Genomic DNA, 57,671 nt, shown 5'->3' with positions numbered 1-57,671 from the left:
TCAGAACGCCCATTACTTTGCCCATGTCTTGCATGCCAGCTGCACCAGATTCAGCAATCGCGCTCTCAATAAGAGCTGCAACTTCTTCGTCTGTCAGCGGTTGAGGCATAAAGTCCTCAAGAACGGTAATTTCAGCTTGTTCCGCATCAGCAAGATCTTGACGACCCGCTGCTTCAAATTGCGTTACAGAATCGCGACGTTGTTTAACCATCTTGGTCAATACAGCAAGAATGTCGTCGTCGCCCAGAGTAATCTGTTCGTCAACTTCACGTTGCTTAACTGCAGATAGAGCTAAACGAATAGTACCAAGGCGCAATTTGTCCTTGGCTTTCATCGCTAATTTTTGCTCTTCTTTGAGTTTATCAATCAGAGCCATAACTAAATTCCTTTCCGGAGCTCAGTTATTAGTACAGGCGAACGCGACGAGCGTTTTCGCGAGCTAGCTTCTTAGCGTGACGCTTTTGAGCTGCTGCTTTAGCGCGTTTGCGAACTGTAGTTGGTTTTTCGTAGTGCTCACGACGACGCACTTCAGAAAGGATACCTGCTTTTTCGCAAGAGCGCTTGAAACGACGTAGAGCAACGTCGAACGGTTCGTTTTCACGTACTTTAACTACTGGCATATGCCTTTCACCTCAGGGGTTATTCGTTAACGCTGGAATTTAATGAACCAAATCACAATTGTTTGGTCAGTTACCAGCTTGATCAAAAATGGTGCGGAATTTTAATCCGATCAACACAGCTTTGTAAAGCCTTTTATCGCTTATTGTCTGTACAAAATTTGTTTGAAGCACCAAGGCAGGGTAATATGACGCCCAAATTTCCTCTATATAGAAAGCATACTGAGATAACCATGCGCATTATTGGTATTGAAACCTCTTGTGACGAGACTGGCATCGCGATTTATGACGATGAAAAAGGTCTTCTATCACACAAGCTTTACAGCCAAGTAAAACTTCACGCAGATTATGGCGGCGTGGTGCCTGAGTTGGCTTCACGTGACCATGTTAAGAAAACCATCCCTCTTATCAAAGAGGCGCTGAAAGAAGCAAACCTGACTTCTAAAGACATCGACGGTGTAGCATACACAGCTGGCCCTGGTTTGGTGGGCGCGCTGCTTGTTGGTGCAACTATTGGTCGCAGTATTGCTTACGCTTGGGGTGTGCCTGCGGTGCCAGTTCACCATATGGAAGGCCACCTATTAGCGCCTATGTTAGAAGATAACCCACCGCCGTTCCCATTTGTTGCGGTATTGGTATCGGGCGGCCACTCAATGATGGTGGAAGTAAAAGGCATCGGTGAGTACAAAATCCTAGGCGAATCTATTGACGATGCGGCGGGTGAAGCGTTTGACAAAACTGCGAAGCTAATGGGCTTGGATTACCCTGGTGGTCCACTGCTGTCTAAGTTGGCTGAGAAAGGCACGCCGGGCCGTTTTAAGTTCCCACGCCCTATGACCAACGTACCTGGTTTGGACATGAGTTTCTCTGGTTTGAAAACCTTTACTGCGAATACCATCGCAGCAAATGGTGATGATGAACAAACGCGAGCAGATATTGCTTTAGCATTTGAAGAAGCGGTATGCGCTACTCTGGCAATTAAATGTAAACGAGCATTAGAGCAAACAGGCATGAAGCGCATCGTTATTGCCGGTGGTGTAAGTGCGAACCGTCGTTTACGTGCAGAGCTAGAAAAACTAGCGAAGAAAGTAGGCGGTGAGGTTTACTACCCTCGTACTGAGTTTTGTACCGACAACGGTGCGATGATTGCTTATGCAGGTATGCAGCGCCTTAAAAATGGCGAAGTATCAGATATGGCAGTAGAAGCGCGTCCGCGTTGGCCAATTGATCAGCTAACTCCGATTGCTTAATCAAACTTCTAAATGAAGGTTTGAAATAGATATTGTCCTGTAAAGGTCTCTGTTTATCAGAGGCCTTTATTTTTAGCTATTTGGCTGAAAAATATCATGAAGGATATCGACTGATGGGAGCAGTTCTGTTTCTTTTCAGTGATAGGATAGTGCGCAAGAATAATAAATGGATATAACAATGAACAAGTTTGAAATTGAAGGCCAGCAACTTGCTTACCTCGATAAGGGGGAGGGCCCAGTTCTGCTGTTTGGTCACAGCTATCTATGGGACAACCAAATGTGGGCTCCACAGATCGAAGTGTTGAGCCAATCATACCGTTGTATCGTGCCAGATCTTTGGGCACATGGAGAATCGGATGCCGCGCCTGCTTCAACACGATCTTTGGTGGATTACGCTCAGCATATGCTGGCGTTGATGGATCATTTAGAGATCGAGCAGTTTTCTATTGTTGGCTTATCTGTGGGCGGTATGTGGGGGGCTGAGCTTACCGCTCAAGCACCGCAGCGCGTGAAATCATTGGTTCTGATGGATACATTCATTGGTCTAGAGCCAGAAGTGACGCACAAAAAGTACTTCGCAATGCTAGATACGATTAGCCAAGTTCAAGCCGTGCCTGCTCCGATTGTTGAAGCCGTAACACCGCTGTTCTTTGCCAACAACGCTGAGCAAGTGAGTCCGGAGTTGGTGGCTTCATTCAAACAAAGCTTAGAAGCATTGCAAGGTGAGCGCGCAGTCGAAGTGGCTCGTGTTGGTCGTATGGTATTTGGCCGTCGTGATGTGATTGAAGATTCTGAAATGTTCGCATTGCCAACTTTGATTGCGGTAGGACGAGAAGATAAGCCACGTCCGGTCTTTGAGTCTTACTTAATGAATGATTGCATTACGGGCAGTGAGTTAGTGGAGATTCCAGAAGCGGGGCACATCAGCTCTTTAGAGCAGCCAGAGTTTGTGAACCAAATGCTATTGAGCTTTTTAAACAAAGTTCATGTATAGCTCAACTCTCAATAGCTCAAGACAAAAAAACTCGGCATTAGGCCGAGTTTTTTTCTACTAATTTTTTCTCACCGATTTTCGGCTCCTCCCCAGACAATAGGCGGCGAATGTTCTGGTGGTGCTTCAGTACGATTAAACAACAAAGCATTGCTACGGGCAGGGTATATTGCGGCTTAAACATCCAGGCATACAAAGGGGTAACCAACACGGTAACGAGGGCTGCTAGCGAAGAATAACGAAACAGAATGGCCACTGAGAGCCAAGTCAGCATTACCAGCCCGGTTAAGTCTAGTCCGATGGGAGCAATAGCACCTAGCGCTGTCGCTACTCCTTTACCGCCTTTAAAATGGAAGAAAATGGGGTACATGTGACCAAGACATGCTGCAATCGCAACCACACCAAGAATGATAGGGTCAATGCCAAGAAAGTAACCACTCCAGACAGGGATCGTGCCTTTTAGCATGTCACACAACAAAACGGCCGCCGCCGCCCCTTTACCTCCAATCCTTAGTACATTGGTGGCTCCAGGGTTATTTGAGCCAACATCCCTTGGGTCTGGCAATTTCAGTAGACGACAAATCAGTACCGCACTGGAGATTGACCCCAGTAAGTAGGCTGCCATCGTCATTATCAGTGCCAGTGCGTCCATAGAAGTCCTTGATGGATTGGAATTTAATGCTCATATCCCCGGTTGTTGGTATCATACCGCGAATTCACATATTGCAAAAATACTCTCTGCGATTGAACTTGCATTGTGTCATGTTCTGTATATAAAGAATCCTCGCAGATAGTTAATTTTACGATCAAAACCCTTCAGTCGGGTATCCGACCTCTGCATAAAGGACAGAAGATGGCTCTGGATAAAGTATTTATTGAACAGTTAGAAGTAATCACCACTATCGGTGTATACGATTGGGAACAGCAGATTAAGCAAAAGCTGGTTCTCGATATCGAAATGGCACACGACAACAAACCTGCGGGTAAAAGTGATGATGTTCAAGATGCGTTAGATTACTCTCAAGTGAGCGAGGCGGTATTAAATCACATCGAAAATGGCCGCTTTTTGTTAGTTGAGCGTGTCGCAGAAGAGGTCGCAGAGCTTATTATGCAACGCTTTTCGGTGCCTTGGGTGAAGATTCGTTTAGCAAAACCAGGCGCAGTTCCTCAAGCTCGTGCGGTTGGTGTGGTCATTGAGCGAGGCACTGCATGATAAAAACGTATATCGGCGTGGGTTCCAATATAGACAGAGAGCGTCATGCGCATGTTGCTTATCAAGAGCTAAAAAAGTTAGGTTCTGATCTTTGTGTATCGCCGATATATGAATGCGAGCCAATCGGCTTTAGTAGTCAAAATTTCTACAACTTTGTCATTAGCTTTGTTACAGAGTTGTCACTCGAAGAGTTGAGTGTTCGTTTGCGCGAGATTGAATTTAAGTGGGGGCGTGAGGAAAATGCGCAGAAATATCAGGATCGAACCTTAGATCTCGATATAGTCCTATTTGGTGAGAGTATATCGCAGCAAAAGCCAGAGTTACCGCGAAGTGATATCTATAAATATCCTTTTGTCACAAAACCCCTGTATGATCTCGAACCGAATTTAGTCATCCCCGGTGATGGACGAACAATTGCAGATATCTGGTTGAACATGAAGTCAGTATCTTCGCTTAAACCCGTTTCTTTTTCGCTTTAATTTTTGAGTTATTTACATGAGTTACTTTGAAGCCTTTATTTTGGCTCTGATTCAGGGTCTGACAGAGTTTTTGCCAATCTCTAGTTCTGCCCATTTGATTTTACCTTCGGCCATTTTGGGTTGGGAAGATCAAGGTTTAGCATTTGATGTTGCTGTCCACGTTGGTACGTTGATGGCGGTGGTGATCTATTTCCGCCAAGAAGTGATGATCTTATTCCAAGCGCTATTTTCTTCTATTTTCAAAGGCGATCGTAGTAAAGAAGCAAAGCTCGCATGGATGATCGTGATTGCGACGATCCCTGCGTGTGTATTTGGTCTGCTGATGAAAGACATCATCGAGATTTATCTTCGCAGCGCTTACGTGATTGCAACGACGACGATAGTCTTCGGTCTGTTGCTATGGTGGGTAGATAAGAACGCCGAGCAAATTGCGGATGAATACCAAACGGGTTGGAAGAAAGCTGTATTTATTGGTGTTGCGCAGGCGTTGGCAATGATTCCTGGTACCTCTCGCTCGGGGGCAACCATTACTGCTGCACTATACTTAGGCTTCACCCGTGAAGCGGCGGCACGCTTTTCATTCTTAATGTCGATCCCAATCATTGCACTTGCGGGTGGTTACTTAGGTATGAAATTGGTAACCAGTGGTGAGCCGGTCCACGTGGGCTTCTTACTGACAGGTATTGTGACATCATTCATCAGTGCCTACATCTGTATCCACTTCTTCTTGAGAATGATTTCACGTATGGGCATGACCCCATTTGTGATTTACCGTTTGATTTTAGGGTTCGGTCTGTTTGCGTTTCTGCTAACGGCTTAAATCTAATCAAAATGAAAACGCCCGCTTAATGAAGCGGGCGTTTTTGTTTGTTCGTTATGTACCTATTGGTCTATTTTCCTAGCGTGACTCTGACCGCTTCAATGCGACGCTTCTCTTGTTCATCACGAATCGCTGGGCCTTTGAAGCCATCTTTGATAATCGCTTGTACATCGACCGATGCCGCCGCTTGATAAGCTTGCATAAACAGTTCTGCTTGTGGGTAAGGTTGGTCCTCTAGCCCTTTGCGTCCCGCATGATCGGCTTGGCAGCAAATCAAGATATCTTGTAAGCGCTCGGACTTACGCCAGACATCAAATTTGTTAAGAATCTTAATGATGGTTTGTGGTTTGAGTTCGCCAGCACGATGGATATTTGAGTGTTGCTCACACACCATTAATGCTAAATCGCGAAACTCATTCGGTACGCGTACGCGATCACATAACTTTTTAATCAGCTTCAAGCCAGTGTGACAATGCATTTTATGGCTTGGCCACTCGTTTTCTGGCGTCACTCCTTTACCCAGATCATGTACTTGCGCTGCAAATCTGACTGGCAGCGAGTTACTGAGCTTTGCAGCTTGTTCTGCCACCATTAAGGTATGGACTCCAGTATCGATTTCTGGATGCCATTTTTCAGGTTGAGGTACACCAAAAAGTGCATCAATTTCAGGCAATACGACTGCTAATGCACCGCACTCTTTAAGTACAGATAAGAATACATCTGGACGTGATGTAGAAAGCGACTTGTACCATTCTTGCCAAACACGTTCTGGTGTTAGCGTGCTCAGCTCACCAGACTTCGCCATTTCGCGCATAAGCAGCATGGTTTCATCTGCTACACTAAAGCCTAAGTGTGCTAACTTGGCGGCAAAACGGGCTACACGCAGAACACGAAGAGGATCTTCGCTAAATGCCTTCGAAACATGGCGTAACAGTTTGGCTTGTAGATCTTGTTGGCCGCCATAGGGATCATAAAGTTTGCCGTTATCGTCCATAGCCATGGCATTAATGGTGAGATCGCGGCGGATCAGATCATCTTCTAAGGTAACGCTTTGATCAAAGAAGCACTCAAAACCGGTATAGCCAGAGCCTGATTTTCTCTCAGTTCGTGCAAGGGTGTGCTCTTCTTTACTTTTGGGGTGCAAGAACACAGGAAAGTCTTTACCTACTGCTGTATAACCTTGGCTGAGCATGATTTCTGGCGTAGCTCCAACCACAACCCAGTCTTTGTCATAGCTATCAATGCCAAGTAAATGATCTCGAACCGCACCGCCAACTAAATAAACTTGCACGCATTACCTCTTAATTTATTGATATGCCGTTGGACATTGTAGCAAGCAATGGTAATTTGCATTACTCCTAAAAGAACTAAAACGAAGATGAACAGTCTCTTTTAGGTCTATGAAGGAATTTCCCGATTAAATAGCGGGTGGGTTTTAGCTGGAGATCCTATGTATAAGGACTTTTTTGGGTTTGTTGAACTGCCATTTTCTATTGTTCCAAACTCGCGTTATCTGTATCTGAGTCAGCGTCACAAAGAGGCGATTACACACCTTCAAGCGGGGTTAGGCGATGGTGGTGGTTTTGCCATGCTAACTGGCGAGGTAGGAACAGGTAAAACCACGGTTGCAAAAGCTATGTTGGCGAACTTGAATGAGGACACCAAAGCAGGGTTAATCCTCAATCCGACCTTCTCAAGTCGAGATTTGCTGGAAGCTATCTGTGATGAATTCAACGTTGCCTATCCACAAGAAGCGACGCTTAAGCAGCTAAATCAAGCCATCTATGAATATTTGAAGCACAACCATAAATCCGGTTGGCAAACGCTACTAGTGATTGATGAAGCACAGCATTTAGCTGCAGATGTACTCGAACAGTTGCGTTTACTGACTAACCTAGAAACGGATACACGAAAACTACTTAAAGTGCTTTTGGTCGGTCAGCCAGAGTTGCAACGCTTATTGCAAACGACACAGTTACGTCAGCTTGCGCAGCGCATAACAGGCCGTTATCACTTACTACCACTGGATGAAAAGGAAACCGCAGACTACATCACGTTCCGACTACATACCGCTGGTGGGGATAAACAGCTGTTTGATCGAAGCTCGACCAAGTTGATTGCCAAATACAGTCACGGTATTCCACGTCTAATAAACCTGATTTGTGATAAGTCTCTGAACATCAGTTATCACAAAGGTAGTGTGGTCGTGGATAAACAAACGGTGCATCAAGCTTGTGAAGAGGTGATGCAGTTCCAAGCGGAGATTTATCAGCAAGATAAACCGATTCGCCGCAGTTTTGAATGGCCTGCTTGGGGCTCTGTCGGTATCGGTGTCTGTGTCGCTCTTGGTATTGGTTGGGCGGTGACGCAGCAAATGCCACCGATGTTACCAATGAAGGTTCAGTCTGCGGAAGTCGTGCAGAGACAACCTGTATCCGCTTCTGTCGTCAATGAGCAACTGACAAATGAACAGCGCGATATGCTATTGGCACAAACACAATCTAATTTAGCTGTAAATGAGCTATATAAGCTTTGGGGATATCGAGCCTCTGTCCGTGACAACTTATGTTTGTCAGAGCCACAATCAACCATGCGCTGTGAACGTAAAATGGCGACATGGCCGCTATTAGTGCAGCAAAACCGCCCGGTTATTTTAGAGTTAAACTACCAAGGCCAAGTTGGCTATGTGATTTTGTATGCGATTGGTGATGACAAAGTCGAAGTGCTTAATGGTACTCAACGCCTTCGTTTACCTGTGTCATGGCTCAAACCATTGTGGCAGGGCAATATTATCGAGTTATGGCAAGCGCCACTGAAAGACACTTTACGCTTAGACATGGAAGGCCCTGCGATTGAAGTACTTGATCAGCTTTTAGCTGAGGCGGTAAGCGAGCAGCCTTTAGGTACAGATATCTTTGATAGTCAGTTAAAAGAACGAGTTGAATTGTTCCAGCGTTGGCAAGGGATCGGTGTGGATGGTATTGCAGGTCAACGTACGTTGGACCGTTTACAGCAGAGTGTGCAATCCAGTGCTCCGGTGTTAGGGCTTATCAGTGAGGAGGGGGCATAATGTCAGTATTGAAACATGTGGGGCTGTTCTTATTACCTGTTAGCCTTACTGCCGTTGGTGCTGCTTGGTATTTGGATTTATTCTCCCAAGAGTCTGCGGTACCTGAAGCGGTAGACACTCCAGAATTACAGGTTACAACAGACTTCACTCAAGTGAGACCAAGGTTTGAAAGCCTGAACTATCCTCAAGAGGCACAATTAGCGCAATTGCCTCGTGAGTGGCCAACGGCGGAATGGTCACAGAAAATCGGTACCTTTGTAGAAGAAGGCTATGCTGATAATGGTTTTGTACAAGGTGAGCAAGAGCAATTGGCTTCATCTATGCGTACTGAACAAACGAGCCCAACCATTCAAAGCCAGGATGACCTTGGACTATCACTCGATGATTTGGACTTGTCTTCACTATCTCCGGATCTAGCAATGAAAGTTGAAAACGCTTTGGCAAGTAACCAGCAGCAACCTATCACACAAGATGTTGCGGTTAATGACCTAGAGCGAGATGCTCAGCAATGGCGTGGGCGTCTTCCGGCTCTAAACCTTCAAACACACATGTATTCAAGTGATACCCATCGACGCTGGGTTAAGATCAATAACGTAGAGTACCATCAAGGTGATGTTGTTGACGGGCAAGTAACGCTAAAAGAAATTCAACCTCAATCTGTTATTGTTGAGTTCCAAGGAGAACAGATCCGTATTCCAGCGTTGTATGAGTGGCAAGGTTAGCTTTCGAACTTAAAACGAAAAAGCCAGTCTAGTCGACTGGCTTTTATTTTGTTCGAATGGGGTATTTTTATGCCCAACCTGCTGGCGATTTCTTTCTGCGTGGCATCACGTGAGGAAGAACCAAACCAAATAGCAGACCAATACCAGCGACACCACCACCGTAAGTAAAGTACTTCAGTAGCATGTCATCTTTCTGTGTATCTAGTTTTGCGCGAAGCTCACGGTTTTCTGTTTGTGCAGATGTGAGTTGATCGCTGATCTCAGAGTATTTCTTCTCTAGGTCAGAGATCTGGTGGTTACGCGTTTCTAGTGATGTAACGAGACCTGCTTTTTCAGTGTCTGAATTCTGACGTGCGTTTGCCAGTTGTTCTTTCACTTCTTTCAGTTCTTTTTCTACACGAGGTAAGCGAATAGCCATGCTTTCTTGGTTGGTTACGAATTTGCTTTGTACCCAACCTGTACGGCCACGTGAGTCACGTACCTGGGTGTAACCCGTGTCTTTATTGGTTTGAAGCAGTTGTACTTTAGAACCTGCGTTAACACTACCCATAATGCGGTAAGTGTTGTTTGGACCAGAGTGCATAAAAGTGAATAGGTCATCAGAAATATAACGGTCTGCCGCTAGTGCAGTTGGCGCTGCTAGCAAAGTAAACAAAACCGTGATGATTAGTTTTTTCACAGTAAATCCCTTAACGATTTTCTTGGATACAGCTTTGGCACCGAATTATTGGAGCCGGAAATAGACGAATATTATGCAGTTTCAAACGTCGGTGCAACAAAGAAGGGAGGCAAAGCCTCCCTTTCTGTGCGTTTGAGTCAATAATGACAATACGCTAACAATCTATGGACTCGTGGTTCTTACGAGAATGCCGCTTGTAGGCCGTAGAAGAATACCACTGCCAATAGTGCGCCGGCTGGTAGTGTAACAATCCATGATGCCACGATGTTACGAACTACGCCTAGGTTCAGTGCTGCGATACCGCGAGCAAAACCTACACCTAGAACAGCACCAACTAGTGTTTGCGTTGTAGAGATAGGTAGACCAGTACCAGATGCAAGAACGACTGTACATGCTGTTGCTAACTGAGCAGCAAAGCCACGGCTTGGTGTTAGTTCAGTGATACCTGTACCAACCGTCGCCATTACTTTGTGACCTAGTGTTGCAAGACCAACCACGATACCGAAACCACCTAGAGGAAGAATCCACCATGCGATTGTGCTTTTCGCTGTTACTTCACCCATGTGCTCAACTGTTGAAACAACAGCAGACAGTGGACCGATCGCGTTAGCTACGTCGTTTGAGCCGTGAGCGAATGCCATCGCACACGCCGTGATAACCATTAGTACGCTGAAGATGCCTTCTACGCCAGCAAAGCTGCGGTCTTCTTCGCGATCTGCGAATTTTTTCTGAATGTAGAAGTAACCGCCAGCCATTACTGCTGCAGATACGATTGCTGCCCACATCCATGCTTCGCCATTGCTTAGGTGAAGACCAACGTGTTTCAGACCTTTCTTGATAGTTACAAGTGCAATCACCATAGTCGTGATGAACATGTAAACTGGAACGAAACGTTTTGCGTTGAATAGTGGGTTCTCAGTATCAAAGATCAGACGCTGTGCGCTGACAAAAATGACGTAAGCAAAGAAGCCTGAGATAACCGGAGTAATAATCCAGCTACCGACAATCCCTTGAACACTGCTCCAGTCAACCGCTTCAGTACCTACAGATACACAAGCAAAACCGATGATCGCACCGATAATTGAGTGAGTAGTAGACACAGGCCAGCCCATGTAAGAAGCAAGTAGAAGCCAAGTACCAGCGGCAAGAAGCGCTGACATCATACCGTAGACAAGAATGTCAGGTTGGCTAGCAAATAGAGATGTTTCGATAACACCTTTACGGATAGTGTCGGTTACTTCACCACCTGCAAGATATGCACCCGCAAATTCGAAGATCATCGCAATGATGATCGCTTGTTTTACGGTTAGCGCTTTTGAACCTACAGATGTACCCATAGCATTAGCAACGTCGTTCGCGCCAATACCAATCGCCATCATGAAACCAAAAATCGCTGCAACAATAATCAGGACAGTGCCGTAGTTCGCAAGGATATCCATCGTAATACCTAGTTGTTTTATAACAAGCGGAGCAAAATTTTACGCGCGTCAAACCAGAAGACGATGAATATTGTCATCGTCCACTGGACTCGTGTTAATAATGCTCTTCGTTATGTCGTTAACTTATGTTTTAAGATCGAGATAGCATGACTTCCAAACGAGCACCTACGCGCTGCGCTTGGTCGGCAATACCACCTACCCATTCAAGAATCTTGTACAAGAACATGACATCGATAGGGTTCATGCCAGATTCAATCGTCATTAGTTGTTGACGAAGTTCAATCTGCATTGCATCGGTATCATCTTCAATAACGTCCAATTGATGAATCATTTCAGCAACGAGCGTTACTTCGCGGCCTTTGAAGCCGGTCTCTAGGAGTTCATCAAGTTCGTTGATTACTTTTTGCGCCTGGTCAGCCGCATCAAGACAACGTTGAACGTATGCGAGGAAGTTTGGTTGGAGAACCTCAGGAATGACAAGTTGACGACCATATACACGGCCAGCAATGTCTTTTGCCAAGTTAGCAAGTTTGTCTTGTTGAGTCAGAAGCTCAAGCATGTCAGTACGATCGACTGGCATAAACAAACCGCGAGGCAGTTTTAGACGGATTTCACGTTTTAGCACGTCCGCTTCTTTCTCTAAGTGAGAAATTTGAGAACGGATCTCAGATGCTTTTTCCCAGTCACCCTTTGAAGAGACTTCAAAGAACTTAACTAGGTGTGAACAACATTCGTTGACACACACAACGTGGCGCTGCAAAGGCTTAATTGGGGACTTTGCAAATAACCCCATAATTGTATTTACTGGCATGGTCATTCAACCTAATAGCTATAACCTTAAAAAAACATACACCATTTCTTGGCGAAATGTTGAACGATGGCTATAAAGGCGCGCATGTTAACGCATTAAATCGCTCATTTAAACTGTTTTAGATCATCATTCGGGTGATATTTCTTTCTTGCCGTGTGAGAAATTAGGCAATATCCTGTTTCTATCTGCTTTGAAAGGTATAGCTATGGAAACCGAGATAGAACTGAAGTTTTTTGTTTCTCCTGAATTTTCAGAAACTTTAAGAGATAAAATTTCTGAAACAAAAGTACTTCAGCACAGTAGTCGTGACTTAGGTAACACCTATTTTGATACCGCTGATAAATGGTTAAGAAAGCACGACATTGGTTTAAGAATTCGCCGTTTTGATGATGTTTTTGTCCAAACTGTGAAAACAGCAGGACGCGTTGTTGCGGGCCTTCATCAAAGACCAGAATACAACGCTGAGCACACCAGTAATGAGCCAGACCTCACGCTTCATCCTTCTGATATCTGGCCAACTGGTAAAGAGGTCGCAACGCTGCAAGCGGAACTGACACCGCTATTCTCTACTAACTTTACTCGTGAACAATGGTTGATTGGTATGCCGGATGGCAGCCAGATCGAAGTTGCCTTCGACCAAGGGGCCGTGATTGCCCTAGGTGAAGATGGTGAAGAGAAACAAGATCCTATCTGTGAAGTTGAGCTTGAGCTGAAATCTGGCCAGACAGATGCGCTATTTACGCTTGCTCGCAGCTTGTGCGAAGCGGGTGGTATGCGCCTTGGTAACTTAAGCAAAGCGGCAAAAGGCTATCGCTTGGCTAGTGGTTATGTCGGTGATGAAGTGAAGCCACTTTCTTTAGTGGATAGCAGCAAAAATGACACGGTCGAATACTGTTTTATCAATTCTCTAGAGCATGCGTTGTCCCATTGGCATTACCACGAGCAAATCTTTACAGAACGTGATTGCGTGGAATCTCTGCGCGAAATCGTCAATGCGATTCGCTTTATTCGCCAAACCTTTACTATTTTTGGCAGTATGGTGCCGCGTCGCGCCAGTGCAATTCTTCGTCAAGAAATGAAGTGGCTAGAAGAAGAGCTAGAGTGGCTAGATGAGCACGCACACTTAGAAGAGCTATTGGACGATAAAGGTAACGTACTGCGCAAACTTGATGCGCGTAAGTTCCTTGTCTCTGAGCTGACACAACAATTGGGTGAACTACCAAGCCGTGAAGAGGTGTTAGAGCTATTAAGTTCGGCACGTTATACCGGTTTGCTACTTGATTTGAGTCGCTGGATTTTGACGCGAGGTTGGCAGCCATTCTTAGATGACAAAGCGCGTGAGAAGATGTCGAGTAATATCCTGCCTTTCTCGGTAAAGCAACTTGATCGTACTTGGGCGGAGCTGATGGAAGCTTTCCCAGCAGAACGCGAACTGTCTGCACAAGAGTACGTGGATCAACGCTATCGCTTGCTACGTAACTTGTACACTGGTATTGGATTTGCGAGCTTGTACGATGCAGAAGAGCGCAATACGTTCCGATTACCTTGGGCTGACTTGGTCCATGGTATCGATGATCTGTTAATGTTGAACCATCTACTACCATTAATCGGTATGTTAGAAGGGGAAGAGCAAGAGCAATTAGAACGTTGGTTGCACCGTCAAGAACGTTCAATCTTACATGCGATGGATCAGACTCGTGCTATCGGTGTTGAAGTTGAACCATACTGGCAAGAATAAAAAACAAATAGGACCGCAAGGTCCTATTTTTTTGCCTGTTGTTTCTGCTCATGCAATTCATCTTCGATGGATTGCAGTCGATTTAAGATCTGTTCTTGTCTATCCAATACTTGCTCTAACAGCTTTTCTTTGTTTTTCGAGCGATGATCTTGTTGTCGGGTTGGAGCGGTAAGAATCGACGTAATCAAACCAGAAATCATACCGAAGATACCCACGCCACAAATAATGATCAGTACGGCAAGTAATTTACCACCAGTTGTCACTGGATAATGATCACCATAACCAACGGTTGAGATGGTGACAAATGCCCACCATAAAGCGTCTGTACCAGTTTGGATGTTTGATTCTGGATTCTGCCCTTCAATGAACAACATGGCACTAGAACCAAGAGTAATCAGCACCACCATCAACAATAAAATTGAAGCTAAAGTAGTCTCTCTACGGTTATTTTTGAGCTGATAAAGAATGAACTTTGATGATCTAAGTACCAAAATTACGCGCAAAATATGAAACAGGCGTGCAAAGCGAAGAGGTTCGATCATTGGGATGCTTGCCACAAAATCGATCCAGTGTTGTTTGAAATATAACCGACGATCTGTGGCTCGGATCAAATCTATGGTGAGCTGCAGTAGAAAAATACTACAGATTATAAAATCGAGACCGATAAGAACCTGACGGGTTTCATGTGTAATGGGCAAAAATAGTAAGCCTGAGATCACAAATAGCGCCATAAATGACAGGATCAGTGACAGCAGGCTCATCGGTTTAGTGCTGTCTTTGGTATTATTGCTTTTCATACGAAGCTCGAAATAAATAGCACAACTGTGACTATAAGTTGGCGAAACATAAAGACTATATAAGACTCAGTGGAGAACTGACAATGGAAAAGCTGGCATTCAAGCCATGGGAAAGGGTTATTTCCGACATTAAGCTCGTTCCGAAAATGGTCATGCTGATGGTATTTAGTACCGTCTTAATCGTGGCGAAACAACTTTGGGATGCGAGCACATTCTACGATTCACTACTCGCGGCGACACAGAACGAACACGTTGCCCAACAACATTATGAGGCTTATCTAACACAAGTTGCTTGGCAAACAGCGTTACTCATTGCGGTATTTGTTGTACTACTTTTGGCGGCAGCGCGTGTGATGTTACGTCAGACACAGTATTTGAATGATGCGATTAAACTCATGGCGAGCAAGGATCTTTCAGTGCCATTCGGAATGGACTGTAAAGATGAGTACGGTGATGTAGCTCGTGAGTTGGAGAAAACCCGTCGCCAGTTGCATGACGTGATTCAAATGCAGATTAATGCATCCGATGAACTGGCAACGCTTACTGAAGTAATGACACTCAGCATGTCTGAAACAAAAGAGTCGGCACAGGAAGAGTTTAACGAAATTGATCAACTTGCTACCGCGATGAGTGAGATGTCTTCGACGGTCCAAACCGTTGCTGACCATGCTCAAGCGGCTTCTTCCCTTACTGAGCAAGCATCAACCCAAGCGGTAACTGGTCAACAGTTCTTACAAAATACCATGTCTAAGATGAGCGAACTGTCTTCAGATATTGCATCTTCAGCAAGTGCGGTAAACCAAGTGGAAGAGCGTGTGGATGCTATCGGTAGTGTGGTTGGTACCATTCAAGGTATTTCCGAGCAGACAAACTTGCTAGCGCTGAACGCTGCGATTGAAGCTGCGCGTGCTGGTGAAGCGGGTCGTGGTTTTGCGGTGGTTGCGGATGAAGTTCGTAACCTTGCTCAACGAACCCAACAAGCAACGGTAGAAATCCAAGAGATGATCACTCAGCTTCAAGCGAGCGCTACTTCAGCGGTGGAGCTGATGGAGAAAAGTGTGGTTGAAGCCGCTGAAGGTGTAGAGCTGGTATCAAATGCAGGTAGTGAGTTGGATGGTATTGTTGGGCAAGTAACGCAAATCAACGATATGAACTTCCAGATTGCAACCGCTTCAGGTCAGCAAAGTAGTGTTGCAGAAGATATGAGCCAGAACTTAACCAATGTTCGTGAGCTTGTAGAAGCCTCCGTTGTGGTGATTACTGAACTGCTGGAAACTTCCGAAATGATGCAAGACAATGCAGAAGAGTTAGATAAGAAGATAAAATCCTTTCAAGTCTAAAGGCTGACAAGCTTTGATAAAACGCCCACAAACCTTTTGTGGGCGTTTTTATTTGTGCCAACTCTGGTATAAAAGAGTGATACCACAGTGCTTTTCACACAAGGAAGAAAAATGCAGCTGCCTTCGTCACTGATTTCTATCGCTGATTCTGCCGTACAAAATGCGGAACAAGCGGGATATTATCAACAATGGCCAACTGAGATTACTGAGCAATTTCATTTTGTATCTGGCTTAAGCAAGTTTATCACTGAGGCTATTCATCGTGATGACAAACTGGCCCAGGAATTGCCGACAATGCTGGCAGAAAGCAGCCGACAACAGGGTTACCGAGAGCGTCTTGCTGCATTACTCGCTGAGTGCCAAGATGAGATGGCAGGGCATCGGGTACTGCGCCAGTTCCGAAATCGTGAAATGGTTTATATTGCCTGGAAAGATTTCACGCAGATGTGGACTCTAGAAGAGTCACTCAGCCACTTATCCCAGTTAGCCGAAGCGATGATCTTCGAAACTTACCAATGGCAATACAAGATTTGCTGCAACGAATGGGGCACGCCAACCAATGCCGAAGGTGAAGCGCAGCCTATGCTGATCATCGGCATGGGTAAGCTAGGTGGCGGTGAGTTGAACTTCTCTTCCGATATCGACCTGATTTTCACTTATCCAGAAAATGGCGAGACCCAAGGTGCACGACGCAGTATTGCTAATGCCCAGTTTTTTACTCGCTTAGGTCAGCGCATTATAAAGGCACTCGATCAGCAAACTTTTGATGGTTTCTGTTACCGCGTGGATATGCGATTACGTCCATTTGGCGAGAGCGGCCCATTGGTTATGAGCTATGCTGCTCTAGAAGATTACTACCAAGAGCAAGGACGTGATTGGGAACGCTACGCGATGATCAAAGCGCGCGTGATGGGCAGCGAAATGTATCCGCAATATCAAGAGTTGCGTCAGATGCTGCGCCCGTTTGTTTTCCGTCGCTATATCGACTTTAGTGCGATTCAATCGCTGCGTCGTATGAAATCGATGATCAGTAGCGAAGTACGCCGTCGTGGTTTGAGTAACAACATCAAATTAGGCGCTGGTGGCATTCGTGAAATTGAGTTTATTGCTCAAGTATTCCAGTTGATTCGCGGTGGTCGCGAGCCATCTTTACGTGGTCGTGGTTTACTCGAAACCTTGAACGCCATCGGGGAGCTAGGTCAGCTTACTCAGCCAGAAGTAGATAACCTTGAAGCTGCATACAAGTACCTTCGTCAGCTAGAAAACCTACTACAAGCGATGGCAGATAAACAAACTCAAACCTTGCCTGGTTGTGAAGACGAACAGCTGAAGCTTGCGACGGCGATGCGCTTTGAATCTTGGAAGGAGCTCATTGCCCAAACCCAGCAACACATGGCGAATGTTCATAAGGTATTTGAAAGCTTAATTGGTGATGACGAAGAAGACGAAACTGAAGCGGTCGCGCGTCACTTCCACGAGCTGTGGGATATGGCAACTAAGCAAGATGTGTTAGAAAACGTTCTGCAGCAGGATATCAAAGTAGATAACTTTGAAGAGTTGGCAAAAACCATCATGCAGTTCAAAGCGGATTTAGCTAAGAAAACACTTGGCCCTCGCGGTCGTGAAGTACTGACTAAGTTGATGCCGAAAGTTTTCGATGCAGTATTTTCTCACCCAGATGCGCAATTTGGCTTGCCGCGTGTCCTGCACTTGCTGCATAACATCTGCACCCGCACGACCTACCTTGAATTGCTCGATGAGCATCCGGCAGCCTTGGTACAATTGGTTCGCTTGTGTACTGCAAGTCCAATGATTTCTGAGCAGCTATCGCGTTACCCAATCCTGCTTGATGAGCTGATTGACCCTCAGCATCTATACAATCCAATCCCATTAAACAGCTACCAAACTGAGTTGCGTGATTTCCTTGCTCGTATTCCTGAAGACGATATGGAGCAACAGATGGAAGCGCTGCGCCAGTTCAAGCAAATTTGCATCCTACGTATCGCTGCGGCAGATATTGCTGGTGTATTACCAGTGATGAAAGTGAGTGACCACTTAACCTACCTAGCAGAAGCCATCGTTGAAGCCGTCGTGAACCAAGCTTGGTTGCAAGTGTCGGAAAAGTATGGCGAGCCAACTCATGTCAAAGATCGAGAAGGCAAAGGTTTCGCCGTAATTGGTTACGGTAAAGTGGGTGGTTGGGAACTGGGCTATAACTCAGACCTTGATATCGTATTTATGCATGACTGCCCAGTGAACGTTTACACCGATGGTAAGAAAGAGATTGATGGCCGCCAGTTCTATTTGCGCTTGGCGCAGCGCATCATTCATATTTTTTCGACCCGCACCGCATCAGGCATTCTGTACGAAGTGGACACTCGCTTACGTCCATCTGGCGCTTCGGGTTTGTTGGTCAGCCCAACCGACGCGTTTGATGATTATCAACACCAAGATGCGTGGACATGGGAGCATCAGGCGTTAGTACGTGCTCGCATGATCTATGGTGACGAGCCATTAGCGATTGCTTTCCACAACACGCGTCATGATGTGTTGTGTAAACAGCGCGACCAAAACGCACTGAAGAAAGACGTCGTCGATATGCGTGAGAAAATGCGTGATCATCTAGGTGGGAAAAAGTCCGATCGCTTTATGCTCAAGCAAGATAAAGGCGGCATCACCGATATCGAATTTCTCGCCCAATATCTTGTGCTCAACTACAGTCACAGTAAACCGAAGCTGATTCGCTGGTGTGATAACGTGCGTATTTTTGAAACTTTGATTGCTCAAGGTGTCATGGAAGAAGACCAAGCAATGCAGTTAACTCGAGCGTATACCTCGATGCGTGATGAGATTCATCGTCGTAACTTACTTAATTTGGATGCCGATGTGGCGGAAGATAAGTTTGTTGCCGAGCGAGAGTGGGTGAAGCAAGCATGGAATCAATGGTTCGCCTAAGCAGAAGTTATGTGCAAGGTTCAGCCTAGAAAAAGGCTGTGTTAAACTCACCACGATTTAATTTTTGGAGACCAATAATGAAACCAATTCTACCTGATTACAACAGCGCTGGTGTGCTCATCATCGGCGATGTCATGCTAGATCGTTACTGGTATGGCCCAACTGGACGTATTTCTCCTGAAGCGCCAGTACCTGTTGTTAAAGTAGAAAACAATGAAGAGCGTCCTGGTGGTGCTGCGAACGTGGCAATGAATATTGCTTCACTTGGCGGCCATGCTCATATTGTTGGTCTAACGGGGATGGATGAACCTGCGAAAGTACTGACGGAAACGTTGAATTCACTAAAAGTGAAATGCGACTTCGTTGCACTGCCAGAGTACCCAACTATCACTAAGCTTCGCGTCATGAGCCGTGGTCAGCAATTGATTCGTCTGGATTTCGAAGACAAGTTCGAGAACACCGATCCAGAGCCAGTGCTGTCTCGTATGGAAACGGCGCTGCCTGCAGTGAAAGCTGTGATCATGTCTGACTACGCGAAAGGTTCTTTGGAGCACGTTCAGGCATACATCCAAAAAGCACGTGCAGCGAATATTCCAGTCTTCATCGATCCGAAAGGTGCTGATTTTGAGCGCTACCGTGGTGCGACACTGCTGACACCAAACATGAAAGAGTTTGAAGATGTGGTCGGCAAAGTGAAGTCTGATCAAGAGCTGGTAGAAAAAGCACTAGCACTGGTCGAGGAATTCGATTTTGAAGCACTATTGGTAACACGCAGTGAAAATGGCATGACACTTATCCGTCGTGGCCATGAGCCGTTCCATTTGCCAACTCAAGCGAAAGAAGTGTACGACGTAACAGGCGCTGGCGACACGGTTATCTCTGTATTGGCTGCTTCTGTTGCTGCGGGTAAATCATTTGAAGAAGCGTGTGCACTAGCAAACGCAGCCGCAGGTGTTGTGGTTGGTAAGCTAGGTACATCAACGCTGTCTGAGATTGAGTTAGCGGAAGCGATTCACGGTAGCCAAGATACAGACTACGGCGTGATTTCAGAGCAAGCACTGATTGAAGCGGTGAAGAAAGCTCGTGCGAAAGGTGAGAAGGTTGTGATGACCAATGGCTGTTTCGACATTCTACACGCTGGTCATGTGTCTTACTTAAATCACGCGGCTGAACTAGGTGATCGCCTAATCGTAGCGGTAAACACCGACGATTCCGTTAAGCGCCTAAAAGGTCCTGGTCGTCCAGTAAACCCAACTGATCGCCGTATGGCAGTATTAGCAGGCCTTGGCGCAGTAGATTGGGTTGTGCCTTTCAGTGAAGACACGCCTCAACGTTTAATCTCGGAAGTGCTACCAAGCTTGCTAGTGAAAGGCGGCGACTATAAACCAGAAGAGATTGCTGGTGGTAAAGAAGTGATTGCCGCAGGTGGTGAAGTTCGCGTACTTAACTTCGAAGATGGTTGCTCAACCAGTGAAATCATCAATGCCATCAAAGGCGGTAAAGGCTAATTCGTTTCTCGCCAAATTGATTATTAAAGGTCGCTTTCGAGCGACCTTTGTTGTTTTTGGAGGAGTGAATCTAACCACAAACGCATTCCAGTCCTCCCCCTTTTTAAGGGGGAGTGAGAGGAGGTTAACCCTCCCCTTCGAAAGGGGAGAGGATCTAACGCGCACTTGGCTTGGTTACTTACCCCAACAAAAAACGCCAGTTGGAAACCAACTGGCGTTTGCGTGTTACTTAGATATCTATGGTTATTTTGCTGGCTTCAGACCCGCATCAACATCTAGGACATCTTGCTCGCTTAGTGTACCAACTGCTTGACGCAATTGAAGTACGCTTAAGATGTAATCGTAACGAGCATTGGATAGGTTTTTGTTGGCATCATATAGACGACGAGTTGAGTCCAAAACGTCTACGATGGTACGAGTACCTACATCAAAACCTGCCTCTGTCGCTTCTAGCGCAGATTTCGCAGAAACAACAGATTGCTCATACGCTTTTAACGCACCAATTGAAGCATTAATGTTGTTGTTTTGAGCTCGAACGTCTTTGACTACGCTGCGGTATTCTTTTTCTAAATCTTCACTTGCTGCTACGTAGGCGAATTCAGCTTGTTTAGTTTTAGAAGTAATGTTGCCACCAGTGTATAGAGGGACCGCTAGGTTAACGCCGATGTTAAAGCCATCAGCAGTTTGGTCGTCGCTACTATTTGTTGTATCTGCGTAGTTGTATCCGCCATCTAGCGAAAGCGTTGGCAAGTGGCCAGAGCTTGCTAGAGAGATGTTATCGCGAGCAATATCTTGTGAGATACGTGCAGACAATAGGCTCAAGTTTTCAGTTTTTGCTTGGTCGATCAAAGCTTCTGCTGTTGCGTTCGATGGGCTTGCGGAGAAACGCGCAGTATCAAGAATATTCAGGTTTTTATGTTCTTGGCCAGTGATCTCACGAAGAGACTCATAGCTGTTGATCAATGAGTTTTCTGCCAATACTTCATCTGCTAGCACAGCATCGTATTGAGCTTGAGCATCGTGTACGTCAGTGATTGCTGATAGACCTACTTCAAAGCGTTGCTTTGTTTGTTCTAGCTGACGGCCAACGGCTGCTTTTTCTGCGCGAACAAACACTAGGTTATCTTTTGCTCGTAGCACTTCAAAGTATGCTTGAGAAACTCGTAGGATTAAGCCTTGTTGTGTTGCCGCGTAGGATGCATCTGATTTGCGCGCGGTTTTCTCAGCAGTATCTAGCGTGATCCAAGAAGCTCGGTTGTAAAGTTCTTGGGTAAAACCAACACCTGCAGATAATTGATTGTTATCAGTTGAGACCTTACCTGTACGGTCTTTGTCTAGGTCACCTCTATTGATATCATAACTTGCTGTTAAGTTGATCTGAGGTAATAGGGCACTGCGGCTAGAGTTGATTGCTTCAAAAGCAGCGTCGCGCTGTGCTGCAACACTCAGTAGTTGAGGATCATTTTGTTTTGCTAAATCGTAGATTTCTGCAAGAGAGTCTGCCCATGCAGATGTACTCATACTACCTAGCGCTGCACTGATAAAAAGTGGAAGCAGTTTTTTCATTTTCTATTCCCGCGGTCAATAGATTGGTTAATTCTCAGTAGTTTAACTCAATTTGAACGATATTTACTCTAAACTTTGCACTTTTTTACACTTAATTATCCACTCGTGCAATAAATTTTTGGGATTTGCTTAAAATTATTTATAACTATTATATAAAAAGTTGAGCAATGTCCTTTGAGCAAGCTTAGAACAATGAGTAAACTACACGATTCACTCAAAGAGGTGCTGAATGCAACAGTGTGACAAGCAACAGAATGATTTTACTCCACAGGATGTGGAAATAATCTCAAAAGAAACCGTATTTCAAGGCTTCTTTAAAATGGTGAAATACCGTTTTAAGCATAGATTGTTTGCTGGTGGGTGGAGTGATGTTGTTGAACGCGAAATGTTCGAGCGTGGTCATGCTGCTGCTATGTTGCCATATGATCCTAAAACTGATCAGGTTGTGATCATCGAACAGATTCGAGTTGGCGCCTTAGAGCATTCCCATCCTTGGCAACTTGAAATTGTTGCTGGCATGATTGATCGTGATGAATCAGCAGAAGAAGTGATTCGTCGTGAAGCAGAAGAGGAAGCTGGCATCCAAGTGGGACGTGTCACTTCGGTTACCTCTTATTATCCCTCTTCTGGTGGTTGTTCGGAAAAATTGGATGTGTTCGTTGGAGAAGTGGACGCAACTAAAGCGCATGGCATTCATGGTTTAGACTATGAAGATGAAGATATTCGAGTCCATGTCCTTAGTCGTGAAACCGCGTATCAATGGGTGAAAGACGGTAAATTCGAGAATGGTGCATCTATCATTGCATTGCAATGGCTGCAACTGAACCATGAGGAATTGAAGTCACAATGGGGAGTTCCCCCTACGGTGGAGAATGAGTAATGGCACAAGTAGCTGAAAAACGACGATACCATGTCGACTTAGCGGGTCTAATGAGAACGTATGAGACCAACTACGCTAAGTTGAATGCTTTGCTACCTGCCTCTGCCGAAGTTGGTGATATCCGCTGCTATCAAGCGGCGAGCATGGTCTACCAATTGACCGTGAATGAAATCACAAAATACACCACAGTTGTTGAGATATGTCAGAGTGATGAGACGCCAGTGTTTCCTTTACCGACGATGTCTGTCAGGCTTTATCACGACGCGAGAGTTGCTGAAGTATGTTCAGGTGGAGAATTCTCTCGTATCAAAGCTAAATATGATTATCCCAACGACCAGTTGATGCAAAAAGATGAAAAGCATCAGCTTAATACGTTCCTTGGTGAATGGCTGACGTTCTGTTTACGAAGTGGTATTAGTAGAACACCACTTGCCTTCAATTGATGGTCAGCTCACTAAGGGAAAACAACAAAGAACAATAGTGGACGAATCAGGTTTTCATTTTGCAATTATCTAGTGACAGTATAAAGCTATTACAAATCACGGATACTCATCTGTTTGCTGCAGATGAGGGCAGCTTGTTGAGCGTAAGAACTGCCGACAGCTTCACGGCCGTGGTGCAAGAGATTCTCCATCGTCAGGTGCAGTTTGACTACATTTTAGCAACTGGTGATATTTCACAAGATCACAGCGCAGAGTCTTATCAGCGTTTTGCTGAAGGCATCGCTCCGCTGGAAAAAGATTGTTTCTGGCTTCCTGGTAATCACGATTACAAGCCTAATATGGGCAGTGTACTACCATCTCCTCAAATACAATCCGTTGAACACTTGATGCTCGGCGAGTACTGGCAGTTGATACTTTTAGATTCTCAGGTCGTGGGTGTACCTCATGGGCGATTGAGTGACCAACAGCTGACATTACTGGAAGAAAAGCTCGCAGAAAATCCACAGCGACATACACTGGTACTTTTACATCACCATCCTCTGTTGGTTGGCAGTGCTTGGTTAGATCAGCATACGTTGAAAGATGCGGAAGCATTTTGGCAAGTGGTGAATCGCTTTGAAAACGTAAAGGGCATTTTATGCGGCCATGTTCATCAAGACATGAATGTTTTGGATAATGGCATCCGTGTAATGGCAACGCCGTCGACTTGCGTGCAATTCAAACCGGACTCTGATGACTTCGCCTTAGACACTGAATCACCTGGTTGGCGAGAGCTGGAGTTGCACAGTAATGGCGATATCTCCACGCAAGTGAACCGATTGCCGGATGGCCAGTTCCAACCGGACTTTACCTCAAACGGATACTAATCATTACTATGCCCGAACCTTAATGTTCGGGCTTACTTTTTTACATGAGGCAATCATGAGCAAACCCTCCCTGTTGCTTTATATTCACGGCTTTAACAGCTCACCGCTTTCAATGAAAGCAAACTTAATGAAAGTGTACTGTGAACAGCAACGATCGGATATCAAGGTTATCGTACCTCAGTTACCGTGTTTCCCTGAACTTGCCGCGCAGTGCTTGCTTGATATCGTTGAGCAGCATAAGAATGACTATAATATTGGCTTGGTTGGCAGTTCGCTGGGCGGTTATATGTCGACATGGCTAAATGCCAAGTTTGGTTTCCGAGCGGTTGTCGTTAACCCGGCAGTGAAGCCATATGAGCTGTTAGTGGATTACTTAGGTGAGCAAACCAACCCTTATACGCACGAAACCTATACACTTGAAGCCTGTCATATTGACGAGCTAAAAGCTCTTGATGTACAAAGCATCGCGTCTCCTGACTCCTTTTGGTTGTTGCAGCAAACAGAAGATGAAGTATTGGACTATCGCCAGGCCGTTGAAAAGTTCGCGCAAGCGAAACAAACGGTAGAAGACGGCGGTGATCACAGTTTTATTGGCTTTGAGCGTTATCCTGCTCAAATCATAGAGTTCTTAAAACTGTAATACTAACGAGACGATTGGAATAGGCTCATAGTTTTCATTGCCATATCCAACCGTTTCTTGACATAGTCGGTCTGCTTTCCGACTATGTTTTGCCAAAAAGAACTTAAGGGTATGAAGCCCTGACTACTTTGTTATGCATGCTCTTACCAATGGGAAGGGGGCAGACAGGGTAGCTTTTTCGTTTCTCGAATATGGTTCGCATAAATGTGAAGTTTGAGAAACAAGTAAACTTTGAGAACAATTCCGTAATATGACTGAACAATATAATGCTGGTGCCATTGAAGTACTGAATGGCTTAGAGCCAGTACGTCGCCGACCAGGGATGTATACGGATACAGCGCGCCCAAACCACTTGGGCCAAGAAGTTATCGATAACAGTGTCGATGAAGCGCTTGCCGGACATGCCTCAAAAGTACAAGTCATCCTACATGCTGACCAATCATTAGAAGTGATCGATGATGGTCGAGGCATGCCTGTTGATATCCACCCAGAAGAAAAGGTATCAGGCGTTGAACTGATCCTATGTAAGCTTCACGCAGGTGGTAAATTCTCTAACAAGAACTACCAATTCTCTGGTGGTCTGCACGGTGTAGGTATCTCTGTAGTAAATGCGCTATCTAAACGTGTTGAAGTGACAGTTCGTCGTGACGGTCAAATTTATGAGATTGCTTTCGAACATGGTGACAAGGTTTCTGATCTAACCGTAACCGGTACATGTGGCCGTCGTAACCGTGGTACCAGCGTGCATTTCTGGCCAGATACAAAGTACTTTGACTCTGCGAACTTCTCAGTAACTCGTTTGGTGAATAACCTGCGTGCGAAAGCGGTACTTTGCCCGGGTCTAGAGATTACGTTTACCGATAAAGTAAACAACAAAGACTACAAATGGCACTACGAAGATGGTCTTAAAGACTATCTAGCGGAAGGTGTGAAAGGCTATACCGTTCTACCAGAAGAACCATTTACTGGTGAGTTCTCAGCAGAAACTGAAGCGGCAAACTGGGCGGTAATCTGGCAGCCGGAAGGCGGCGAGATGATCACGGAAAGTTACGTGAACCTTATCCCTACTGCACAGGGAGGTACACACGTAAATGGCCTACGCCAAGGCTTGCTTGATGCAATGCGCGAGTTCTGTGAATTCCGCAACTTATTGCCTCGTGGCGTGAAGCTAACTGGTGATGACGTTTTCGACCGTTGTTCATATGTACTGTCGGTTAAGATTCAAGACCCACAATTTGCTGGCCAAACTAAAGAGCGTCTTTCGTCTCGTCAAACAGCAGCGTTTGTATCAGGCGTCGTTAAAGATTCGTTTAGCCTTTGGTTGAATGAAAAACCACAGCTGGCTGAGCAGTTAGCGGAAGTGTGTATCGCGAACGCACACCGCCGTATGCGTGCAAGCAAAAAGGTTGTGCGTAAGAAGGTTGCATCAGGTCCTGCTCTACCAGGCAAACTGACAGACTGTTCTGTGCAAGACCTCAACCGCACCGAAATCTTCTTCGTGGAGGGTGACTCGGCGGGCGGTTCTGCTAAACAAGCGCGTGATCGTGAGTTTCAAGCGGTGATGCCACTGCGCGGTAAGATCCTAAACACGTGGGAAGTTTCTGCCGATCAAGTGCTTGCATCTCAAGAAGTGCACGATATCTCAGTTGCTCTGGGTATTGACCCAGACAGCGACAACCTAGACAGCCTTCGTTACGGTAAAATCTGTATCCTTGCCGATGCGGACTCGGACGGTTTGCACATCGCAACGCTGTTATGCGCGCTGTTCACTCGTCACTTCCGTGCGCTGGTTGAAGCTGGTCATATCTACGTCGCGATGCCGCCTCTATACCGTATCGACTGTGGCAAAGAAGTATTCTATGCCTTAGACGATGACGAAAAAGATGGTGTATTAGAGCGCTTGTCTAAGAAGAAAGCCAAAATCAACGTGCAACGATTCAAAGGTCTGGGTGAGATGAACCCACTTCAGTTGCGTGAAACCACCATGGATCCAAATACGCGTCGTCTGGTTCAGTTAACCATTGATGACTCTGCAGCGACCATGGAAATGATGGACATGCTGCTTGGTAAGAAACGAGCAGATGACCGTCGTACTTGGCTACAAAGCAACGGCGATATGGCAGAGGTTTAACGGATGTCTACAGAAATTACCTACGATGGCGTTGAACAGTTGCCAATGCGCAAGTTCACTGAAGACGCTTATCTGAACTACTCGATGTACGTAATCATGGACCGTGCATTGCCATACATTGGTGATGGTCTGAAACCGGTTCAACGACGCATCATTTACGCAATGTCAGAGCTTGGTCTTTCGGCATCAGCAAAATACAAAAAATCCGCACGTACCGTTGGTGACGTGTTGGGTAAATACCATCCGCACGGTGACTCTGCGTGTTACGAAGCGATGGTATTAATGGCACAGCCGTTCTCTTACCGTTACCCACTGGTAGATGGTCAAGGTAACTGGGGTGCGCCGGATGATCCGAAATCGTTCGCGGCAATGCGTTATACCGAAGCGAAACTGTCTAAGTTTGCTGAAGTCCTACTAGGTGAACTAGGTCAAGGCACGGTTGAATGGCAGCCTAACTTTGATGGCACGATGAAAGAGCCACAAATGTTGCCAGCACGTCTGCCTCATATCCTGCTCAACGGTGTCACCGGCATCGCGGTTGGTATGGCGACTGATATTCCACCTCACAACGTTCGTGAAGTGGCGGATGCAACTATCCACCTAATCGACAATCCGAAAGCGGATCTGCCAGATGTGATGCAGTTCGTGAAGGGCCCAGATTACCCAACCGAAGCAGAAATCATTTCGCCGCAAGCGGATATTGAGAAGATTTACCGCAACGGTCGCGGCAGCATTAAGATGCGCGCGGTATGGCACAAAGAAGGCTCAGATATCGTGATCACTTCTCTGCCACACCAAGTCTCAGGTGCGAAACTGCTTGAGCAAATCGCTAACCAGATGCGTGCTAAGAAGCTGCCAATGGTTGACGATCTTCGTGATGAATCGGATCACGAGAACCCAACGCGTATCGTTGTGGTGCCGAAGTCAAACCGCGTTGATTGTGATCTGTTGATGAACCACTTGTTCGCTTCAACGGATCTTGAGCGCAGCTACCGCGTTAACTTGAACATGATTGGTTTGGATAACCGTCCTCAAGTTAAAGGTCTAGTACAAATTCTGTCTGAGTGGATCGAGTTCCGTCGTACAACAGTACGTCGCCGTCTACAACACCGCCTAGACAAAGTAATGGCTCGTCTACACATCTTGGAAGGTTTGTTAGTTGCTTACCTAAACCTAGATGAAGTGATTGAGATCATTCGTACTGAAGACGATCCAAAAGCTGTGCTGATGGAACGCTTTGGTATTACCGATATCCAAGCGGATGCGATTCTAGACACCAAACTTCGTCATCTAGCAAAACTAGAAGAGATGAAGATCCGTGGTGAGCAAGACGAGCTAGAGAAAGAGCGTGAGAAGCTAGAACAGTTACTAGGTTCTGAGCGTCGTCTGAACACACTACTGAAGAAAGAAATCAAAGCCGATGCAGAGAAATACGGTGATGACCGTCGTTCTCCACTAGTTGAACGTGCCGAAGCAAAAGCACTAACAGAACGCGACCTAGTACCAAGTGAGCCAATCACGGTTGTGCTTTCTGAGAAGGGCTGGATTCGTCACGCGAAAGGTCACGATGTGGATGCAGAAGGCTTGAGCTACAAGTCTGGCGACCAATACTTAGCGCATGCGCGCGGTAAGAGTAATCAGCAAGCGGTGTTCTTTGGCAGTGATGGTCGCAGCTACTCCCTAGAGTCGCATTCATTACCATCAGCACGAAGCCAAGGTGAGCCGATTACAGGTCGCTTGAACATTACCGCGGGTAGTAGTATTCGCCAAGTGATCATGGGTGAAGAAGAGCAGCTATGGCTGGTGGGTTCTGATGCAGGTTATGGCTTTGTATGTAAAGGCTCAGACTTGCTGTCGAAGAACCGCAGTGGTAAAGCGCTCGTGACACTTCCTGCTAATTCAGAAGTGATGACGCCGAAGACGATTGCTGATCTTGATTCGGATGAAATCCTAGCGATCACCAACCAAGGCCGCATGCTGTTGTTCCCAATTAAAGATCTACCGCAGCTGGCGAAAGGTAAGGGTAATAAGATCATTAACATTCCTGCTGCGAAGGCGAAAGAGCGTGAAGAGGTGCTTTCTCACTTGATGGCTCTGTCACAAGGGGCATCTCTGACCTTGTATGCAGGTAAACGTAAGTTAGGCTTGAAACCTGCAGATCTAGAGAACTTCCGCGGTGAGCGTGGTCGTCGAGGCAGTCTACTTCCGAGAGGCTTACAACGCGTGACGCGTATTGAAGTGGAGATGGGCGGAAGCTCAGATGCTCCAGAAGAGCCAAGTGATAGCGAATAACGCACAAACAAAAATCCCAGCCAATGGCTGGGATTTTTTTATACTTCTTGTTTGTCTTCTGCGATGGTGACTTTTAAGTTCATCTGTTTTCCTTTGCGGATGATACCCACATCTACGCTAGTTCCCGGACGCAAATCAGTAACAATGTCCATTACGCTTTGGCGTCCTTGCACTTTAGTGCCATTGATACTGATGATGATGTCCTGCTTTTCAAAGCCAGCAGTACTTGCTGGACCATTCGGGTCGATACCTAATACGACAATACCGCCGATGTGCTCATTCCCAAGTAAACGAGCAGTAACCGCATTGATATCTTGTCCATCAATGCCGATATAACCACGGATTACACGGCCATCTGCAATGATTTTTTGCATGATCTTATTTGCCAAAGGAGCGGGGATGGCAAAAGAGATACCGTAGGTCTCAAGATCAGTCGCTTGCTGGAATGAGGCCGTATTGATGCCGACCAGTTCACCTTGAGTATTTACCAGAGCACCACCGGAGTTACCTTCGTTGATTGCGGCGTCGGTTTGAATAAAGGCTTGGCGACCATCACTGATTGACGATCGACCCGTTGCAGAGATAATGCCGAAGGTGGTGGTTTGGCCTAAGTTATACGGGTTGCCAATAGCTAGGACGACATCACCCACTTGAGGCTGATAGTCTGGGTTAAGTGGAATAACAGGTAGGTTAGAGCCTTCGACACGCAAGATAGCAATGTCTGTACGCTTGTCTGTTCCAACTAACTGAGCGGCAGCAGCACGGCCATCTTGTAGTGCGACTACGATTTGATCAGCTTGAGCGACAACATGATAGTTAGTGATAATGTAGCCTTTCTCACTGACGATAACACCAGATCCCAAGCCTTGGGTGGACAGTTTACTACGATCGTTTTCCACATACTTGCGGCTGTAGATATTAACAACAGCAGGGGAAGCTTTTCTCACCGCTTGATTAAAGGATACTTCTAATGACGTAATATTACTTGGCTGAACATCAAGAGCGTCAGGGATGATATTGCTACGCAAAGAAGGTACGGCCAAGAGAACAACCGCAGCGGTCGCGAGACCTAAAAAAACAGAACGTAACAAAAAGCTCAGCATACCCACTCCATGCTTTGTAGAACAACTCAAATTAGAGACAAGAAGAATAGCATTACATTGAAAAATAACAAAAGGGCAGCATGTAAACATACTGCCCTTTATAGACACTACTCAAAGGATTAGCGGATAACGAGGTAAATAGTGCGATCACCTCGTTGAATGTTCAGAGCCAATACCCCTTTATGTTTCTCGGTAATTGAGCGTAGTTCAGCCAAGTTTTTCACTCTTTGACGGTTTACACCAATAATGATGTCATCTTTTTGCAATTGGTACTGAGCTGCTGGAGAGTTTTCAACCACGTTAGTGACTTTAACGCCTTGAATGCTATCACTTGGTGTGGTGTTACCTAACTCTGCACCTTTGAGGCCGTCGTGTAAGGTTTCAGCTTTGGCTTTGATATTGGTGGATTCACCTAATGTCACATCAAAGTCCTTTTTCTTACCATCGCGGATAACGCCAAGTGTTATTTCTTTCCCAGCCCCTAGGGTTGCGACTTTCGCCCTTAGTTCAGAGAAGGTATCAATTGATTTTCCGTTAACAGAAACAATCACGTCTCCCGCTTTTAGCCCGGCCTTATCTGCGGCACTGTCAGGCACTACTTGGCTAACAAAAGCGCCTTTGCTCGATTCATAACCTAGAGCTTCGGCAAGCTCAGAAGTGACTTCGCCACCTTGCACACCAAGCATGCCACGTTTTACTTCACCAAACTCTAAGATCTGGTCAGTAAGATTTTTCATCATATTCGATGGGATCGCAAAGCCAATACCGACATTGCCGCCATTTGGACCAAGAATAGCGGTATTAATACCGATTAGCTCACCATTGAGGTTGACTAGGGCACCGCCGGAGTTGCCGCTATTGATCGCAGCATCAGTTTGAATAAAGTTTTCGAAGTTCTCTACATTCAAGCCACTTCGTCCCAACGCAGATACGATGCCAGATGTGACAGTTTGCCCTAACCCAAATGGGTTACCAATCGCAACACTAAAATCTCCGACACGGAGTTTGTCTGAGTCGGCAATTTTAATCTGGGTAAGATTTTTTGCAGTTTCAAGTTTTAGCAATGCGATATCTGACATTTCGTCACCGCCAATGAGTTTTGCATCGTATTCTCGACCGTCATATAGACGTACTCTTATGTCATCTGCCCCTTTAATAACATGGTAGTTGGTGACGATCTGTCCTTTTTTGGCGTCAATGATAACGCCAGAGCCTAAACCTCGGAAAGGACGCTCTCGGGTTTGCTCCGTTGGAAACTCAGGACCGAAGAAGAATTGAAACTGCTCTGGTATACGACTGGTTTGAACTTGTTTGCCTTCTACAGCAATGCTAACGACTGCTGGAGTTACCTTCTCCAACATTGGCGCTAAGCTAGGTAATTGCTCGCCATCAACACTTAATGGTAGTGCAGCGGTGGCGGTAACTGGTGTGATGATTGAACTCAAGCTTAAAGATAGAACGGTTAGCGCAAGCAAAGGTTTTTTCATCCAATAACTCCTCTGTTTAACAGGTCTGCCAAAAGAAATATCTTCATCAAATCCATCATGGGGACTGGTGTTGATAGTCAAAAGGGGGCTGGCAGGTTGTTATGGAGTTTAGAACATTGATGTTGGAAAAAAGTTCAAACTAGAAAGGAAGGAAATGACAAAAAGTACAATTATCTGGGAAAGAAAAAACCCAAGTACCACAGTTAGTGTGTGATGACTTGGGTTTACATGAAGTTTATGAAGCTTTAGCTGCTACTAATTCTGGAGCTTCGATGACTTCCTTTTCTTGATCTTTAAGCAGTCCGGTTGCGCCATTAGCATAGTCTTTAGGCTGCTCATTAGCTTCTTCTTGCTCTTCTGCTACATCAGTCGACATCGCTGTTTTCTTATCAAACGGGTTGTCTTGTTCTGGCAGGTTCGGAAGAAGTTCAGAAGATGTCTTCGCCATATGCTGGTATAGCTTGGTGTAGTCTTTACCCAAGGTATCCAACATTTCTGCAGTCTGTGCAAAGTGATCGACGAGCTCTTGACGTTGTTGTTCTAATTGGAATTTTGCGGCTTCTAGCTCTTTATGAACCGATTTTTGCTTTTTGTATTCTGGGGTGGTTAGTCTGCTTATGACTACGCCTACAATTGTACCGACCAGCAAACCCACAATGGCATAAATCCAAGGCATAACTGCTCCTTATAGTTGTTTTAACAAGTTTTTTACTACTTAGTTACACGCGGTGCAGGTCCATGTTACTATGCCTTGCACAGTCGATAAAGAAAAATAGAAGCCCTGTTTGTGGAGTGCAAGCACTTCTACAGAATGATACAAACTGACTGTTGCGTGACATTATTTCTCTGTTCCTCTGATACGACATATTGCTATGACACCATTAAAACGATACGAAAAAGATATTGTAGATAATGGCTTTCAGCGTGATGAAGCCCAACATAACGCCGTTGTTGCTTTAGATAAGCTCTACCACGACATTATTGCCTTCCAAGCTGCGCCAGTTCCTCAAGTTTCTAAATGGCAAAAACTATTAGGTAAAAAGCCTGAACTACCAGAGCCTCCCAAAGGATTGTATTTTTGGGGGGGAGTTGGGCGTGGGAAAACATACCTAATGGATACCTTTTATGACTCTCTTCCAACAGAGAAGAAGATGAGAGTTCACTTCCATCGATTTATGTATCGAGTCCATGATGAACTTAAGCGTCTGGGTGAAGTAGAGAATCCGTTATCGAAAGTCGCGGACCTGTTTAAGAAAGAAGCGGATATAGTTTGCTTTGATGAATTTTTTGTCTCTGATATTACCGACGCAATGATTTTGGCTACTTTGTTGCAAGAGATGTTCAAGCGCCAAATGGTATTAGTAGCCACATCGAATATTGAACCTCAGAACTTATATCGAAATGGCTTGCAACGAGCGCGCTTTATGCCAGCAATTGCGATGATTATTGAGCGCTGCGAAGTGTTGAACGTAGATAGTGGCGTCGATTACCGTCTTCGGACATTAGAGCAAGCTGAGATATATCACTATCCACTGGATGAGCAAGCGTCTGTTAACCTCAAGCTCTACTACCAACAATTGATCGGTGAAAGAAAGGCGGCCGTAAACAGGATCGAAATTAATCATCGAGAAATAGCGGTTATAGAAGCAAGTGATGGTGTATTACATGCCTCTTTCTCACAACTATGCCAAACACCGCGAAGCCAGAATGATTACATTGAGCTGTCTCGTATCTACCACACCGTACTATTGGCGGATGTGAAGCAGATGGACCGAAGAATCGATGACGCAGCAAGACGTTTTATTGCGTTGGTCGATGAGTTCTATGAGCGCAATGTTAAGCTTATTATATCAGCCGAGGTATCGATGGACTTTCTATATACAGAAGGACAACTGGAGTTTGAGTTTAAGCGCTGCATATCGCGATTAACCGAGATGCAAAGCCATGAATATCTCGCTAAAGAGCATTTGGCGTAAAAATCGGCAACTAATCTTAATAAAGTGAATAAAAAAATCGTGATTTAACGCAAAAAAAGGTGATTTTTTCTTCGCTCTTCTCTATAATCCTGCGACCCACCGTTACTGCAGACCTGATTATCGAAGTTATTTCGACATAAGAGGGTCGAGAGTACCAACGACTCGAAGGGGTGATGACTGGGCTCTTAGACAGTGTGGGAGCACCAATGGGTGTTCCTTAAAGTTTAAATTTTAATTAACGGGTTATTATTAGCATGAAAACTTTCGTTGCTAAACCAGAAACTGTAAAACGCGACTGGTACGTTGTAGACGCAGAGGGTAAAACTCTTGGCCGTCTAGCAAGTGAAATTGCATCTCGCCTACGTGGCAAACACAAAGCTGAATACACTCCTCACGTTGACGCTGGTGATTACATCATCGTTATCAACGCTGAGAAAGTTGCTGTAACTGGCAACAAAGCTAAGAACAAAGTGTACTACCGTCACTCTGAGTTCCCAGGTGGTCTAAAATCTATCACTTTTGAAAAGCTGATCGATCGTAAACCTGAGATGGTTCTTGAGCTTGCAGTTAAAGGCATGCTTCCACGTGGTCCTCTAGGCCGTGCTATGTACCGTAAGCTTAAAGTTTACGCAGGCGCTGAGCACAACCATGTTGCTCAACAACCACAAGTACTAGACATCTAATTGGGGATTTCGAAAATGGCAGAGAATCAATACTACGGCACTGGCCGTCGCAAAAGCTCAGCTGCGCGTGTTTTCATCAAACCAGGCAGCGGCAACATCGTAATCAACAAGCGTAGCCTTGATGAGTACTTCGGTCGTCCAACTTCTCGTATGGTTGTTAAACAACCTCTTGAGCTAGTTGAACTAACTGAGAAGCTAGACCTATACGTTACTGTTAAAGGTGGCGGTATTTCTGGTCAAGCTGGTGCTATCCGTCACGGTATCACTCGCGCTCTTATGGAGTACGATGAGTCTCTACGTCCTACTCTACGTGCAGCTGGTTACGTTACTCGTGACGCTCGTTGCGTTGAACGTAAGAAAGTTGGTCTACGTAAAGCACGTCGTCGTCCACAGTTCTCTAAGCGTTAATTTCCTCTTATCGGAAATTATGCTGTTCCAGAGTTACTCTGGAAACTGTGCATCAAAGCTCGGCTATATGCCGGGCTTTTTGTTTTTCAGAAGTAAGCATTTATTCATTTTCTTCTTTCGCACTCATTTTTACCCCTTCACTTAATATCCTCGCAACATTTACGCGCTCTAATTATGAGTTTTTACTCCTTGCACGTGCTACAAAGTTTGAGTAACAAAAGTGGCGATAACCTTCACATTCTTGAAATATCTTCTTGTCTAAATAACGGAAAATAACCGGAATACAAGGCTTTTTCTCGTATATTCAGATGTTCTTCGTTTCGCTTTCTTGTTACAAATCACATCTATTTTTTATAATTCTGCCGCTTTTGTGACGGCGTGAGCGATTTACCTCACAATTGTTACAAAAAGGTAGCTTTATCTTGTCAAAAAGTAGGGTTTTCTTTATCATTTCTCCCCAATAAATAGAACTAAATTCATTATTAGTTAGCCATGCTCTTATAAGCGGAATAATAACGATCCAAAGGGAGCAAATGGGAGAATGTTTGGATGAGCAACGCGCCTTTAAATAACGGTCGCAGGCGTTTTCTAACCGCTACAACGGCAGTTGTTGGTGGGTTAGGGGCAGCTGCCGTCGCCGTGCCTTTTATCAAATCATGGAATCCGAGTGCCAAAGCGAAAGCCGCAGGTGCGCCGGTGGAAGTGGACATCAGCAAAATTGAAGCTGGCCAGATGGTCCGTGTTGAGTGGCAAGGTAAGCCTGTATGGGTTGTACGCCGTACTCAAGAAGTGGTCGATAACCTTAAGAACATCGACGGACAGCTTCGTGACCCACAATCAGAAATGGAACAGCAGCCAGTTTATGCTCAGAACGCACATCGTTCGATCAAACCTGAGTATTTCGTGGCAGTTGGCTTCTGTACCCACTTAGGTTGTTCACCGACCTATCTACCTGACACTTTCTCAGAGCAAGTTCAAGGCGTTAAGTCTGGCTTCTTCTGCCCATGTCACGGTTCTAAATTCGATATGGCTGGTCGAGTGTTTCAGGGTGTTCCTGCACCGCTGAACCTAGTGGTTCCTAAGCACATGTATTTGAGTGATACGAAGCTCATTATCGGTGTTGATGAGGGAGATGCATAATGCAAGCACTATTAGACTGGGTTGAAAAACGACTTCCAGCGATGAATGCTTATAAAAAGCATTTGTCTGAATACCCAATGCCAAAGAACTTCAACTTTTGGTACCTTTTCGGTTCTCTGGCAATGTTGGTACTGGTTAACCAAATCCTTACGGGTATTTGGCTAACCATGAACTACGTTCCTTCTGGCGAAGGGGCGTTTGCTTCTATCGAATACATCATGCGTGATGTTGAGTACGGTTGGTTGTTGCGTTACATGCACTCAACTGGTGCATCAGCATTTTTCGTCGTGGTTTACCTGCATATGTTCCGTGGTTTGATTTACGGTTCATACCAAAAGCCTCGTGAACTACTGTGGATCTTCGGTATGTTGATCTTCTTGGTACTGATGGCTGAAGCTTTCATGGGTTACCTACTACCATGGGGTCAGATGTCATACTGGGGTGCTCAGGTTATCATTTCTCTGTTCGGTGCGATTCCAGTTATCGGTGACGATTTAACGCTTTGGATCCGTGGTGACTACATCATCTCTGGTGCAACGCTGAACCGTTTCTTCGCACTTCACGTAATTGCATTGCCTATAGTTCTACTTCTTCTGGTTGTGCTGCACGTATTGGCACTGCATGAGGTTGGCTCAAACAACCCTGATGGTATCGAAACTAAGCTACCAAAAGGTTCAATGGGCGACGATTACCAATCGCAGTTCAAGTTCCATGATTACTACTCGAAGAAATACGACATCATCGATTCGATTCCTTTCCATCCGTACGGTACGGTTAAGGACTTAGTTGGTGTAGCTGGCTTCTTGTTCTTCTTCTGTTACGTACTGTTCTTCAACCCAGAGATGGGGGGGTACTTCCTTGAGCCGCCTAACTTTGAAGCAGCAAACCCACTGAAGACACCTGAGCACATCGCTCCTGTGTGGTACTTCACTCCGTTCTACGCAATCTTGCGTGCGGTTCCAGACAAACTATTGGGTGTAATCCTAATGGGTGCGTCAATTGCAGTACTGTTTGTTTTACCTTGGCTGGATCGATGCAAGGTACGTTCTTACCGTTACCGTAGTAAGATCCACCTACTGAATATTGTTCAGTTCACTATCGCCTTTATTGCTCTGGGTATTTTAGGTGCACTACCGGCAACGCCGTTGTACACGATTCTGTCTCAGATCTTTAGCTTGTGTTACTTCATGTTCTTTGTGCTGCTGTTCTTCTATAGCAAAAATGAAGCGACCAAACCATTACCAGAGAGGGTGACATTCAAATGAAGAAGTGGATTGTAATTCTATTTGCTATGTTGCCATCTTTAGCGATGGCAGCGGGAGCCAATGTACCGTTAGATAAAGCGCACGTGGACCTATCAGATAAAGCTTCGCTACAAAATGGTGCGAAGCTATTCATGAACTACTGTTTTGCTTGTCACTCAACGCAATACCAGCGTTATGAGCGAGTAGCGACGGACTTGGATATTCCAATTGACCTAATGAAGGAAAACCTGATTTTCGACCCTGAAGCGAAAGTCGGTGACCTAATGGTTAATGCGATGCCTGCGAAGCAAGCTGGGGACTGGTTTGGTGCTCCACCACCAGATCTAACTTTAGTCGCTCGAGTTCGTGGTGCGGATTGGTTGTACACTTATCTACGTGCATTCTATGTTGATCCATCTCGTCCATTTGGTGTGAATAACATGGTGTTCCCAAGTGTTGGTATGCCACATGTTCTTGAGGAGCTACAAGGCATTCCTACCCCAGTTTACGGCACGAAAGTTGTCGACGGCGAAGAAGTTCAAGTCGTTGTTGGTACTGAAACGGACGGTACAGGTGAATTAAGCTCTGGTGAGTACGACAAAGCTGTTGGTGATCTAGTAAACTTCCTCGTTTACTCAGGTGACCCGGTTAAACTTGAGCGTCATGCGCTTGGTTGGTGGGTAATGGGCTTCCTAGTTCTACTAACAATCGTTGTCGTGATGCTCAAGAAAGAGTATTGGCGTGATGTGCATTAATTGTGCTATCATACCGTGCTAATTCCCAATTTTAATTGACGGATAATGGAGGCTTAGCCTCCATTATTTTTATTTGTAAGTGTACTGGAGGGCTCCATGGCTGTAGCTGCCAATAAACGTTCTGTGATGACTCTTTTCTCAAGTGCATCAGATTTGTATAGCCATCAGGTTCGCATCGTACTTGCTGAAAAAGGCGTAAGTGTTGAAGTTGAGCTTGTTGATGAAGCTAACCTTCCTGCTGAGCTTGTTGAGCTGAACCCATACAAATCAGTGCCAACTCTTGTTGACCGTGAGCTAGCTCTTTACGATTCGAAAATCATCATGGAGTACTTGGACGAGCGTTTCCCTCATCCACCTCTAATGCCTGTTTACCCAGTTGCTCGTGGTAACAGCCGTCTGATGATGTACCGTATTGAACGTAACTGGTACTCACTCGCTGAGAAAGTAATGAAGGGCAATGCAGAAGAATCAGAAAAAGCACGCATTAAACTGCGTAATGATCTTCTAACTCTAGCGCCTATCTTTGCTGAGTATGAGTACTTCATGAGCGAAGAATTTAGCCTAATCGACTGCTACCTAGCTCCACTATTGTGGCGTTTACCTCAACTAGGTATTGATCTAATTGGCCCAGGCTCAAAAGAGATTAAAGTTTACATGAACCGCGTTTTTGAGCGTGATTCATTCCTTGCTTCTCTTACTGAAGCTGAACGTGAAATGCGCCTAGTTCGCTAAGCGATTTAGATAACACGTTATGGATATTGCAAAAATGACTGCTCGCCGCCCATATATGCTTCGCGCATTTTATGACTGGCTGGTAGACAATGACCTAACGCCACACCTTGTTGTTGATGCAACTCTACCAGGTGTTCGTGTACCGGTTGAGTTTATTCAAGATGGTCAAATTATCTTGAACATTGCGCCGCGTGCCGTTGGTCAACTTGAGCTAGGTAATGATGCAATTACCTTTCACGCAAGATTCAGTGGTCGTCCTCACTCAGTTATTGTGCCTGTTTATGCGGTACACGCAATTTATGCGCGTGAAAACGGTGCCGGCACAATGTTTGAACCGGAAGAAGCGTATACTCACATTGAAGAAGAAGGGATTGTTGAAGAAGAACAGTCGCCAGCTTTCACTACCGTGAGTGACGAATCAGAAGGTGTGGACTCGGAGTCTGAAGAGGAAGAAGCGCCTCGTCCGAAAGGCCGCCCAAGCTTAAGAGTGATTAAATAAAAAAAGCAGCGTTATCGCTGCTTTTTTATTGTCGATTACTTTTAATTATTCGGCATCTGAGGCTGTTTCACCATACTGAAACCCTTTAATCACCTGCTTTACACCGGAGATATTTCTTGCGATATCCGTCGCTCTATTCGCTTGCTCTGTTGTTACGTATCCGAACAAGAATACTTCACTGTCTTCAGTAATTACTTTTACCTTTACACCATTCAGCTCGCTATCAGTAAGCAGTGCTGACTTCACCTTAGTTGTGATCCAGCTATCGTTGCTGATCTCGGTGACACTTAGCGGCTTTTTCAACTTAATTTGATTGTGAACATTCTTGACGCCTTCTACGTCTCGAGCTTTAGCCTCCAGATCGTTTACTAGCGCTTGCGTAGGTGCTTGGCCCATTAATACAACTGTTCCGTTATAAGAGCTGGCCACTACACGAACTTGACCTTTAAACGGAGCTTTATTTCCTAGAGCCGCAATCTCAAACTCGATGTTGTTGTCTTGCCATATTTCTTTTGTTGTGCGGGTGTCAGTCACTATATTGGCCGTTGTTGCTGCTCCAGCAATAAACAAACCAGCACAGCCACTTAGGCTAAACATCGTAAGTAAAATGACAAGGCATCGTGTCATAGCGTTATACTCTCCAGCTGGTTATTCGTCGTGTGCAGGGAAAAGCACCTGATCGGTCAAGTCACACAGGCAATGTAACGTCAACATATGAACTTCATGAATACGTGCGGTTCGGTGAGATGGAATGCGAATTTCTACGTCGTTTTCACCGAGTAGACCTGCCATTTCACCACCATCTTTGCCCGTAAGAGCGATGATCGTCATATCACGTGTCACGGCTGCTTCCATTGCTTTAATGATGTTTTTACTATTACCGCTAGTTGAAATCGCCAGTAGGATATCACCAGGTTGGCCAAAAGCACGTACCTGCTTAGAGAAGATCTCTTGGTAGTGGTAATCATTGGCTACCGCAGTCAGAGTTGTGTTATCTGCTGTTAAGGCCATTGCGGGTAGGCTAGGGCGTTCAGTTTCGAATCGGTTTAAAAGGCAAGAAACAAACTGCTGCGAGTTCGATGCACTGCCACCATTGCCACAACATAGAATCTTATTGCCATTGAGCAAACTCGAGACCATAGCTTGAGCTGCGTGAGTGATGGCATCTGGCAGCGCTTCTGCTGCTGCAATTTGAATTTGAATACTTTCTGTAAAACTGTCTTTAATGCTATCTAGCATTGTTTATCCTTCAGAGATTGCGTTTTGTATCCAGTTGATGTCTGCTCCGCTGTTATGAATTGCGATAACATCAAATCTGTAATCAGTAGTATGCGCGGATAGATGCCGTTTAAGTAACCACAAATTTGCGGTTTTCACCAATCTGCGCATTTTAGCCGATGTAACCATTTCGGCCGCCGAGCCAAAGCTATCATTCTTACGATATTTGACCTCAACAAAGACGATAGTTTCGCCTTGTTGGAAGATTAAATCAATTTCGCCAACTTTAGTCAGAAAATTTTGATCGATAAAGCGTAAACCCTGGCTCTGTAAATATTGCTTTGCCAGGGTTTCATATTGGTTGCCAATTTGTCGCTTACTAAAGAGCCCCACGTTCCGCCCAGCTCAACTCTCGCTGTACAACGCAGTTATTATCTATGCTTAGGGCGCCTGTTTGACCTGGTACGGAATAGCCTGGAACCACCTTCATTTGTGGCAGTTCACCCATGAGCTTGTAGGCGTCCATACCTAGAGCTTCTAGGCGCTTTTCCATATTTGATTGGTTTGGCCAAAGCTCAGTCATTTCCGCCTTTAGAGAAGGGTCGGCATCAATAAGTAGTGGGATATCACTATAAATAATACCGGTGAGATCTTCATATACCGTATCGCCACTGTTGCTGCGAGAGTTTGAGAATAATTGCGGTGGTTTAGCATCAGGGTTAATCGCAACTTCAATAAATGGTTTAATAAGCGTTAACTCTGAACTGCGTGCAACGATGTAGACCGCATCAACGTCTCGTCGGCTACGAGGTTGAGTCTCTAGCGGAATGCGCAGCAATGATTGCATTTGGGCAATTCGTTGTTGGCTCTCTTGTAGGCCAAAAACGTCGTTGATGTTTTTTTGTAGCTGGCGCTTATCACCAAAGTAGCTCGCCGCAACTTTGTTAGAACTGTATTTCGTCCATTCGTCATTGAAGGCTTCGACAACTCGTTGGCCAAATGAACCATTTGGCGCAAGAATCATAGGAAATTGATAGCCTTGGCTGAATAAGTGTTTGGCGGCTTGAGCTACTTCTTGTTCTGGCGATAGTGCTAGGTAACAAATGTCATTCCCAGGTTGTACATCTTCTGGAATGTTTAGTGCTAGCGCAGGAATATGTGGGCCATTTAAACTGCCATCCAAGCTCGTTTGCAATAAAGTCACATTCTCTTTCTGTAATGGGCCAACGACGAAGTCAATGTTCTCGTTGCTCAAACGTTGTTTGATTTGGTCTGCGCTGTAGGCATGCGTATCAATAACAGTCAGAGTTGCGTTCGGATCACGATACTCATCGTTCATCATTGCAAAGATAAAGCCATCTCGAATCAATTGCGCTTGAGGGGCGAACTTACCAGTAAGCGGAAGTAATAGGGCCGTATTGTTTGGCTTAACAATTTCTAATGCCAAAATATTTTGGATTTCTGCTGGAGTATAAACTGCTGCAGGGTGTGATGGATTCTCACTCAACCAGCGTTCCAGCGTATTTTTTAATTGGGGGATATTACCGGCAAGAGTTTTAGCGTAAATCGCTAATTGTAGCCAGCCATCTAAAACGTCTTCACTCGCTTCGGTACGTAGCGAGGTCAGCTCATATTCTGAATAACTTGCAAAGTTCATCCAGATTCGACTTGAAATAGCGGCTTGCTCAGATGGCGATGAGTACTGACTAAGAGCAACCAGTTGTCGGTTTGCATCAAAGGGTTTGTGCAAGCTTTGGAAGGCATCCGCACGCAGAGTGTAATAGTCCTTCCACTGCTCTGTTGGTAGTTTCCACCACGGCTGAAAGTTCAACTCTTGCAATAGCTGCTGGTAATTGCCCTGTTTCTGTTTCAACGTCGCACGAGTTAGTTGCCACTCAGCTTGCTGAACTTCAGTAAGTTGTTGGCGTGAAAGACGTTTTAGTAGTAACTCAGCTTGATCGAATTCATTTGCCTGGATAGCAGCCTTAGAAGCCATAATAAGCCAATCATTCTGTAGGCTACCTTCAGTGCTATCTGCTTGAATCATGTAGTTCTGAACTGACTGGGTTGGCTCTAGCGTAATGTCTACGCTGTCTGGTTGCTTTGGACCAGAGGAACAAGCCGCCAACGTAATTGCCAGTGCAACAGGAGTGAGTAAGCGTGGTACACTGAGTCTCTTATGGTTCATCATTGCCGTGAGTTCTCTATAATTTTGTACAAAATTGTCTCTATATTAATCGTTGAAGTGATGCTAAACAAATGACAGATAAAAATAAGTTGCCAAATGAGGGGCCAACTCTCTACATCGTACCGACTCCAATCGGAAATTTAGCGGATATCACACAACGCGCTATCGAAGTTCTGTCGAATGTGGACATCATTGCCGCTGAGGATACTCGACATACGGGCAAATTACTGTCTCACTTCAATATCCAAACTAAAACTTTTGCTTTGCATGATCACAATGAGCAGCAAAAAGCGCAAGCCTTGGTCGAAAAACTACTTTCAGGTCAGTCTATTGCTTTAGTCTCTGACGCTGGAACGCCACTAATTAGCGATCCAGGGTACCATTTGGTAACAAAATGTCGTCAAGCGGGCGTAAGAGTTGTGCCTCTTCCTGGTGCGTGTGCAGTCATCACAGCGTTAAGTGCTTCTGGTTTACCATCAGATCGTTTCAGCTTTGAAGGCTTTCTACCACCGAAAAGCAAAGGTCGTAAAGACAAGTTCTTGGAAATTGCGTCAGTGGAACGCACTTGTATCTTCTATGAGTCACCACACCGTATTTTGGACTCTCTACAAGATATGTTAGACGTTCTTGGCCCTGAACGAGAAGTTGTCTTGGCGCGTGAGCTAACGAAAACCTTTGAAACCATTCAAGGAATGCCGCTAGGTGAACTGATTGAGTGGGTGAAGAGTGACGATAATCAGCAACGTGGTGAGATGGTTCTGCTTATTCACGGTCATCGTGACTCAACCGAAGATACGTTGCCAGATGAAGCAACCCGTACGCTGGGTATTTTGACGAAAGAGCTGCCATTGAAGAAAGCCGCAGCACTTGCCGCAGAGATCTATAGCCTAAAGAAAAACGCACTGTATAAGTGGGGTTTAGAGAATCTGGGCTAGAAGCTCTCAGAACGCTGACACTTCAGGAATACTTCGCTTCGAGAGGCGGGGGCCGAGAAGTGGGCTTTAGTCGTTTCGTTCAAGAGTCGTTAGCTTTCAGAGTTGTTTAGATAAGATTGATAAGGGGTGTCGTTAACGCGGCTCCCCTTTTGCTTATGGAAGCTGGCGCTTCGGGAGCGCTCTGCTTTTAGAATGCTGCCTTTTTGACCACTTAACTGACCGTTTTCAGCATTTCTGTGATCTCACTAGACTCTGAGGGGATAACTCTATACAATCCGCCCTCGGAGCTGACTGGGTAGTCGCTGCTTTGTTGATGTCCTTCGGGAGACTGACGTCGAAGTCCCTTTGGGAGACTGACGTTGACGTCCTTCGGGAGACTGACAAAGGGGAGGAAAGTCCGGGCTTCATAGAGCAAGGTGCCAGGTAACGCCTGGGGGGCGCAAGCCTACGACAAGTGCAGCAGAGAGAAGACCGCCGATGGCCCTAGGGCACAGGTAAGGGTGAAAGGGTGCGGTAAGAGCGCACCGGACGACTAGTAATAGTTCGTAGCAGGGTAAACTCCACCTGAAGCAAGACCAAATAGGCCTCCACATTGCGTTGCTCGCGTAAGGAGGCGGGTAGGTTGCTCGAGCCAGTGAGTGATTGCTGGCCTAGACGAATGGCTACCGCCGCGCAAGCGGAACAGAACCCGGCTTATGTGTCGGCTCCACCTATTCGAGACCCATCATTACTTCGGTAGTGATGGGTTTTTTGCATTTTATTGACGCAAACTATGTCATTACCAATAAACTTGGCGCTGAATCACGTCTAACTTTAGACTTGTAGTGGCGATGATGTGGGAAATCAGTACACTAGGTCTACATGCCCTAGAAATCGCTTCAAGATCATTCAACGAGAAAGCTATGACCGAAACATTCCAACATATCTCTGTGTTATTAAATGAGTCCATTGATGGCTTGGCTATCAAACCCGACGGTACCTATATCGATGGAACATTTGGCCGTGGTGGTCACAGCCGAACTATCTTGTCGAAACTAGGTGAAAATGGCCGACTTTACAGCATCGACCGTGACCCACAAGCCATCGCAGAAGCGGGAAAAATTGATGATCCTCGCTTTACCATTATCCATGGCCCATTCTCGGGCATGGCGCAATATGCAGAAGATTATGGCTTAGTAGGCAAAGTGGATGGTGTTCTACTCGATCTTGGTGTGTCATCCCCTCAGCTTGATGATGCTGAGCGTGGCTTTAGCTTCATGAAAGATGGGCCGCTAGACATGCGCATGGATCCAACGTCAGGCATTCCTGTATCTCAATGGCTGATGGAAGCCGATCTTGATGATATTACTTGGGTCATTCGAGAGTTTGGTGAAGACAAGCATGCACGTCGTATTGCTAAAGCAATTGTGGCATACCGTGAAGATGAAGAGAACGAGCCAATGGTTCGTACGGGCCAGTTAGCGAAACTGATTTCAGATGCGGCACCAAAAAGTTTCAAAGAGAAAAAACACCCTGCGACTCGTGCTTTCCAAGCATTCCGTATTTACATCAACAGTGAACTAGAAGAAATTGATACAGCACTAAAAGGCGCTGCGAGCATTTTGGCTCCAGAAGGTCGTTTGTCAGTGATCAGTTTCCATTCTCTGGAAGACCGTATGGTGAAACGCTTTATTCGTAAAGAGAGTAAAGGCCCAGAAGTGCCACACGGAATCCCAATGACAGAAGAGCAAATTCGTGCGCTTGGCAGTGCGAACATGAAGCCTATTGGTAAAGCGATTAAGCCTACCAAGCAAGAGATTGACATGAACCCGCGCTCTCGTAGTTCAGTACTCCGTATTGCAGAAAAACTGTAGTAATCATGACGAAAACCACTCCTAACCTTGCTAAATTAATCGCAATGGATTTGATAACCGTTGGTCGATGGCCCTTATTGCTGATGCTGCTGATATTTGCGTCTGCAATGGGGGTGGTTTTTGCTACCCATCATGCTCGCCAAGCGATTACTGAAAAAGATCTCACTTTAGTAGAGCGAGAACGCTTAGATAACGAGTGGCGTAACTTGATGCTAGAAGAGACAGCGCTTGCTGAGCACAGTCGCGTTCAAGATCTGGCTAAAAAAGAGTTAGAAATGAAGCGTCCTGATGGTGATAAAGAAGTGGTGATCACACTAAAATGATTGGAAAGAAAACCAAGACTAAGCAAGGAAAGGCTTCCTCCTCAAAGCCAAAAGTCGACAAAAAAGAAACTGCAAATAAACCGAGTTCTCCTCAAACACTCGATAACCCGTTCTTAATTCGATGGCGATTTCACCTCTTACTGTTCTTCGTTTTTTGCGCTTTCGCGCTGTTAGTTGGCCGAGTTGCGTACATCCAGGTTGTTGAGCCAGATAACCTGATTAAGCAAGGTGATTTGCGCTCTGTCCGCGTTAAGTCTCTTCCATCTGCTCGAGGAATAATCTCTGATCAAAAAGGAGAGCCTCTTGCTGTCAGTGTACCCGTAGAAGCCGTATGGGCCGATCCTGCTACAATTTTTAAAGACAAAGCACTAGATCAAGTTCAGAGCTGGTATGCCTTAGCAGACGTATTGGGTTTAGATCGCCAAGGCTTAATTAACAAAATCAAAAAGAACGAAAAGCGCCGTTTTATCTACTTGCAACGCCAAGTGAGCCCAGCGATGGCAAACTACATTCGAGAGTTGAAGCTGCCTGGCGTTGGGCTCAAGTCAGAATCACGTCGTTATTATCCAGCAGGAGAAGTGAGTGCACACCTTGTGGGCGTTACGGGTATCGACGGACACGGCCTAGAAGGGGTTGAGCGTAGTTATGATAAATGGCTTACAGGCGAAGCTGGCAAAAAAACAATTCGAAAAGACCGATACGGACGAGTTGTTGAAAATATTTCTCTAGAGGAAAAGGAAGAAGGTAAGCCTCTACAGTTAACGATCGATCAAAGACTACAAGCCATCGCATACCGCGCAATTAAGCAAGCGGTCGCTGACCACAGGGCGACATCGGGTTCTGCCGTCATGCTAGATGTTAAAACAGGGGCTGTTCTTGCGATGGTCAACGCACCGTCATACAACCCAAATAATCGCAGTGATTGGCAGAGCTATAAGATGCGCAATCGCATCATTACTGATTCTATGGAGCCAGGTTCTACGATCAAACCGTTTGTTATTCTTGCTGCGCTTGAAAATGGTGTCGCAGACAAGGATACCATTGTTGATACTGGTAACGGTATCCTTCAGCTTGGTGGCAGCCGAGTTCGAGATGTATCGAAGGTGGGCAAAGCAAGCCTGACTGAAATTCTCAAAAAGTCGAGTAACATTGGTGTGACTAAGTTGGCGATGCAGATGCCAGTAGAAGCCTTACTTGGACTATATAATTCGGTTGGTTTAGGTGAGGTTTCAGGGCTAAACCTAGTTGGTGAGGTTACGGGTATATTCCCTACCAGAACGCGTTGGTCTCCAATTGAACGAGCAACCATTGCCTTTGGTTACGGTTTGTCGATAACACCTATTCAACTAGCACATGCCTATGCCACATTGGGAAATTTAGGTAAGTACGAGCCCATTCATATTATCGAAAGTAATGATCGAAATATGGCTCGCCAAGTGGTAAGCAAAGAACATGCGCGTCAAGTTTTGGATATGCTAGAAACCGTAACTCAGAAAGGTGGTTCGGCTCGTCGAGCTGCGGTGCCAGGGTACCGAGTTGGAGCCAAAACGGGTACTTCACGTAAGGCTGCTGCTGGTGGCTACAGTGATGAATACATTACGTATACTGCAGGTTTGGCGCCTGTGAGTGATCCAAGAATTGCTCTCGTGGTGATCGTAAATGAACCTCAAGGTGATGATTACTATGGTGGTTCGGTGGCATCGCCTGTCTTTTCTGAAATAATGAAAGGTGCACTGCAAATTCTAAATGTTGCCCCTGACGAAAATAAATTCCAGCAGTAGGTTTGAACCTGCTGCGATAGCATTAAGAACTGAGCTGTAGCTCGGAGAACAAATATGACTAAAGCCATCAGTATGGACACGCTACTTTTAAATTGGGTTGATTGCTCGAGTCTGTCATCGATTGTTGTTTCTGAACTGGAACTCGACAGTCGAAGAGTTCAATCAGGTACTACTTTTGTCGCCATTATTGGCCATGTTGTGGATGGGCGTCAGTTTATCCCGACAGCCATTGAGCAAGGTGCAAACGCAGTTATTGCTCAAGCATGCGTTCTAAAACCACACGGCACGCTTGAAATTGTTGATGACGTACCAGTGATCTATCTTGAGGAGCTTGATAAGTGCTTGTCTGAAATAGCTGGCCAGCTTTATCACTACCCAAATATGGAGCTGATTGGTGTCACGGGCACGAACGGAAAAACCACCATCACTCAACTGATTGCGCAGTGGATTGATTTAGTCGGTTCAAAAGCAGCGGTTATGGGTACCACAGGTAATGGTTTCCTCGATAATCTACAACAAGCTGCAAATACCACGGGTAATGCTGTCGAAATACAAAAGACACTCGCCTCATTAGCCGAACAAAACGCAAAATACACCGCGCTTGAAGTCTCTTCCCATGGTTTGATTCAAGGTCGCGTTAAAGCGCTAGCTTTTGCTGCGGGTGTTTTTACTAACCTAAGTCGTGATCATCTGGATTACCATGGCACGATGGAAGAATACGCTAACGCTAAGTTCACCCTATTTACTGCTCATCAATGTGAGCACGCAATCATTAACGTGGATGATGAAGTGGGCGCGACATGGGCGAAGCAACTATCAAATGCTTTAGCTGTGTCACTCAAACCAGCACCAGAATTTTCACAGACAGTGTTTGCAAATCATATCGCTTATGCAGAATTGGGCATTACGATTGAATTTGATGGCAAGTTTGGTGACGGCACGCTGAACGCTCCGCTTATCGGTGAGTTCAATGCGGCAAATCTCATGTTGGCATTTACAACATTACTTAGCTTGGGCTTCAGTAAGCAGGACTTACTTGCTACAGCAGCTCAGTTGCAGCCTGTGCTTGGGCGTATGGAGTTGTTCCAAGCTGACGACAATGCAAAAGTCGTGGTTGATTACGCACACACTCCTGACGCACTAGAGAAAGCGTTGCAAGCTTTACGCGTGCACTGCCAAGGTGAGCTTTGGGCTATTTTCGGTTGTGGTGGCGATCGTGACGCGGGTAAACGACCAATGATGGCGGAAATCGCCGAACGTTTGGGTGACAAAGTTGTGCTTACCGATGACAACCCTCGTAGCGAAGACCCGGTACAGATAATGAGAGACATGTTGACTGGTCTAACGAAACCAGCGGAGGCCATTATTCAACACGACCGCTTTAAGGCGCTGTCCTATGCTCTTGAACATGCCTCTTCTCAAGACATTATCCTTCTGGCTGGTAAAGGTCACGAGGACTACCAAGTTTTAAACTCTGGAACTATTCATTACTCTGACCGAGAGTCAGCCATGACACTATTGGGGCTTTCATCATGATCACGGTAACGCTTTCTCAAATAGCTGACATCACTGGCGGTACGCTGGTTGGTAATGACCTGTCTATTGAATCAGTGTCGACTGATACTCGTGCTATTGAACAAGGTGCGCTGTTTGTTGCATTGGTTGGTGAGCGCTTTGATGCGCACGACTTCTGTAAACAGGCGGTAGAGTCAGGAGCAGGCGCATTATTAGTGCAAAAGCACGTTAATGTGAATGCGCCACAAGTCGTTGTTGAAGATAGTAAGGTTGCATTAGGTAAAGTGGCTGCTTGGGTTCACAAGCAGTGTGAAACGCCAACGGTTGCTATCACGGGCAGTTGTGGCAAAACAACGGTGAAAGAGATGGTTGCTAGTATTCTGCAATCAAAGGGACAGGTGTTGTTTACCGCCGGCAATTTTAACAATGATATTGGTGTGCCACTGACACTACTTCGTTCTCAGTTGTCAGATGACTACGCTGTGATTGAGCTAGGTGCGAACCATATTGGTGAAATTGCTTATACGACTCAACTTGTTAAGCCTGACATTGCGCTGGTCAACAATGTGGCTGCGGCTCACCTTGAGGGTTTTGGCTCAATCGATGGTGTTAAGCAAGCAAAAGGTGAGATTTATCAGGGCTTGCCACCCAAGGGTGTCGCGATCGTAAATTTGGATAGTCAGGGTGAGGAGGTGTGGAAAGAGGTATTGTCTGATAAACATGTCATTACATTTTCACAAAATCATTCAAATGCTGACTATTATGCGTCTAAGATCGTTTTAAATACCTCAGGAGAGGCGAGCTTTGTTCTCCATGATCAACCTCGTAAGCAAAGCTTTTCTATTGAACTGGGAATTATCGGTCAGCACAACGTTGCAAATGCAATTGCTGCATCCATCATTGCTTTCAATATGGGAGCGACGGTAGAAGAAATTCAAGCTGGTTTGAAGAACTTAAGCAAAGTAAAAGGTCGAGTTGAAGTTGAGCAGCTTAATGCAAACGTTAAATTGATCGATGATAGTTACAACGCAAGTGTGCCGGCAATGAAAGCTGCCGTTGACCTTCTCGGTACTTTTCAAGGCGAACGTTGGTTGATTTTGGGCAATATGGCGGAATTGGGAGACGAAAGTCTTGCACTTCACCGTCAAGTCGGAGAACATGCTGCCCCACTAAATTTTGAACATGTGTTGACGTATGGCTTTGATGCCAAGGTTATCAGTGACCTTTGTTCTGGTCTCCATTTTGAAACACATGAAGCGATGATTGACTACATCAAGCAGCAGCTTACCTCCACGAGTTCTGATAACCATACCGTTCTGGTTAAAGGTGCAAACAGTGCAGGTATGTTTAAAATAGCGGCTGCTTTGAAGGAGTATTTTTAATGATTATTTGGCTTGCCGAGCTGCTACAGCCATACTTTTCTTTCTTTCGATTGTTCGAATACCTCTCTTTCCGAGCGATTTTGAGTGTACTAACCGCACTTGGTCTATCTCTTTGGATGGGACCAATCATGATCAAGCGACTGCAGTTGTTGCAAATTGGTCAGGTTGTACGTAACGAAGGCCCAGAATCTCACTTTAGCAAGCGTGGTACCCCTACAATGGGCGGTATCATGATTTTAGCTGCTATTTCGATCACTATTCTTTTATGGGCTGATTTATCAAACCCATACGTTTGGGCTGTACTGACGGTACTGTTAGGTTATGGAGCGGTCGGCTTTGTCGATGACTATCGTAAAGTCGTGCGTAAGAATACCGATGGTCTGATTGCGCGTTGGAAATACTTCTGGCAATCATTGATTGCATTTGTTGTGGCGTTCGCATTGTATGCGTATGGCAAAGATACCGCTGCAACTCAGCTGGTGGTGCCATTCTTCAAAGATATCATGCCGCAGCTTGGTTTGATGTACATTGTTCTGACCTACTTCGTTATTGTGGGGACCAGCAATGCGGTTAACTTAACCGACGGCCTAGACGGTCTAGCTATTATGCCAACGGTTTTGGTATCGGCAGGCTTTGCCGTGATTGCTTGGGCGACAGGCAACGTGAATTTTTCTGAGTACTTACATATACCATACTTACCACACGCGTCTGAGTTGGTTGTGGTATGTACGGCAATGGTAGGTGCAGGTCTTGGTTTCTTGTGGTTTAACACTTACCCAGCACAAGTGTTCATGGGTGATGTTGGCTCACTTGCTCTTGGTGGCGCACTTGGCACCATTGCAGTATTGGTTCGTCAAGAGTTGGTCTTAGTGATCATGGGCGGTGTATTTGTAATGGAGACGTTATCGGTAATTCTACAGGTAGGTTCTTACAAACTTCGTGGCCAGCGTATTTTCCGCATGGCACCGATTCACCACCACTACGAATTGAAAGGTTGGCCAGAGCCTCGCGTAATCGTGCGCTTCTGGATTATTTCTATGGTTCTTGTTCTGATTGGTCTAGCGACACTGAAAGTGCGTTGATCGCACTTTCCAAGAACAAGACAAATTGCGTGATCAAATATGGAACGTTGGCAAAACATACATAAGGTCGTCGTTGTAGGGCTCGGTATTACCGGGCTCTCTGTCGTTAAACACCTAACAAAAACACAGCCGCAACTGACGGTTAAAGTCATCGATACACGTGCGACTCCTCCGGGAGCTGAGCGCTTACCAGAACAAGTTGAACTGCACAGTGGTGGTTGGAATACTGAGTGGCTTGCAGAGGCCGACTTAGTGGTGACTAACCCGGGTATTGCCTTAGCGACACCAGAGATACAAGCGGTTCTTGCCAAAGGAACGCCAGTCGTTGGTGATATCGAACTTTTCGCTTGGGCAGTCGATAAGCCTGTCATTGCGATTACTGGTTCGAACGGTAAAAGCACCGTTACTGATTTAACGGGTGTAATGGCGAAGGCTGCAGGCTTAACAGTGGGTGTTGGTGGCAATATCGGTGTTCCTGCTCTCGATTTGCTAGAGCAAGACGCGGATTTGTATGTGCTTGAATTGTCGAGCTTCCAACTAGAAACTACCTCAAATTTGAAGCTTAAAGCGGCTGCGTTTCTGAACCTTTCTGAAGATCATATGGATCGCTACGAAGGTATGGCGGACTATCGACAAGCTAAGCTGCGTATTTTCGATAGCGCGGAATTAGCGGTTGTGAACCGAGATGACCCAGAAACCTTCCCTGAAACTGATGTGCCAATGGTGACATTTGGCAGTGATGCGCAAGCTTACGGTCTTGAGTTTGATGGTCAACGAACTTGGCTACTTGATCACGATCAGCGTGTTATTGCCAGCGATGAGCTGATGCTTGTTGGGAAGCATAACTTGGCTAATGCATTGGTTGTACTTGCGCTGCTGAAAGCTGCTGACGTGGATTATCGCAAAGCTTTGAATGCACTGAAAACTTACACGGGTTTGACACATCGATGCCAAGTGGTTGCGGATAATCGGGGTGTAAAATGGGTGAATGACTCTAAAGCAACGAATATAGCAAGCACTATGGCTGCGCTTTCCGGTTTAGAATCGCCAGGTAAATTGTATTTGTTGGTAGGTGGTGTTGGTAAAGGCGCGGATTTCACCCCATTAAAACCGATCTTCGCGACACTTAACTTGCAACTGTGCTGTTTTGGTGCAGATGGCGATGAGTTTATGCCATTACATGAATCTGCAACTCGCTTTGATACAATGGAAGATGTGATTCAGCAAATATCTTCGCAGTTAAAAACGGGGGATATGGTGATGCTGTCTCCGGCATGTGCTAGCTTTGATCAATTCGATAACTTTATGGCAAGGGGTGATGCATTTGCAGCTCTTGCTAAGAAATATGCATAATTAAAGGTTACACACTTCGTGGGTTTAGGTAACGTTAAACGCAGCATTGGCACTTGGCTTAAGCATCCGGCACCAGAGGCGCTCTTCGATCGCCAACTTGTTTGGATTGCGCTGGGTTTGATGTTAACGGGCTTGGTTATGGTGACCTCAGCATCCTTTCCAATCAGCTCACGTCTGACTGACCAGCCTTTCCACTTCATGTTTAGACATGCCACTTTCTTGGTACTTGCGCTGGGGGCATCATGTGTGATTCTTCAGATACCGTTAGAGCAGTGGTTTAAGCGAAGTCACTACCTACTAGGAATTTCATTTGCGTTACTCATTATTGTTTTGCTAGCGGGTAAATCGGTCAATGGTGCATCGCGATGGATCCCGTTAGGTCTATTCAACTTACAGCCCGCGGAAGTCGCTAAGTTATCGCTGTTTATCTTTATGTCTGGCTACCTAGTACGTAAGCAAGAAGAAGTAAGGCAAACCTTTTTTGGTGGATTTATGAAGCCAATCATGGTGTTTGCATTCTTGGCAGTATTATTGCTCGGTCAGCCTGATTTAGGCACCGTAGTCGTAATGTTGGTGACCCTATTTGGTATGCTATTTATCGCTGGGGCGAAACTGACTCAATTCTTAGCACTGATGATTGCAGGTATTGGGGCGGTTGTTGGGTTGATTCTTATCGAACCCTACCGAATGAGGCGTGTAACTTCTTTCTTAGACCCATGGGAAGACCCATTTGGTAGCGGCTATCAGCTTACCCAATCTTTAATGGCATTTGGCCGTGGAGAATGGTTCGGGCAAGGCTTAGGTAACTCAATTCAAAAACTCGAATATCTGCCTGAAGCTCATACCGACTTTGTTTTTGCAGTGTTAGCAGAAGAGCTAGGCTTTGTTGGGGTTGTCTTGGTACTCATGCTAATTTTCAGTTTAGTACTAAAAGCCATTTACATTGGCAAGCGTGCTTTCGAAGAAGGCGAAATGTTTGGTGGTTACCTTGCGTTTGGTATCGGTATTTGGTTTGCGTTCCAGACGCTAGTTAACGTTGGCGCTGCTGCGGGTATTGTTCCAACTAAAGGTCTAACTCTACCGCTGATCAGTTACGGTGGATCAAGTTTAATTATTATGTCTGTAGCAGTGTCTATATTGCTGCGTATCGATCATGAATGCCGCTTAAAGCGCGGCCAGAAAGAACTAGAAAAACAAATCGATGAAGAAAAATAAACGTTTGATGGTGATGGCTGGTGGTACTGGCGGTCACGTATTCCCAGGTCTTGCAGTAGCAAAGCAGTTACAAGCACAAGGTTGGGACATTCGCTGGCTAGGCACAGCGGATAGAATGGAAGCCGATTTAGTGCCAAAACATGGCATTGAAATCGACTTTATCAAAGTAAAAGGTCTACGAGGTCAAGGCATTAAGCGCCTTCTTGCGGCACCATTTCAGATCATCAATGCCATCATGCAGGCTCGCGCTCATATGAAGCGCTGGCAGCCAGATGCAGTGCTTGGCATGGGTGGTTACGTTAGCGGCCCTGGCGGTATTGCTGCTTGGATGAGTGGTATTCCAGTTGTTCTGCATGAACAAAATGCAGTCGCTGGTCTTACTAACCAATGGCTATCAAAAATAGCGAAAAAAGTATTCCAAGCTTTCCCTGGTGCTTTTCCAAATGCAGAGGTGGTTGGTAACCCCGTTCGCGAGGACGTGACTCAACTGGAGGAACCTGCAGTACGCATGCAAGAGCGCCAAGGTCCAATTCGCATTCTTGTGATGGGGGGGAGCCAAGGTGCACGCATTCTTAACCAAACTCTGCCAGAAGTTATGGTGAAGTTGGGCGAAAATTACTGTATTCGTCACCAAGCGGGTAAAGGCGCTGCTGATGAAGTGAATGCTGCTTACCAAGCGAATGGCGTAGCGAACGCAGAAGTAACCGAATTTATTGATGATGTTGCGCAGGCGTATGCATGGGCAGACCTTTTAGTTTGTCGCTCAGGTGCTTTGACGGTATCAGAAGTGTCTGCGGCGGGCGTGGGCGCTATTTTTATACCGTTCATGCATAAAGACCGCCAGCAAGCTCTGAACGCAGACCATCTCGTGGACTGCGGTGCAGCTAAGATGATCGAACAACCAGATTTAACCGTTGAGTCTTTGACTCAGCAGATCCAACTATTGGATCGAAAAGCTTTACTTACAATGGCCGAGCAAGCACGTAGTGCAGCAAAGTTAGAGGCGGACAAAACAGTCGCGCAAGCCATTGTCGCTTTGACCGAAAAGCGTTAACGAATTATTGAGAATAGAATTGATGACAATCCAACATACACAAGACTTAGCTCAGATTCGCGCAATGGTGCCAGAGATGCGCCGCGTGAAATCCATCCACTTCATCGGTATTGGTGGTGCGGGCATGAGCGGCATTGCAGAAGTGCTGTTGAACGAAGGCTACCAGATCACGGGCTCGGATCTATCAGAAAACCCTGTGACTGAGCGTTTAGTATCAAAAGGTGCGACGGTATTTATCGGTCATCAAGCAAGTAATGTTGAAAAAGCCAGTGTAGTAGTCGTTTCTACCGCGATTAACGAAGAAAACCCAGAAGTAATGGCAGCGCGCGAATTGCGTATTCCTATCGTACGCCGTGCTGAGATGCTGGCTGAGTTGATGCGTTTCCGCCACGGCATTGCGGTTGCGGGCACGCACGGCAAAACGACGACTACTGCGCTTGTTACACAAATCTATTCTGAAGCAGGTCTAGATCCAACGTTTGTTAATGGTGGTCTGGTTAAGAGCGCAGGTACGAATGCACGTCTAGGTTCTAGCCGAATTTTGATTGCTGAAGCAGACGAAAGTGATGCGTCATTCTTACATCTACAACCTATGGTGAGCATCGTAACGAACATCGAAGCGGACCATATGGATACGTACGGTGGTGACTTCGAAACCCTGAAGCAAACTTTCATCGATTTCTTACACAACCTACCGTTTTACGGTCAAGCGATTGTGTGTATCGACGATCCTGTGATTCGTGAGCTGATTCCACGTATTAGCCGCCAAGTGATCACTTACGGTTTCTCTGAAGATGCTGATGTGCGTATCGAGAACTACCACCAAGAAGGTCAACAAGGTAAGTTCACTGTCGTTCGTGAAGGTCGAGCAAACCTTGATATTACACTTAATATCCCTGGTCGCCACAACGCACTTAATGCGTCAGCAGCGATTGCGGTTGCTACGGAAGATGACATCAGCGATGAAGCAATCCTTAAAGCAATGGCGGGGACACAGGGTACTGGACGTCGTTTTGATCATTTAGGTGAGTTCGATACAGGCAATGGCCATGCAATGCTTGTTGATGACTACGGTCACCACCCGACAGAAGTCGGTGTTACCATCAATGCGGCCCGCAGTGGCTGGCAAGATAAGCGTCTTGTTATGATTTTCCAACCACACCGCTACAGTCGTACTCGTGACTTATATGATGACTTTGTAAATGTGTTAGAGCAAGTTGATGTTCTTATCATGCTTGACGTGTATGCCGCAGGTGAAAAGCCGATCGCAGGCGCGGATGGTCGTGCTTTATGCCGCACTATTCGTAGCCGTGGCAAGGTTGATCCCATTTTTGTGCCTGAAACTAGCCAACTACCATCAGTGCTTGCTAATGTCATTCAAGAAGGTGACTTAGTTTTAACTCAAGGTGCCGGGGATGTGGGTAAAGTAGCTAAACAGCTCGCTGCACTAGAGTTAAACATCAAAAAGATGCAGCAGGGATAAGTGAATTCATTTACACATAGTGTGGAAAAAGACGCAGATCTCGATTTTGTGTCAAGATAGTTGTGATTTGTCACTATCAATGTTTGATAGTTTACAAGAGCTCAGTATAATCCCAAGGTTAACGTCAATGTTTTTACCGCCTTGTGAGATATAAGGTAAAACACGGGACAACAGTCAGGAAACAATACCATTGTTAAATATGGCACTGAATGAAGAACAACCACAAAAGGAACTATTCCGTGGTCGTCAAGAAAAACTAATAGGTGCTCTGTTTTTCGTTTTCGTCGTGACTTTGATTAGTTCTGTGTTGTATTCGGCGATCAGTTGGATGTGGGATGACCAAAGGTTACCTCTTTCCAAAATAATACTGCAAGGTAACTTGGAGTATGTCACGGCTGAGGACGTACAAAGTGCGTTCGGGCGAATCGATCATATCGGTACATTTATGTCTCAGGACATTGATGTATTACAGCAGAGTGTTGAAGCTTTGCCTTGGGTTGCTCATGCCGCAATTCGTAAGCAATGGCCAGATAAAGTAAAAGTATTCTTAACCGAATATCACCCAGAAGCCATTTGGAATGGCAACGAACTATTAGATAATAGTGGGATCGTTTTTGATGGTGATGTAGGTCTGTTAAAAGAAGAAAAAGTTAAGTTATATGGACCAGCAGCAAGTGGGCCGGAAGTCTTAGAGACCTACCGAACATTACAGCCTCAATTTGCAAAACTGGGTCTCGCGATATCTTCACTTGTGCTGAATGAACGTCGTGCTTGGCAAATTATCCTTGATAACGGCATACGTTTAGAATTAGGTAAAGAGTCTCTTGACGAGCGTATACAGCGTTTTTTTGAGTTGTATCATCAGCTTGGCAGTGACACCCAAAGAATTAGTTATATCGACTTAAGGTACGATACAGGAGCCGCAGTCGGTTGGTTTCCTGAACAAGAGTTAGAACAAGAGAGTACAGATGACTAAGGCCGCTGATGACAACATTATTGTTGGTCTTGATATAGG

Annotated in this window: 54 protein-coding genes and 1 other RNA gene (2 of these 55 cut by a window edge); 39 read left to right on the top strand and 16 right to left on the bottom strand. The window is 45.6% G+C overall.

Annotation, left to right across the window (positions count from 1 at the left end):
* On the bottom strand, positions 1-376 hold the 5' portion of the coding sequence (locus tag ACTS60_RS20675; protein ID WP_440889789.1) for a GatB/YqeY domain-containing protein. Its footprint begins 68 nt before the window's first position; only the first 376 of its 444 coding nucleotides appear in the window; it begins with the start codon at positions 374-376; its stop codon lies beyond the left edge, outside the window.
* A gap of 28 nt (positions 377-404) precedes the next feature.
* A complete protein-coding gene (rpsU, locus tag ACTS60_RS20670) occupies positions 405-620 on the bottom strand; it encodes a 30S ribosomal protein S21 (protein ID WP_001145625.1) in 216 nt (71 codons plus the stop codon).
* A 230-nt stretch (positions 621-850) separates the two neighbouring features.
* Here rpsU and tsaD point away from each other — a divergent pair, with 230 nt between their 5' ends.
* Both tsaD and ACTS60_RS20660 read left to right on the top strand, forming a co-directional pair.
* Positions 851-1,867: a tRNA (adenosine(37)-N6)-threonylcarbamoyltransferase complex transferase subunit TsaD gene (tsaD, locus tag ACTS60_RS20665; RefSeq protein ID WP_038885795.1), complete on the top strand. Its 1,017-nt coding sequence runs from the start codon at positions 851-853 to the stop codon at positions 1,865-1,867.
* 178 nt (positions 1,868-2,045) lie between these two features.
* Positions 2,046-2,861, top strand: a complete 816-nt coding sequence (locus ACTS60_RS20660) for an alpha/beta fold hydrolase (protein WP_440889788.1) — start codon at positions 2,046-2,048, stop codon at positions 2,859-2,861.
* A 37-nt stretch (positions 2,862-2,898) separates the two neighbouring features.
* On the opposite strand, the gene plsY is transcribed toward ACTS60_RS20660, so the two are convergent.
* Entirely contained in the window at positions 2,899-3,510 is a 612-nt protein-coding gene (gene plsY / locus ACTS60_RS20655; protein ID WP_440889787.1) for a glycerol-3-phosphate 1-O-acyltransferase PlsY, read from the bottom strand.
* Positions 3,511-3,711: 201 nt separating this feature from the next.
* Between plsY and folB the strand changes: the two genes are divergently transcribed.
* The 3 genes from folB to ACTS60_RS20640 are packed head-to-tail and all read left to right on the top strand — an operon-like array spanning position 3,712 to position 5,370.
* Positions 3,712-4,071: a bifunctional dihydroneopterin aldolase/7,8-dihydroneopterin epimerase gene (gene folB, locus ACTS60_RS20650; protein WP_440889786.1), complete on the top strand. Its 360-nt coding sequence runs from the start codon at positions 3,712-3,714 to the stop codon at positions 4,069-4,071.
* The gene (gene folK, locus ACTS60_RS20645) at positions 4,068-4,550 is read left to right on the top strand and encodes a 2-amino-4-hydroxy-6-hydroxymethyldihydropteridine diphosphokinase (protein WP_440889785.1); all 483 of its coding nucleotides are present in this window, start codon (positions 4,068-4,070) and stop codon (positions 4,548-4,550) included. The genes folB and folK overlap by 4 nt, the downstream gene beginning before the upstream one ends.
* Before the next feature lie 16 nt (positions 4,551-4,566).
* Positions 4,567-5,370 (top strand): undecaprenyl-diphosphate phosphatase, encoded by an 804-nt coding sequence (locus tag ACTS60_RS20640; RefSeq protein WP_440889784.1) that lies wholly within the window; start codon positions 4,567-4,569, stop codon positions 5,368-5,370.
* A gap of 70 nt (positions 5,371-5,440) precedes the next feature.
* On the opposite strand, the gene ACTS60_RS20635 is transcribed toward ACTS60_RS20640, so the two are convergent.
* Complete coding sequence (locus ACTS60_RS20635; protein WP_440889783.1) at positions 5,441-6,661, bottom strand: multifunctional CCA addition/repair protein; 1,221 nt, start codon at positions 6,659-6,661, stop codon at positions 5,441-5,443.
* Between the two features lie 159 nt (positions 6,662-6,820).
* Here ACTS60_RS20635 and ACTS60_RS20630 point away from each other — a divergent pair, with 159 nt between their 5' ends.
* The gene (locus ACTS60_RS20630; protein WP_440889782.1) at positions 6,821-8,440 is read left to right on the top strand and encodes an AAA family ATPase; all 1,620 of its coding nucleotides are present in this window, start codon (positions 6,821-6,823) and stop codon (positions 8,438-8,440) included.
* Positions 8,440-9,162 (top strand): general secretion pathway protein GspB, encoded by a 723-nt coding sequence (locus ACTS60_RS20625; RefSeq protein ID WP_440889781.1) that lies wholly within the window; start codon positions 8,440-8,442, stop codon positions 9,160-9,162. Before ACTS60_RS20630 ends, ACTS60_RS20625 begins: the two co-directional genes overlap by 1 nt.
* A 67-nt stretch (positions 9,163-9,229) precedes the next feature.
* On the opposite strand, the gene ACTS60_RS20620 is transcribed toward ACTS60_RS20625, so the two are convergent.
* From ACTS60_RS20620 to ACTS60_RS20610, 3 genes are all read right to left on the bottom strand, one after another.
* Positions 9,230-9,841, bottom strand: a complete 612-nt coding sequence (locus tag ACTS60_RS20620) for a TIGR04211 family SH3 domain-containing protein (protein WP_440889780.1) — start codon at positions 9,839-9,841, stop codon at positions 9,230-9,232.
* A 179-nt stretch (positions 9,842-10,020) separates the two neighbouring features.
* Positions 10,021-11,280, bottom strand: a complete 1,260-nt coding sequence (locus ACTS60_RS20615; RefSeq protein ID WP_440889779.1) for an inorganic phosphate transporter — start codon at positions 11,278-11,280, stop codon at positions 10,021-10,023.
* Between the two features lie 130 nt (positions 11,281-11,410).
* Entirely contained in the window at positions 11,411-12,091 is a 681-nt protein-coding gene (locus ACTS60_RS20610; protein ID WP_440889778.1) for a TIGR00153 family protein, read from the bottom strand.
* Positions 12,092-12,296: 205 nt separating this feature from the next.
* Between ACTS60_RS20610 and ACTS60_RS20605 the strand changes: the two genes are divergently transcribed.
* On the top strand, positions 12,297-13,829 hold the full coding sequence (locus ACTS60_RS20605) for a CYTH and CHAD domain-containing protein (protein WP_440889777.1): 1,533 nt from the start codon (positions 12,297-12,299) through the stop codon (positions 13,827-13,829).
* A gap of 23 nt (positions 13,830-13,852) precedes the next feature.
* Here ACTS60_RS20605 and ACTS60_RS20600 read toward each other — a convergent pair whose 3' ends face one another.
* Positions 13,853-14,626, bottom strand: a complete 774-nt coding sequence (locus ACTS60_RS20600; protein ID WP_440889776.1) for an ion transporter — start codon at positions 14,624-14,626, stop codon at positions 13,853-13,855.
* A gap of 83 nt (positions 14,627-14,709) precedes the next feature.
* On the opposite strand from ACTS60_RS20600, the gene ACTS60_RS20595 reads away from it, so the two are divergent.
* The 3 genes from ACTS60_RS20595 (at position 14,710) to hldE (ending at position 20,429) form a co-directional block, all read left to right on the top strand.
* Entirely contained in the window at positions 14,710-15,966 is a 1,257-nt protein-coding gene (locus ACTS60_RS20595) for a methyl-accepting chemotaxis protein (protein WP_440889775.1), read from the top strand.
* A gap of 111 nt (positions 15,967-16,077) precedes the next feature.
* Positions 16,078-18,921 (top strand): bifunctional [glutamate--ammonia ligase]-adenylyl-L-tyrosine phosphorylase/[glutamate--ammonia-ligase] adenylyltransferase, encoded by a 2,844-nt coding sequence (gene glnE, locus ACTS60_RS20590; protein ID WP_440889774.1) that lies wholly within the window; start codon positions 16,078-16,080, stop codon positions 18,919-18,921.
* Positions 18,922-18,998: 77 nt separating this feature from the next.
* Positions 18,999-20,429 carry a bifunctional D-glycero-beta-D-manno-heptose-7-phosphate kinase/D-glycero-beta-D-manno-heptose 1-phosphate adenylyltransferase HldE gene (gene hldE / locus ACTS60_RS20585; RefSeq protein WP_440889773.1) on the top strand — a complete coding sequence of 477 codons (1,431 nt, stop codon included), beginning with the start codon at positions 18,999-19,001 and terminating at the stop codon, positions 20,427-20,429.
* 243 nt (positions 20,430-20,672) lie between these two features.
* Here the strand turns inward: hldE and tolC are convergent, their stop codons facing one another.
* A complete protein-coding gene (tolC, locus tag ACTS60_RS20580) occupies positions 20,673-21,995 on the bottom strand; it encodes an outer membrane channel protein TolC (protein ID WP_010445809.1) in 1,323 nt (440 codons plus the stop codon).
* A gap of 229 nt (positions 21,996-22,224) precedes the next feature.
* Between tolC and nudF the strand changes: the two genes are divergently transcribed.
* From nudF to parC, 6 genes are all read left to right on the top strand, one after another.
* A complete protein-coding gene (gene nudF / locus ACTS60_RS20575) occupies positions 22,225-22,875 on the top strand; it encodes an ADP-ribose diphosphatase (protein WP_440889772.1) in 651 nt (216 codons plus the stop codon).
* On the top strand, positions 22,875-23,318 hold the full coding sequence (locus ACTS60_RS20570; protein ID WP_440889771.1) for a DUF1249 family protein: 444 nt from the start codon (positions 22,875-22,877) through the stop codon (positions 23,316-23,318). The genes nudF and ACTS60_RS20570 overlap by 1 nt, the downstream gene beginning before the upstream one ends.
* A 59-nt stretch (positions 23,319-23,377) precedes the next feature.
* Positions 23,378-24,184: a 3',5'-cyclic-AMP phosphodiesterase gene (gene cpdA / locus ACTS60_RS20565; RefSeq protein WP_440889770.1), complete on the top strand. Its 807-nt coding sequence runs from the start codon at positions 23,378-23,380 to the stop codon at positions 24,182-24,184.
* A 55-nt stretch (positions 24,185-24,239) separates the two neighbouring features.
* Complete coding sequence (gene yqiA, locus ACTS60_RS20560; protein ID WP_440889769.1) at positions 24,240-24,824, top strand: esterase YqiA; 585 nt, start codon at positions 24,240-24,242, stop codon at positions 24,822-24,824.
* 250 nt (positions 24,825-25,074) lie between these two features.
* Entirely contained in the window at positions 25,075-26,955 is a 1,881-nt protein-coding gene (gene parE / locus ACTS60_RS20555; protein ID WP_440889768.1) for a DNA topoisomerase IV subunit B, read from the top strand.
* A 3-nt stretch (positions 26,956-26,958) separates the two neighbouring features.
* Positions 26,959-29,247: a DNA topoisomerase IV subunit A gene (parC, locus tag ACTS60_RS20550; protein WP_440889767.1), complete on the top strand. Its 2,289-nt coding sequence runs from the start codon at positions 26,959-26,961 to the stop codon at positions 29,245-29,247.
* Positions 29,248-29,285: 38 nt separating this feature from the next.
* Here parC and degS read toward each other — a convergent pair whose 3' ends face one another.
* The 3 genes from degS to zapG form a co-directional block, all read right to left on the bottom strand.
* Positions 29,286-30,350 carry an outer membrane-stress sensor serine endopeptidase DegS gene (degS, locus tag ACTS60_RS20545; protein ID WP_440889766.1) on the bottom strand — a complete coding sequence of 355 codons (1,065 nt, stop codon included), beginning with the start codon at positions 30,348-30,350 and terminating at the stop codon, positions 29,286-29,288.
* Positions 30,351-30,469: 119 nt separating this feature from the next.
* The gene (locus ACTS60_RS20540; protein ID WP_409583387.1) at positions 30,470-31,837 is read right to left on the bottom strand and encodes a Do family serine endopeptidase; all 1,368 of its coding nucleotides are present in this window, start codon (positions 31,835-31,837) and stop codon (positions 30,470-30,472) included.
* Between the two features lie 235 nt (positions 31,838-32,072).
* Entirely contained in the window at positions 32,073-32,513 is a 441-nt protein-coding gene (zapG, locus tag ACTS60_RS20535) for a Z-ring associated protein ZapG (protein ID WP_440889765.1), read from the bottom strand.
* Between the two features lie 196 nt (positions 32,514-32,709).
* Here zapG and zapE point away from each other — a divergent pair, with 196 nt between their 5' ends.
* The 8 genes from zapE (at position 32,710) to sspB (ending at position 39,274) form a co-directional block, all read left to right on the top strand.
* Positions 32,710-33,813 (top strand): cell division protein ZapE, encoded by a 1,104-nt coding sequence (gene zapE, locus ACTS60_RS20530; protein ID WP_440889764.1) that lies wholly within the window; start codon positions 32,710-32,712, stop codon positions 33,811-33,813.
* 254 nt (positions 33,814-34,067) lie between these two features.
* Entirely contained in the window at positions 34,068-34,496 is a 429-nt protein-coding gene (gene rplM, locus ACTS60_RS20525; protein WP_012842158.1) for a 50S ribosomal protein L13, read from the top strand.
* Between the two features lie 15 nt (positions 34,497-34,511).
* Positions 34,512-34,904 carry a 30S ribosomal protein S9 gene (rpsI, locus tag ACTS60_RS20520; RefSeq protein WP_005436094.1) on the top strand — a complete coding sequence of 131 codons (393 nt, stop codon included), beginning with the start codon at positions 34,512-34,514 and terminating at the stop codon, positions 34,902-34,904.
* 549 nt (positions 34,905-35,453) lie between these two features.
* A complete protein-coding gene (gene petA, locus ACTS60_RS20515) occupies positions 35,454-36,044 on the top strand; it encodes a ubiquinol-cytochrome c reductase iron-sulfur subunit (protein ID WP_440889763.1) in 591 nt (196 codons plus the stop codon).
* On the top strand, positions 36,044-37,309 hold the full coding sequence (locus tag ACTS60_RS20510) for a cytochrome b (RefSeq protein WP_010445835.1): 1,266 nt from the start codon (positions 36,044-36,046) through the stop codon (positions 37,307-37,309). The genes petA and ACTS60_RS20510 overlap by 1 nt, the downstream gene beginning before the upstream one ends.
* Positions 37,306-38,043 carry a cytochrome c1 gene (locus tag ACTS60_RS20505; protein ID WP_440889762.1) on the top strand — a complete coding sequence of 246 codons (738 nt, stop codon included), beginning with the start codon at positions 37,306-37,308 and terminating at the stop codon, positions 38,041-38,043. Before ACTS60_RS20510 ends, ACTS60_RS20505 begins: the two co-directional genes overlap by 4 nt.
* A gap of 96 nt (positions 38,044-38,139) precedes the next feature.
* Positions 38,140-38,775, top strand: coding sequence for a stringent starvation protein SspA (sspA, locus tag ACTS60_RS20500; protein WP_010445837.1), 636 nt, complete (start codon positions 38,140-38,142; stop codon positions 38,773-38,775).
* Positions 38,776-38,794: 19 nt separating this feature from the next.
* Positions 38,795-39,274: a ClpXP protease specificity-enhancing factor gene (gene sspB / locus ACTS60_RS20495; protein WP_440889761.1), complete on the top strand. Its 480-nt coding sequence runs from the start codon at positions 38,795-38,797 to the stop codon at positions 39,272-39,274.
* A gap of 45 nt (positions 39,275-39,319) precedes the next feature.
* Here the strand turns inward: sspB and ACTS60_RS20490 are convergent, their stop codons facing one another.
* Genes ACTS60_RS20490 through ACTS60_RS20475 form a run of 4 tightly spaced genes read right to left on the bottom strand, consistent with a single transcriptional unit; the run spans position 39,320 to position 42,683 of the window.
* Positions 39,320-39,901, bottom strand: a complete 582-nt coding sequence (locus ACTS60_RS20490) for a BON domain-containing protein (RefSeq protein ID WP_440889760.1) — start codon at positions 39,899-39,901, stop codon at positions 39,320-39,322.
* Positions 39,902-39,922: 21 nt separating this feature from the next.
* On the bottom strand, positions 39,923-40,513 hold the full coding sequence (locus tag ACTS60_RS20485) for a phosphoheptose isomerase (RefSeq protein WP_010445840.1): 591 nt from the start codon (positions 40,511-40,513) through the stop codon (positions 39,923-39,925).
* Positions 40,514-40,516: 3 nt separating this feature from the next.
* Entirely contained in the window at positions 40,517-40,885 is a 369-nt protein-coding gene (locus ACTS60_RS20480) for a YraN family protein (RefSeq protein ID WP_440889759.1), read from the bottom strand.
* Positions 40,872-42,683 (bottom strand): penicillin-binding protein activator, encoded by a 1,812-nt coding sequence (locus ACTS60_RS20475; RefSeq protein WP_440889758.1) that lies wholly within the window; start codon positions 42,681-42,683, stop codon positions 40,872-40,874. The genes ACTS60_RS20480 and ACTS60_RS20475 overlap by 14 nt, the downstream gene beginning before the upstream one ends.
* A 68-nt stretch (positions 42,684-42,751) precedes the next feature.
* On the opposite strand from ACTS60_RS20475, the gene rsmI reads away from it, so the two are divergent.
* From rsmI to ftsA, 14 genes are all read left to right on the top strand, one after another.
* Complete coding sequence (rsmI, locus tag ACTS60_RS20470; RefSeq protein ID WP_010445844.1) at positions 42,752-43,615, top strand: 16S rRNA (cytidine(1402)-2'-O)-methyltransferase; 864 nt, start codon at positions 42,752-42,754, stop codon at positions 43,613-43,615.
* A 283-nt stretch (positions 43,616-43,898) separates the two neighbouring features.
* An RNA gene (gene rnpB / locus ACTS60_RS20465) (RNase P RNA component class A) lies at positions 43,899-44,327 on the top strand.
* 190 nt (positions 44,328-44,517) lie between these two features.
* Positions 44,518-45,468, top strand: a complete 951-nt coding sequence (rsmH, locus tag ACTS60_RS20460) for a 16S rRNA (cytosine(1402)-N(4))-methyltransferase RsmH (RefSeq protein WP_440889757.1) — start codon at positions 44,518-44,520, stop codon at positions 45,466-45,468.
* 5 nt (positions 45,469-45,473) lie between these two features.
* Positions 45,474-45,791: a cell division protein FtsL gene (gene ftsL, locus ACTS60_RS20455; RefSeq protein WP_440889756.1), complete on the top strand. Its 318-nt coding sequence runs from the start codon at positions 45,474-45,476 to the stop codon at positions 45,789-45,791.
* On the top strand, positions 45,788-47,572 hold the full coding sequence (locus ACTS60_RS20450) for a penicillin-binding transpeptidase domain-containing protein (RefSeq protein ID WP_440889755.1): 1,785 nt from the start codon (positions 45,788-45,790) through the stop codon (positions 47,570-47,572). The genes ftsL and ACTS60_RS20450 overlap by 4 nt, the downstream gene beginning before the upstream one ends.
* 54 nt (positions 47,573-47,626) lie before the next feature.
* Positions 47,627-49,108, top strand: a complete 1,482-nt coding sequence (gene murE, locus ACTS60_RS20445; protein WP_440889754.1) for a UDP-N-acetylmuramoyl-L-alanyl-D-glutamate--2,6-diaminopimelate ligase — start codon at positions 47,627-47,629, stop codon at positions 49,106-49,108.
* Complete coding sequence (locus tag ACTS60_RS20440) at positions 49,105-50,469, top strand: UDP-N-acetylmuramoyl-tripeptide--D-alanyl-D-alanine ligase (protein ID WP_440889753.1); 1,365 nt, start codon at positions 49,105-49,107, stop codon at positions 50,467-50,469. Before murE ends, ACTS60_RS20440 begins: the two co-directional genes overlap by 4 nt.
* Positions 50,469-51,551 (top strand): phospho-N-acetylmuramoyl-pentapeptide-transferase, encoded by a 1,083-nt coding sequence (mraY, locus tag ACTS60_RS20435; protein ID WP_440889752.1) that lies wholly within the window; start codon positions 50,469-50,471, stop codon positions 51,549-51,551. The genes ACTS60_RS20440 and mraY overlap by 1 nt, the downstream gene beginning before the upstream one ends.
* A gap of 39 nt (positions 51,552-51,590) precedes the next feature.
* On the top strand, positions 51,591-52,904 hold the full coding sequence (gene murD, locus ACTS60_RS20430) for a UDP-N-acetylmuramoyl-L-alanine--D-glutamate ligase (protein ID WP_440889751.1): 1,314 nt from the start codon (positions 51,591-51,593) through the stop codon (positions 52,902-52,904).
* 18 nt (positions 52,905-52,922) lie between these two features.
* The gene (gene ftsW / locus ACTS60_RS20425) at positions 52,923-54,119 is read left to right on the top strand and encodes a cell division protein FtsW (RefSeq protein ID WP_440889750.1); all 1,197 of its coding nucleotides are present in this window, start codon (positions 52,923-52,925) and stop codon (positions 54,117-54,119) included.
* Positions 54,106-55,173 (top strand): undecaprenyldiphospho-muramoylpentapeptide beta-N-acetylglucosaminyltransferase, encoded by a 1,068-nt coding sequence (murG, locus tag ACTS60_RS20420; protein ID WP_440889749.1) that lies wholly within the window; start codon positions 54,106-54,108, stop codon positions 55,171-55,173. Before ftsW ends, murG begins: the two co-directional genes overlap by 14 nt.
* A gap of 22 nt (positions 55,174-55,195) precedes the next feature.
* Positions 55,196-56,656: a UDP-N-acetylmuramate--L-alanine ligase gene (murC, locus tag ACTS60_RS20415; RefSeq protein WP_440889748.1), complete on the top strand. Its 1,461-nt coding sequence runs from the start codon at positions 55,196-55,198 to the stop codon at positions 56,654-56,656.
* Between the two features lie 190 nt (positions 56,657-56,846).
* Positions 56,847-57,632 carry a cell division protein FtsQ/DivIB gene (locus ACTS60_RS20410; protein WP_440889747.1) on the top strand — a complete coding sequence of 262 codons (786 nt, stop codon included), beginning with the start codon at positions 56,847-56,849 and terminating at the stop codon, positions 57,630-57,632.
* On the top strand, positions 57,625-57,671 hold the beginning of the coding sequence (gene ftsA / locus ACTS60_RS20405) for a cell division protein FtsA (protein WP_010445869.1). 1,216 nt of this gene lie beyond the right edge of the window; the window shows 47 of its 1,263 coding nt (coding positions 1-47); its start codon is at positions 57,625-57,627; the stop codon falls past the right edge of the window. The genes ACTS60_RS20410 and ftsA overlap by 8 nt, the downstream gene beginning before the upstream one ends.

The organism is Vibrio sp. WZ-1 (assembly GCF_052037695.1).
Classification (GTDB): domain Bacteria; phylum Pseudomonadota; class Gammaproteobacteria; order Enterobacterales; family Vibrionaceae; genus Vibrio.
Note: the sequence above shows the minus strand (reverse complement) of the source record. Positions and strands in the feature narration are given on the sequence as shown.

What these genes read in the sequence shown, in the direction of transcription:
- ACTS60_RS20605 (WP_440889777.1), top strand. Translation starts at nt 12,297, where the DNA reads ATGGAAACCGAGATAGAACTGAAGTTTTTTGTTTCTCCTGAATTTTCA.
- parC (WP_440889767.1), top strand. Translation starts at nt 26,959, where the DNA reads ATGTCTACAGAAATTACCTACGATGGCGTTGAACAGTTGCCAATGCGC.
- petA (WP_440889763.1), top strand. Translation starts at nt 35,454, where the DNA reads ATGAGCAACGCGCCTTTAAATAACGGTCGCAGGCGTTTTCTAACCGCT.
- ACTS60_RS20600 (WP_440889776.1), bottom strand. Translation starts at nt 14,626, where the DNA reads ATGAAAAGCAATAATACCAAAGACAGCACTAAACCGATGAGCCTGCTG.
- murE (WP_440889754.1), top strand. Translation starts at nt 47,627, where the DNA reads ATGACTAAAGCCATCAGTATGGACACGCTACTTTTAAATTGGGTTGAT.
- ACTS60_RS20540 (WP_409583387.1), bottom strand. Translation starts at nt 31,837, where the DNA reads ATGAAAAAACCTTTGCTTGCGCTAACCGTTCTATCTTTAAGCTTGAGT.
- mraY (WP_440889752.1), top strand. Translation starts at nt 50,469, where the DNA reads ATGATTATTTGGCTTGCCGAGCTGCTACAGCCATACTTTTCTTTCTTT.
- tsaD (WP_038885795.1), top strand. Translation starts at nt 851, where the DNA reads ATGCGCATTATTGGTATTGAAACCTCTTGTGACGAGACTGGCATCGCG.
- zapE (WP_440889764.1), top strand. Translation starts at nt 32,710, where the DNA reads ATGACACCATTAAAACGATACGAAAAAGATATTGTAGATAATGGCTTT.
- degS (WP_440889766.1), bottom strand. Translation starts at nt 30,350, where the DNA reads ATGCTGAGCTTTTTGTTACGTTCTGTTTTTTTAGGTCTCGCGACCGCT.
- ACTS60_RS20450 (WP_440889755.1), top strand. Translation starts at nt 45,788, where the DNA reads ATGATTGGAAAGAAAACCAAGACTAAGCAAGGAAAGGCTTCCTCCTCA.
- ACTS60_RS20630 (WP_440889782.1), top strand. Translation starts at nt 6,821, where the DNA reads ATGTATAAGGACTTTTTTGGGTTTGTTGAACTGCCATTTTCTATTGTT.
- rpsI (WP_005436094.1), top strand. Translation starts at nt 34,512, where the DNA reads ATGGCAGAGAATCAATACTACGGCACTGGCCGTCGCAAAAGCTCAGCT.
- ACTS60_RS20440 (WP_440889753.1), top strand. Translation starts at nt 49,105, where the DNA reads ATGATCACGGTAACGCTTTCTCAAATAGCTGACATCACTGGCGGTACG.
- ACTS60_RS20475 (WP_440889758.1), bottom strand. Translation starts at nt 42,683, where the DNA reads ATGATGAACCATAAGAGACTCAGTGTACCACGCTTACTCACTCCTGTT.
- sspA (WP_010445837.1), top strand. Translation starts at nt 38,140, where the DNA reads ATGGCTGTAGCTGCCAATAAACGTTCTGTGATGACTCTTTTCTCAAGT.
- zapG (WP_440889765.1), bottom strand. Translation starts at nt 32,513, where the DNA reads ATGCCTTGGATTTATGCCATTGTGGGTTTGCTGGTCGGTACAATTGTA.
- ftsL (WP_440889756.1), top strand. Translation starts at nt 45,474, where the DNA reads ATGACGAAAACCACTCCTAACCTTGCTAAATTAATCGCAATGGATTTG.
- rsmI (WP_010445844.1), top strand. Translation starts at nt 42,752, where the DNA reads ATGACAGATAAAAATAAGTTGCCAAATGAGGGGCCAACTCTCTACATC.
- murC (WP_440889748.1), top strand. Translation starts at nt 55,196, where the DNA reads ATGACAATCCAACATACACAAGACTTAGCTCAGATTCGCGCAATGGTG.
- ACTS60_RS20660 (WP_440889788.1), top strand. Translation starts at nt 2,046, where the DNA reads ATGAACAAGTTTGAAATTGAAGGCCAGCAACTTGCTTACCTCGATAAG.
- ACTS60_RS20570 (WP_440889771.1), top strand. Translation starts at nt 22,875, where the DNA reads ATGGCACAAGTAGCTGAAAAACGACGATACCATGTCGACTTAGCGGGT.
- ACTS60_RS20485 (WP_010445840.1), bottom strand. Translation starts at nt 40,513, where the DNA reads ATGCTAGATAGCATTAAAGACAGTTTTACAGAAAGTATTCAAATTCAA.
- nudF (WP_440889772.1), top strand. Translation starts at nt 22,225, where the DNA reads ATGCAACAGTGTGACAAGCAACAGAATGATTTTACTCCACAGGATGTG.
- ACTS60_RS20640 (WP_440889784.1), top strand. Translation starts at nt 4,567, where the DNA reads ATGAGTTACTTTGAAGCCTTTATTTTGGCTCTGATTCAGGGTCTGACA.
- ACTS60_RS20625 (WP_440889781.1), top strand. Translation starts at nt 8,440, where the DNA reads ATGTCAGTATTGAAACATGTGGGGCTGTTCTTATTACCTGTTAGCCTT.
- ACTS60_RS20610 (WP_440889778.1), bottom strand. Translation starts at nt 12,091, where the DNA reads ATGCCAGTAAATACAATTATGGGGTTATTTGCAAAGTCCCCAATTAAG.
- ACTS60_RS20490 (WP_440889760.1), bottom strand. Translation starts at nt 39,901, where the DNA reads ATGACACGATGCCTTGTCATTTTACTTACGATGTTTAGCCTAAGTGGC.
- ACTS60_RS20505 (WP_440889762.1), top strand. Translation starts at nt 37,306, where the DNA reads ATGAAGAAGTGGATTGTAATTCTATTTGCTATGTTGCCATCTTTAGCG.
- glnE (WP_440889774.1), top strand. Translation starts at nt 16,078, where the DNA reads ATGCAGCTGCCTTCGTCACTGATTTCTATCGCTGATTCTGCCGTACAA.
- ACTS60_RS20595 (WP_440889775.1), top strand. Translation starts at nt 14,710, where the DNA reads ATGGAAAAGCTGGCATTCAAGCCATGGGAAAGGGTTATTTCCGACATT.
- rplM (WP_012842158.1), top strand. Translation starts at nt 34,068, where the DNA reads ATGAAAACTTTCGTTGCTAAACCAGAAACTGTAAAACGCGACTGGTAC.
- parE (WP_440889768.1), top strand. Translation starts at nt 25,075, where the DNA reads ATGACTGAACAATATAATGCTGGTGCCATTGAAGTACTGAATGGCTTA.
- ACTS60_RS20615 (WP_440889779.1), bottom strand. Translation starts at nt 11,280, where the DNA reads ATGGATATCCTTGCGAACTACGGCACTGTCCTGATTATTGTTGCAGCG.
- sspB (WP_440889761.1), top strand. Translation starts at nt 38,795, where the DNA reads ATGGATATTGCAAAAATGACTGCTCGCCGCCCATATATGCTTCGCGCA.
- rpsU (WP_001145625.1), bottom strand. Translation starts at nt 620, where the DNA reads ATGCCAGTAGTTAAAGTACGTGAAAACGAACCGTTCGACGTTGCTCTA.
- yqiA (WP_440889769.1), top strand. Translation starts at nt 24,240, where the DNA reads ATGAGCAAACCCTCCCTGTTGCTTTATATTCACGGCTTTAACAGCTCA.
- folK (WP_440889785.1), top strand. Translation starts at nt 4,068, where the DNA reads ATGATAAAAACGTATATCGGCGTGGGTTCCAATATAGACAGAGAGCGT.
- murD (WP_440889751.1), top strand. Translation starts at nt 51,591, where the DNA reads ATGGAACGTTGGCAAAACATACATAAGGTCGTCGTTGTAGGGCTCGGT.
- ACTS60_RS20510 (WP_010445835.1), top strand. Translation starts at nt 36,044, where the DNA reads ATGCAAGCACTATTAGACTGGGTTGAAAAACGACTTCCAGCGATGAAT.
- tolC (WP_010445809.1), bottom strand. Translation starts at nt 21,995, where the DNA reads ATGAAAAAACTGCTTCCACTTTTTATCAGTGCAGCGCTAGGTAGTATG.
- rsmH (WP_440889757.1), top strand. Translation starts at nt 44,518, where the DNA reads ATGACCGAAACATTCCAACATATCTCTGTGTTATTAAATGAGTCCATT.
- folB (WP_440889786.1), top strand. Translation starts at nt 3,712, where the DNA reads ATGGCTCTGGATAAAGTATTTATTGAACAGTTAGAAGTAATCACCACT.
- murG (WP_440889749.1), top strand. Translation starts at nt 54,106, where the DNA reads ATGAAGAAAAATAAACGTTTGATGGTGATGGCTGGTGGTACTGGCGGT.
- hldE (WP_440889773.1), top strand. Translation starts at nt 18,999, where the DNA reads ATGAAACCAATTCTACCTGATTACAACAGCGCTGGTGTGCTCATCATC.
- plsY (WP_440889787.1), bottom strand. Translation starts at nt 3,510, where the DNA reads ATGGACGCACTGGCACTGATAATGACGATGGCAGCCTACTTACTGGGG.